This window comes from Methanothermobacter marburgensis str. Marburg (assembly GCF_000145295.1).
Taxonomy (GTDB): domain Archaea; phylum Methanobacteriota; class Methanobacteria; order Methanobacteriales; family Methanothermobacteraceae; genus Methanothermobacter; species Methanothermobacter marburgensis.
Genome location: NC_014408.1, coordinates 383211 through 432500 on the forward strand (window position 1 = coordinate 383211; position 49290 = coordinate 432500).

The 49290-nt window shown below is 47.7% G+C and carries 60 protein-coding genes (2 of these 60 running past the window's edge); 36 read left to right on the top strand and 24 right to left on the bottom strand.

Features of this window, described 5'->3' with window-relative positions:
- The 5 genes from nadA to rnz form a co-directional block, all read right to left on the bottom strand.
- A protein-coding gene (nadA, locus tag MTBMA_RS01965; protein WP_013295225.1) for a quinolinate synthase crosses the window boundary here: on the bottom strand, positions 1-39 show its 5' portion. It extends 879 nt beyond the left edge of the window; 39 of the gene's 918 nt are visible here — the first part of the coding sequence; it begins with the start codon at positions 37-39; its stop codon lies beyond the left edge, outside the window.
- 138 nt (positions 40-177) lie between these two features.
- Complete coding sequence (locus tag MTBMA_RS01970; RefSeq protein ID WP_013295226.1) at positions 178-1239, bottom strand: hypothetical protein; 1062 nt, start codon at positions 1237-1239, stop codon at positions 178-180.
- A 134-nt stretch (positions 1240-1373) separates the two neighbouring features.
- Positions 1374-1982 (bottom strand): class E sortase, encoded by a 609-nt coding sequence (locus MTBMA_RS01975; RefSeq protein WP_013295227.1) that lies wholly within the window; start codon positions 1980-1982, stop codon positions 1374-1376.
- Positions 1979-2743 (bottom strand): mechanosensitive ion channel family protein, encoded by a 765-nt coding sequence (locus MTBMA_RS01980; RefSeq protein ID WP_013295228.1) that lies wholly within the window; start codon positions 2741-2743, stop codon positions 1979-1981. Before MTBMA_RS01980 ends, MTBMA_RS01975 begins: the two co-directional genes overlap by 4 nt.
- Positions 2721-3641 carry a ribonuclease Z gene (gene rnz / locus MTBMA_RS01985; protein WP_013295229.1) on the bottom strand — a complete coding sequence of 307 codons (921 nt, stop codon included), beginning with the start codon at positions 3639-3641 and terminating at the stop codon, positions 2721-2723. Before rnz ends, MTBMA_RS01980 begins: the two co-directional genes overlap by 23 nt.
- Before the next feature lie 101 nt (positions 3642-3742).
- Here rnz and nadC point away from each other — a divergent pair, with 101 nt between their 5' ends.
- Entirely contained in the window at positions 3743-4582 is an 840-nt protein-coding gene (nadC, locus tag MTBMA_RS01990) for a carboxylating nicotinate-nucleotide diphosphorylase (protein WP_013295230.1), read from the top strand.
- Between the two features lie 140 nt (positions 4583-4722).
- Positions 4723-5112 (top strand): hypothetical protein, encoded by a 390-nt coding sequence (locus MTBMA_RS01995; RefSeq protein ID WP_013295231.1) that lies wholly within the window; start codon positions 4723-4725, stop codon positions 5110-5112.
- Here MTBMA_RS01995 and MTBMA_RS02000 read toward each other — a convergent pair.
- From MTBMA_RS02000 to MTBMA_RS02010, 3 genes are all read right to left on the bottom strand, one after another.
- Positions 5109-5699 (bottom strand): ZPR1 zinc finger domain-containing protein, encoded by a 591-nt coding sequence (locus MTBMA_RS02000; protein ID WP_013295232.1) that lies wholly within the window; start codon positions 5697-5699, stop codon positions 5109-5111. The two genes, MTBMA_RS01995 and MTBMA_RS02000, sit on opposite strands and share 4 nt — an antisense overlap.
- 105 nt (positions 5700-5804) lie before the next feature.
- Positions 5805-6764, bottom strand: coding sequence for a 3H domain-containing protein (locus MTBMA_RS02005; RefSeq protein ID WP_013295233.1), 960 nt, complete (start codon positions 6762-6764; stop codon positions 5805-5807).
- Between the two features lie 28 nt (positions 6765-6792).
- Entirely contained in the window at positions 6793-7140 is a 348-nt protein-coding gene (locus MTBMA_RS02010; RefSeq protein ID WP_010877438.1) for a roadblock/LC7 domain-containing protein, read from the bottom strand.
- Between the two features lie 128 nt (positions 7141-7268).
- On the opposite strand from MTBMA_RS02010, the gene MTBMA_RS02015 reads away from it, so the two are divergent.
- The 5 genes from MTBMA_RS02015 (at position 7269) to MTBMA_RS02035 (ending at position 11494) form a co-directional block, all read left to right on the top strand.
- Positions 7269-8321 carry a DUF1611 domain-containing protein gene (locus MTBMA_RS02015; RefSeq protein ID WP_013295234.1) on the top strand — a complete coding sequence of 351 codons (1053 nt, stop codon included), beginning with the start codon at positions 7269-7271 and terminating at the stop codon, positions 8319-8321.
- Positions 8322-8681 carry a cell division protein SepF gene (locus MTBMA_RS02020; protein WP_013295235.1) on the top strand — a complete coding sequence of 120 codons (360 nt, stop codon included), beginning with the start codon at positions 8322-8324 and terminating at the stop codon, positions 8679-8681.
- Between the two features lie 7 nt (positions 8682-8688).
- On the top strand, positions 8689-9786 hold the full coding sequence (locus MTBMA_RS02025) for a DUF2226 domain-containing protein (RefSeq protein WP_013295236.1): 1098 nt from the start codon (positions 8689-8691) through the stop codon (positions 9784-9786).
- A 72-nt stretch (positions 9787-9858) separates the two neighbouring features.
- Complete coding sequence (minD, locus tag MTBMA_RS02030) at positions 9859-10638, top strand: septum site-determining protein MinD (RefSeq protein ID WP_013295237.1); 780 nt, start codon at positions 9859-9861, stop codon at positions 10636-10638.
- A 22-nt stretch (positions 10639-10660) separates the two neighbouring features.
- On the top strand, positions 10661-11494 hold the full coding sequence (locus tag MTBMA_RS02035; protein WP_013295238.1) for a carbohydrate kinase family protein: 834 nt from the start codon (positions 10661-10663) through the stop codon (positions 11492-11494).
- Here MTBMA_RS02035 and MTBMA_RS09175 read toward each other — a convergent pair.
- A complete protein-coding gene (locus MTBMA_RS09175; RefSeq protein ID WP_238523394.1) occupies positions 11491-11712 on the bottom strand; it encodes a hypothetical protein in 222 nt (73 codons plus the stop codon). The two genes, MTBMA_RS02035 and MTBMA_RS09175, sit on opposite strands and share 4 nt — an antisense overlap.
- The gene (locus tag MTBMA_RS02040) at positions 11702-12202 is read right to left on the bottom strand and encodes a TatD family hydrolase (RefSeq protein ID WP_013295240.1); all 501 of its coding nucleotides are present in this window, start codon (positions 12200-12202) and stop codon (positions 11702-11704) included. The genes MTBMA_RS09175 and MTBMA_RS02040 overlap by 11 nt, the downstream gene beginning before the upstream one ends.
- 144 nt (positions 12203-12346) lie before the next feature.
- Between MTBMA_RS02040 and MTBMA_RS02045 the strand changes: the two genes are divergently transcribed.
- Positions 12347-13195 carry a helix-turn-helix transcriptional regulator gene (locus tag MTBMA_RS02045; RefSeq protein WP_013295241.1) on the top strand — a complete coding sequence of 283 codons (849 nt, stop codon included), beginning with the start codon at positions 12347-12349 and terminating at the stop codon, positions 13193-13195.
- A gap of 10 nt (positions 13196-13205) precedes the next feature.
- Positions 13206-14093, top strand: a complete 888-nt coding sequence (locus MTBMA_RS02050) for a helix-turn-helix transcriptional regulator (RefSeq protein ID WP_013295242.1) — start codon at positions 13206-13208, stop codon at positions 14091-14093.
- Between the two features lie 2 nt (positions 14094-14095).
- Here MTBMA_RS02050 and glyS read toward each other — a convergent pair whose 3' ends face one another.
- From glyS to tfrB, 6 genes are all read right to left on the bottom strand, one after another.
- On the bottom strand, positions 14096-15787 hold the full coding sequence (gene glyS / locus MTBMA_RS02055; protein ID WP_048901173.1) for a glycine--tRNA ligase: 1692 nt from the start codon (positions 15785-15787) through the stop codon (positions 14096-14098).
- Positions 15788-15805: 18 nt separating this feature from the next.
- Positions 15806-16399, bottom strand: a complete 594-nt coding sequence (gene dcd, locus MTBMA_RS02060) for a dCTP deaminase (protein ID WP_013295244.1) — start codon at positions 16397-16399, stop codon at positions 15806-15808.
- A gap of 68 nt (positions 16400-16467) precedes the next feature.
- A complete protein-coding gene (locus tag MTBMA_RS02065) occupies positions 16468-17238 on the bottom strand; it encodes a DUF1512 family protein (protein ID WP_171770389.1) in 771 nt (256 codons plus the stop codon).
- Entirely contained in the window at positions 17235-17543 is a 309-nt protein-coding gene (locus MTBMA_RS09265) for a DUF1512 family protein (protein ID WP_171770390.1), read from the bottom strand. The genes MTBMA_RS02065 and MTBMA_RS09265 overlap by 4 nt, the downstream gene beginning before the upstream one ends.
- Positions 17544-17585: 42 nt before the next feature.
- Positions 17586-18308: a TrmJ/YjtD family RNA methyltransferase gene (locus tag MTBMA_RS02075; RefSeq protein WP_013295247.1), complete on the bottom strand. Its 723-nt coding sequence runs from the start codon at positions 18306-18308 to the stop codon at positions 17586-17588.
- A gap of 11 nt (positions 18309-18319) precedes the next feature.
- A complete protein-coding gene (tfrB, locus tag MTBMA_RS02080; protein ID WP_013295248.1) occupies positions 18320-19789 on the bottom strand; it encodes a fumarate reductase (CoM/CoB) subunit TfrB in 1470 nt (489 codons plus the stop codon).
- A 218-nt stretch (positions 19790-20007) separates the two neighbouring features.
- Here tfrB and iorA point away from each other — a divergent pair, with 218 nt between their 5' ends.
- Positions 20008-21864 (top strand): indolepyruvate ferredoxin oxidoreductase subunit alpha, encoded by a 1857-nt coding sequence (gene iorA / locus MTBMA_RS02085; RefSeq protein WP_013295249.1) that lies wholly within the window; start codon positions 20008-20010, stop codon positions 21862-21864.
- Complete coding sequence (locus tag MTBMA_RS02090; protein WP_013295250.1) at positions 21861-22451, top strand: indolepyruvate oxidoreductase subunit beta; 591 nt, start codon at positions 21861-21863, stop codon at positions 22449-22451. The genes iorA and MTBMA_RS02090 overlap by 4 nt, the downstream gene beginning before the upstream one ends.
- Positions 22452-22520: 69 nt before the next feature.
- On the opposite strand, the gene MTBMA_RS02095 is transcribed toward MTBMA_RS02090, so the two are convergent.
- On the bottom strand, positions 22521-22952 hold the full coding sequence (locus tag MTBMA_RS02095; protein WP_013295251.1) for an ACT domain-containing protein: 432 nt from the start codon (positions 22950-22952) through the stop codon (positions 22521-22523).
- A 14-nt stretch (positions 22953-22966) separates the two neighbouring features.
- On the bottom strand, positions 22967-24268 hold the full coding sequence (locus MTBMA_RS02100) for a phenylacetate--CoA ligase (RefSeq protein ID WP_013295252.1): 1302 nt from the start codon (positions 24266-24268) through the stop codon (positions 22967-22969).
- Positions 24269-24381: 113 nt separating this feature from the next.
- Between MTBMA_RS02100 and MTBMA_RS02105 the strand changes: the two genes are divergently transcribed.
- Together MTBMA_RS02105 and MTBMA_RS02110 are read left to right on the top strand one after the other, a co-directional pair.
- The gene (locus MTBMA_RS02105) at positions 24382-25962 is read left to right on the top strand and encodes a sodium:solute symporter family protein (RefSeq protein WP_013295253.1); all 1581 of its coding nucleotides are present in this window, start codon (positions 24382-24384) and stop codon (positions 25960-25962) included.
- Between the two features lie 65 nt (positions 25963-26027).
- Positions 26028-26219, top strand: a complete 192-nt coding sequence (locus MTBMA_RS02110; protein ID WP_013295254.1) for a symporter small accessory protein — start codon at positions 26028-26030, stop codon at positions 26217-26219.
- 193 nt (positions 26220-26412) lie between these two features.
- Here the strand turns inward: MTBMA_RS02110 and MTBMA_RS02115 are convergent, their stop codons facing one another.
- A complete protein-coding gene (locus MTBMA_RS02115; RefSeq protein ID WP_013295255.1) occupies positions 26413-28308 on the bottom strand; it encodes a YhgE/Pip domain-containing protein in 1896 nt (631 codons plus the stop codon).
- A gap of 148 nt (positions 28309-28456) precedes the next feature.
- Between MTBMA_RS02115 and MTBMA_RS02120 the strand changes: the two genes are divergently transcribed.
- Complete coding sequence (locus MTBMA_RS02120; RefSeq protein ID WP_013295256.1) at positions 28457-28690, top strand: PRC-barrel domain-containing protein; 234 nt, start codon at positions 28457-28459, stop codon at positions 28688-28690.
- 133 nt (positions 28691-28823) lie between these two features.
- The gene (gene pyrE / locus MTBMA_RS02125) at positions 28824-29369 is read left to right on the top strand and encodes an orotate phosphoribosyltransferase (RefSeq protein ID WP_013295257.1); all 546 of its coding nucleotides are present in this window, start codon (positions 28824-28826) and stop codon (positions 29367-29369) included.
- 149 nt (positions 29370-29518) lie between these two features.
- Here pyrE and MTBMA_RS02130 read toward each other — a convergent pair whose 3' ends face one another.
- Positions 29519-30049: a MogA/MoaB family molybdenum cofactor biosynthesis protein gene (locus tag MTBMA_RS02130; protein WP_013295258.1), complete on the bottom strand. Its 531-nt coding sequence runs from the start codon at positions 30047-30049 to the stop codon at positions 29519-29521.
- Between the two features lie 41 nt (positions 30050-30090).
- Here MTBMA_RS02130 and MTBMA_RS09060 point away from each other — a divergent pair, with 41 nt between their 5' ends.
- From MTBMA_RS09060 to mtnA, 12 genes are all read left to right on the top strand, one after another.
- A complete protein-coding gene (locus MTBMA_RS09060; protein WP_158498100.1) occupies positions 30091-30255 on the top strand; it encodes a hypothetical protein in 165 nt (54 codons plus the stop codon).
- Between the two features lie 366 nt (positions 30256-30621).
- On the top strand, positions 30622-31119 hold the full coding sequence (locus tag MTBMA_RS02135) for a type II toxin-antitoxin system VapC family toxin (protein WP_013295260.1): 498 nt from the start codon (positions 30622-30624) through the stop codon (positions 31117-31119).
- Positions 31120-31150: 31 nt separating this feature from the next.
- The gene (locus tag MTBMA_RS02140) at positions 31151-32272 is read left to right on the top strand and encodes a DUF2117 domain-containing protein (RefSeq protein WP_013295261.1); all 1122 of its coding nucleotides are present in this window, start codon (positions 31151-31153) and stop codon (positions 32270-32272) included.
- Between the two features lie 22 nt (positions 32273-32294).
- The gene (locus MTBMA_RS02145; RefSeq protein WP_013295262.1) at positions 32295-33281 is read left to right on the top strand and encodes a methanogenesis marker 2 protein; all 987 of its coding nucleotides are present in this window, start codon (positions 32295-32297) and stop codon (positions 33279-33281) included.
- A gap of 10 nt (positions 33282-33291) precedes the next feature.
- Positions 33292-34833 (top strand): methyl-coenzyme M reductase-associated protein Mmp3, encoded by a 1542-nt coding sequence (mmp3, locus tag MTBMA_RS02150; protein ID WP_013295263.1) that lies wholly within the window; start codon positions 33292-33294, stop codon positions 34831-34833.
- Positions 34808-35254: a methanogenesis marker 6 protein gene (locus MTBMA_RS02155; protein WP_013295264.1), complete on the top strand. Its 447-nt coding sequence runs from the start codon at positions 34808-34810 to the stop codon at positions 35252-35254. The genes mmp3 and MTBMA_RS02155 overlap by 26 nt, the downstream gene beginning before the upstream one ends.
- Positions 35255-35265: 11 nt before the next feature.
- Positions 35266-35637 carry a DUF2111 domain-containing protein gene (locus tag MTBMA_RS02160; RefSeq protein WP_013295265.1) on the top strand — a complete coding sequence of 124 codons (372 nt, stop codon included), beginning with the start codon at positions 35266-35268 and terminating at the stop codon, positions 35635-35637.
- Positions 35634-36080, top strand: coding sequence for a methanogenesis marker 5 protein (locus MTBMA_RS02165; RefSeq protein ID WP_013295266.1), 447 nt, complete (start codon positions 35634-35636; stop codon positions 36078-36080). Before MTBMA_RS02160 ends, MTBMA_RS02165 begins: the two co-directional genes overlap by 4 nt.
- On the top strand, positions 36073-37311 hold the full coding sequence (locus MTBMA_RS02170; RefSeq protein WP_013295267.1) for a methanogenesis marker 15 protein: 1239 nt from the start codon (positions 36073-36075) through the stop codon (positions 37309-37311). The genes MTBMA_RS02165 and MTBMA_RS02170 overlap by 8 nt, the downstream gene beginning before the upstream one ends.
- 1 nt (position 37312) lies before the next feature.
- Positions 37313-37804, top strand: a complete 492-nt coding sequence (locus MTBMA_RS02175) for a methanogenesis marker 17 protein (protein ID WP_013295268.1) — start codon at positions 37313-37315, stop codon at positions 37802-37804.
- A gap of 71 nt (positions 37805-37875) precedes the next feature.
- Entirely contained in the window at positions 37876-38742 is an 867-nt protein-coding gene (nifB, locus tag MTBMA_RS02180) for a FeMo cofactor biosynthesis protein NifB (protein ID WP_013295269.1), read from the top strand.
- A 16-nt stretch (positions 38743-38758) separates the two neighbouring features.
- Positions 38759-39688, top strand: a complete 930-nt coding sequence (gene mtnA / locus MTBMA_RS02185; protein ID WP_013295270.1) for an S-methyl-5-thioribose-1-phosphate isomerase — start codon at positions 38759-38761, stop codon at positions 39686-39688.
- 49 nt (positions 39689-39737) lie between these two features.
- Here the strand turns inward: mtnA and MTBMA_RS02190 are convergent, their stop codons facing one another.
- Complete coding sequence (locus MTBMA_RS02190; RefSeq protein WP_013295271.1) at positions 39738-40754, bottom strand: class I SAM-dependent methyltransferase; 1017 nt, start codon at positions 40752-40754, stop codon at positions 39738-39740.
- A gap of 87 nt (positions 40755-40841) precedes the next feature.
- Here MTBMA_RS02190 and dph5 point away from each other — a divergent pair, with 87 nt between their 5' ends.
- Positions 40842-41636 carry a diphthine synthase gene (dph5, locus tag MTBMA_RS02195; RefSeq protein ID WP_013295272.1) on the top strand — a complete coding sequence of 265 codons (795 nt, stop codon included), beginning with the start codon at positions 40842-40844 and terminating at the stop codon, positions 41634-41636.
- Here the strand turns inward: dph5 and MTBMA_RS02200 are convergent, their stop codons facing one another.
- Positions 41637-41834 (bottom strand): hypothetical protein, encoded by a 198-nt coding sequence (locus tag MTBMA_RS02200; RefSeq protein WP_013295273.1) that lies wholly within the window; start codon positions 41832-41834, stop codon positions 41637-41639.
- 223 nt (positions 41835-42057) lie between these two features.
- Here MTBMA_RS02200 and MTBMA_RS02205 point away from each other — a divergent pair, with 223 nt between their 5' ends.
- Entirely contained in the window at positions 42058-42642 is a 585-nt protein-coding gene (locus MTBMA_RS02205) for a class I SAM-dependent methyltransferase (RefSeq protein ID WP_013295274.1), read from the top strand.
- On the opposite strand, the gene MTBMA_RS02210 is transcribed toward MTBMA_RS02205, so the two are convergent.
- A complete protein-coding gene (locus MTBMA_RS02210) occupies positions 42636-43373 on the bottom strand; it encodes a tRNA guanosine transglycosylase family protein (RefSeq protein WP_013295275.1) in 738 nt (245 codons plus the stop codon). The genes MTBMA_RS02205 and MTBMA_RS02210 overlap by 7 nt on opposite strands.
- Positions 43374-43601: 228 nt before the next feature.
- Here MTBMA_RS02210 and hdrC point away from each other — a divergent pair, with 228 nt between their 5' ends.
- The 7 genes from hdrC to MTBMA_RS02245 are packed head-to-tail and all read left to right on the top strand — an operon-like array spanning position 43602 to position 48371.
- Positions 43602-44555, top strand: a complete 954-nt coding sequence (gene hdrC / locus MTBMA_RS09180; RefSeq protein ID WP_238523395.1) for a CoB--CoM heterodisulfide reductase subunit C — start codon at positions 43602-43604, stop codon at positions 44553-44555.
- Between the two features lie 12 nt (positions 44556-44567).
- Positions 44568-45476, top strand: a complete 909-nt coding sequence (gene hdrB, locus MTBMA_RS02220) for a CoB--CoM heterodisulfide reductase subunit B (protein WP_013295277.1) — start codon at positions 44568-44570, stop codon at positions 45474-45476.
- Between the two features lie 56 nt (positions 45477-45532).
- The gene (locus tag MTBMA_RS02225) at positions 45533-45799 is read left to right on the top strand and encodes a DUF749 domain-containing protein (RefSeq protein ID WP_013295278.1); all 267 of its coding nucleotides are present in this window, start codon (positions 45533-45535) and stop codon (positions 45797-45799) included.
- Positions 45796-46320 (top strand): DUF2096 domain-containing protein, encoded by a 525-nt coding sequence (locus MTBMA_RS02230; protein WP_013295279.1) that lies wholly within the window; start codon positions 45796-45798, stop codon positions 46318-46320. The genes MTBMA_RS02225 and MTBMA_RS02230 overlap by 4 nt, the downstream gene beginning before the upstream one ends.
- 18 nt (positions 46321-46338) lie before the next feature.
- Entirely contained in the window at positions 46339-47010 is a 672-nt protein-coding gene (locus MTBMA_RS02235; protein WP_013295280.1) for a metallophosphoesterase, read from the top strand.
- A gap of 52 nt (positions 47011-47062) precedes the next feature.
- The gene (locus MTBMA_RS02240) at positions 47063-47983 is read left to right on the top strand and encodes a 2-phosphoglycerate kinase (protein WP_013295281.1); all 921 of its coding nucleotides are present in this window, start codon (positions 47063-47065) and stop codon (positions 47981-47983) included.
- A 19-nt stretch (positions 47984-48002) separates the two neighbouring features.
- Positions 48003-48371: a CBS domain-containing protein gene (locus MTBMA_RS02245; protein ID WP_048901268.1), complete on the top strand. Its 369-nt coding sequence runs from the start codon at positions 48003-48005 to the stop codon at positions 48369-48371.
- A gap of 3 nt (positions 48372-48374) precedes the next feature.
- Here the strand turns inward: MTBMA_RS02245 and MTBMA_RS02250 are convergent, their stop codons facing one another.
- Positions 48375-49290 carry the 3' portion of an inorganic phosphate transporter gene (locus MTBMA_RS02250; RefSeq protein WP_013295283.1) on the bottom strand. 59 nt of this gene lie beyond the right edge of the window, so the window shows 916 of its 975 coding nt (coding positions 60-975); its start codon lies beyond the right edge, outside the window; its stop codon occupies positions 48375-48377.

Sequence of the window (49290 nt, forward strand, 5' to 3'; positions counted from 1 at the left end):
CTTCAAGTTCAGAATATCCCTTTGCAGCTGATTTAACATAAGCGTCCCTACTGAAAAATTATATGATAGAATCAAGAATTAAGGCAATCTATCTATAGGGATTAATGTTTTATAAATATTTCCATAAAACAGGCACCCTGAGTGAAATCATCCTTTATTCTGGAACTTTGGGGTCCGTTAATCCCAGATCTGCCTTAACTCAGGGTGGATGGTTTCTGTTATCCCAAGTTCATCCATGGCATCCCTGTAGGCCCTGTAGATGGCTGTAAACTCTGGCCTTATCATGCCCCTGAATGCACCATATCCCATAACACGCCCGTAATTCTCTGTTATTGATGTGATTATTATTTCCATGTCCCTCTTTATTTCCTCAAGGCTGTATCCTGCAGCTGAGATGTTTTCCCTCAATTTTTTGAAGTCAACTGATGCATTGCTCAGGACACCAACCCCCTCAAGGGTGGTTGGACATTCGTCGTGTGGAAGGGATTTGCGGAGCATACCCCCTGCAGGGGCCACACCCATGATTTTACTGGCCCCGATTGACATCGCAAGGAGGATATGCTCATAGATGAGAAGTGCTGTTTCCTTTTGGGTTTCGGGGTCAGCTGGGACATCAATGGATTTGAGTTCCGGGAGGGATAGTGGTGGTCTCACCTCGGGGATGGCTTGTGACTGCAGGGACGCTTTAACTTTGTCTTCCATCACGGGTTTTTCTATTTTCTCTTCAAGAGGCTCTGGTTTTTTAATTTCAGGTTTTTTGAGTACGTCCCGCTGTTCACGCAAAACATCGGCGCTGGTCTCATGCACAGGTTCCTGTTCCTGCACAGTGGCTTCAGGTTTCTGTTCTGCAATCGTAACATTGATTTCATCACCCTTAGGGATCCCACTGACGTCTGAACCTGCAGATTCGGAAGTGATACTTGCTTCAGAACCTTCGGATTGAGGGGTGATACCTGCTTCAGGCTCCATGGTTGATTTAATCCATGCAGCTGATGATTCCTCCTTGACATATTCCAGTTCTTGGAGTATTCCAGGGTCTGAAAGTCTCTCCATGACCCTTCTTGCAAGGAGGATCACCTTGCCAAGGTTTGACCTTTTATCAGCAAGCACAAGGAGATGGAGGGCATCGTTGAGCAGGACCATCTTGCCGCCAGGAAACTCAATAACAGCAGACTGGTAGTCTCCCTGCCCTGCCCTTTTGAGGAGTTTACCTGAAGCATCTGCCATTACACTGGCCATGGATCCAAGGTTTCCGCTGGAGGCTCCCCTGCTGTAGAGGATGCTGCCTGAACTGTCAGTTACGATTACCTCCTCAACACCTTCACCTTCCAGGATTTCACCAACTATCTCTTCAAGTATTCTAAAACCCCCACTCAGATGTTCTCTTTACGCACAAGTTTGCAGTGTGTTATCCAGGCAGCCTTCTTTTTGCCTGGAGGATAACACGTTATGAGCATGAGCCTGGCCTCCCCATTCTGGGCGAAGCGCACGGGATTGACCTTATAGTCCCATCTTATATCATCACCGTTGGATGTCACCACATATACGTAGCGCCTTGAGGAGAGATGGTCCTCTATTATAACCATATCCCCCCTCCTGAGGGCACCTATCCTCCTGAATGGTCCTGAATAGGTGGTTCTATGCCCCAGGATCCCACAGTCGCCTGCAGACCCTGGCATAACACTTTCAGGGTAGTGGTAGACCGATTCATAGGCATTCACGGTGTCCTCCCTTATCCAGCAGCTGACGCCTATTGAGGGTATTATGAGCTTTCCAATTACCGGTCCGCGTGAGCCTGCAACTGTGTTTGGACCTGAGGGGACAGGGTCAAAAAAGTCTCTGGGTGCATTCCTGTAGTTTTCAAGGTGAACCCTTGACCTTTTCCGGGTCTGGTAATCCTCAAAGGCCTTTATAATAATGCCTGAGGTAATCGATACGAAGAAAAGGCATATGATGGCTGCGTAGATGCTGTTTTTTCTCATTCAAAACCCTGCATTTGATCCTGTTTAGAATAACCTTCAAGGACCTTTTTCACATGAGACGCAATCACGTAACGGTATTTTGTTACCTTTCGCGGATCTGGGATCCAGGCTGTCACCTTTGCCTTTATCCCTGTATCTGTAAATTCAAGGACAATGAGCCCTGGCTCAGGGTCCTTCAGTATACCTGGAACCCCCATGAGAACATCCTTAACTTCAGATTCAAATTTTTCAATATCAACGTCGTAGTCAAGGTTGACCCTGAGTTCAACCCTCCTACTTTCCTCTGCACTGTAGTTGACGTAGGCTGTTTTGGAGAAGGTTGAGTTGGGCACTGTTACTATTTTGGCGTCAGGGGTTTTTATTGTTGTTGTCCTGAAACCCACCCTTTTAACCTTACCCTTCTGCCCGGCAACCTCAATGGTGTCACCAACCCTGAAACTCTTATCAGCCAGTATGAACATCCCGGAGATGAAGTTGGATATGATGTCCCTGGATGCAAAACCCACCGAGACACCGGCTATACCCAGGCTCACGGTTATGGCGGTCACGTCTATTCCAAGTTCCCTCAGGACTATGCTAAGGGCTATGATGTATATGCTGTATTTTATTATGTCATTGAGGACCTGTATGAGTGTAAGGTCAAGGTCCCATTTTCTGGTGGACCTCTTGAGGAAATAGGATGCCCACTTAACAAGTAGAACAGCGGCCATCACCGTGACTATTATGATGAGGATGGTTTCAGGCGCTGGAACCGGAATCATCAGCCTTCACCTCCACGGTCATGAGGTCATCTGCCACATCTGTTTCAGGGAAAACCTCCCTTGCGGCGTTCAGAATAACCTCGGTCCGTTTGTATCTGGTGCTGAGATGTGTGAGTATCAGCCTCCTGACGCAGGCAGATGCAGCAACCTCCGCGGCTTCCCTTGCAGTGGAATGCCCACTTTCAGCTGCCTTATCCTCGCTTCCAGCCTCAAAGGTTGACTCATGTATCAGAAGGTCCGCTTCACGGGCAAGATCTATAACAGACTCACAGGGACGGGTATCCCCTGAGTAGCATATCTTTACCCCACGTCGTGGGCTTCCAAGGACCTCCTCTGGTTTTATGATTCTGTCACCAACCCTCACGGGTATGCCCCTGTGCAGCTTTCCAAAGGCAGGGCCCGGTTTGAGTCCGAGTTCAATGGCCTTCTCCCTGAGGAACCTCGGCCTCTTCTTCTCCTCAAAACAGTAGGCGAGGTTGAATACTGAATGGGAGGCGGGTGCCGAGGTAATACGGTAGTCTTCCTCCTCAAGGACTGTGCCGCCCTTAACCTCATGCACATGGATATCAAAATCGAGCGTGAAGTAGCCCAGCTTCATGATGGATTCGTGGAGTTCATGGATTCCTGGGGGCCCATATATCTCAAGGGGCTCCTGGCGCCCCCTGAAGCCCATTGACTGTATCATTCCAGGTATTCCAAGAATATGGTCCCCGTGTAGATGTGTTATGAACATCCTTGTAACCTTCATGGGGCTGATGCCTGCAATGGCCATCTGTCTCTGAGTTCCCTCACCACAGTCAAACAGGAATACCTCACCGGGGATTCGAAGTGCTATTGATGTGTGGTTCCTGTTCTTTGAGGGGACAGCTGATGATGTACCCAGAAATGTAACTTCCATCATATCACTCTTTCAGGTTCTTGGAGGATATCTGCTGGAGATTTTGCTTTATGGACATAAAATTTATAATTCTTCCCTTTATATTAATTTAGGGGATCTTCATGATTGACATTCTCAGGGAAATGATCAGGGCAGACGTGGGGTTTGAGGATATAACAACCGAGGCAATTGTTGAAAGGGGCACAGTGGCAGTGGCGGATGTCATAGCCGGAGAGGAGGGCATAATTGCAGGTGTGGATGTGGCATGGCTCATAGCCGCGGAATTTGGAATCGAAATAGAAAGGCTGAAAATGGATGGTGATCCGGTTAAAGCCGGTGAAAGGGTTATAATCCTTGAGGGGGAAGCTTCAGATATCCTGAAGATCGAGAGGACAATGCTGAACCTCATGATGAGAATGAGTGGCATAGCCACCCTCACACGAAGCATGCTGGAGCGGGTGAGGGCAGTGAACCCTGATGTGAGGATAGCCGCCACCAGGAAGACAACTCCTGGACTGCAGTGGTTTGAAAAGCAGGCAGTTAAAGTTGGTGGTGGGGACACCCATCGCTTCAGGCTTGATGACTGTGCAATGATCAAGGACAACCACATAGCAATCGCTGGAAGTGTGGGGGACGCGGTGAGGCGGGTTAAGGAACATGTGAGTTTCACAAAGAAGGTTGAGGTTGAGGTTGAAAGGCCAGGTGACGCTGTACTTGCAGCAGATGCAGGGGCCGACATCATCCTGCTTGATAATATGAACCCCGTGGACGTCAGGAAAGCACTGGAAGAACTTGAAAGTGCCGGACTCCGGGACAGGGTGATTGTTGAGGCATCAGGGGGTATAAAACCTGAAAATGTAGATAAATATGCTTCCACTGGAGTTGATGTGATATCAATGGGGTTTATAACCACATCCGCCCATCCAGTTGACCTCAGCCTTGAGATAAGGGAACTGAAATGACCTTTAATTCTGGTAATCAGAACACTTAATTTAATTAAAGAGGGCCTATATTTTCTATTGTTATATTCGGTGTTTCTTTGATTATATGGAATACATTTATATACCTTGAGCCTGATATAGTCACATGGAGGTAGAAACCTATGGAGAATGAAGAGATTCAGAATAACAATGCTGATATGGAAGCTGAAGAGGAAACCGAGGAATTACCCTTTGCCAAGGCAGAGGTTGTCAGGCTCATGAAACAGCACCTTGACAGTGACAAGATGATACGTGAAAGGGTCAAGGTTGAGATGAATAAGTTCCTCGGAGAAATCCTTGAGAAGGTATGCCAGCAGCTTAACCAGTACCCCTATGCCACAGTGGAATACGAGATGCTCAAGGAGTGCATATATCCCTACAAGAACATTGAAAGGATAAATCAGGAAAAGGAACGCCTCCTGGCACACCTTGAGGCAATAAAGGCCGACTGTGATGCAATGGGTATGGATATAAAACGCACACTCAAACTAAGGGATGTTGATGAGGACTAATCCTCCTCATCAATCTTATCTGACTCAAAAACCAAAAATCCCGTCTTGAGGGACTTTATTTCTTCATCTGAGAGCTTTTCCCTCACAGCACTGGGGTGGCCAACAAAACTCTGCCCGAATGGATCCTCAATTATAACTGTGACATTCCTTTTTCCCCCGCGAACTTCACGGAGCATTTCAAGGATCTCTGAGGCCTTTTCCTTTGATTCATCCTCCTCAAAGAGGTTGATGGCTGTTTTAACGGCGGTTTCAAATCTCTCAACAACACCCTCAATGTTGGAGATGTAACCTGTTGACCTGGGGCCAGGTTCAACTTTGAGTCCGAGTTCAGGTATCCTTATGGTTGCTGACTGGGACTTAACGACCCTTGCGTTGAGTGTTTTGTCACCCACCTCGATTGTGTACCTTGATGGTTCCTTCTGCTCAAGGCAGATTATATCTGTGCTTCTGTAGCCACACCTGCTGCAGATGAGTACGGATTCCATTATCTCACCGAAGTAGGGGATCTTCTCAACCCTACTGATGGCGGTCATACACTTCTCTCCACTGCAGACTGGGCAGTCGATCTTCATATTCTGCTGGTTCAATCTGTCACCCCTGTACTCCTGATTACAGAACGCAAATTAAGTGAATGGATCATCAAATTTACACTGTGATATTCAGTTCTCTTCCTGGTAGATAAGTCCTGATGTTCAGTTCTCTTCCCGGTAGATAAGTCCCTTTTCCTCAAGTTCATCCAGTATTGCCTGAAGACTTTCGGGATCCGGTGCACATATCCTGTGGCTGTGGATGTTATCTGAAAGCGTGTAAAGCCTTTCAAGATCTCTTTTTCGTTTTGGACTTTCATTTAACCGCTTGAGAAACCTTTCAGCCTCAACTGGATCGTATACGTTGACCTCACGTTTGAGTGGCTGTGAAAATCCAGGTATTGGATATGATACGTCAACGATTCTTCCGCCATGTCTCTTAATGATGATGTCTATAACCTCACCGAGGCGTTCAACAGGGTGCTGAAGCGTTACCTCGGCGCAGTTTTCCCTTATGAATGACAGCATCCTTTTGATGGTGCATTTTATGTCGTCGTTGTTGATCACCGGTACGTCATGCTCCCTTGCCTTTCTTACAAGGTAGTCATGGATGACACGGTTCTCACGGAAGTATTCAAGGTGTTTTCCACCCCTCTTTACCTCCATGGCCCTCTTAACGAAGCGTTCCTTATGGACATTCTCCTCGGCAGAGAGGACAAAAAAATGAATTGATGCGTTTTCCTCAAATTTTTCAATGTCCAGGAGGCCGGGAAGGAGGTGGACGCCCTCTATGGTCACATCATCAGAGTCAGCAACAGCCCTTTCAATAACCTTCTCAACTGCAGGAATAACGAATGAGGCGTGTTCCTCAAAACCCGCACATATCAGTGACTCAATGTTGTTGTTGCGGAAGCGCTCTTTGTCCCTCAGTGTTGTGTAGGCATCAAATGAGGACTTATGGAGCGCGGGAGCATAATCTGGTCCTATTATGCCCCTTACGATCTCCCTTATGAAATCTGTTTCTATAAGGTGCTTTATGTTTAACTCCCTGGCAAGTTCCGATGCAACGGTGGACTTTCCAATTCCTGAAGCACTTCCTATAAGTATCACATAGGGTTTTCTCAATTTTCACGCCCCATATTTAAAATAGAGGTTATGTAAGGAGATCCTTAACGCGTTCGGCACTTCTCCTCATCTCGATACGGATAAGACCAAGATTTATATCAACGTCGGTTATCAGTACAAGTATTCCCTCCCCGGCGTCTATCATGAGGGTCTTACCCCGGGTACCCTCAATCATAACCTGTTCAAGGGGCTCATGCTTTATTTCCTCGGCGGACCTTTCTGCAGTACCGAAAACTGCTGAAGCCATTGCAGCGACCAGTTCCCCGTCTATGTCGGATGGAACCTCACTTTCGATTACAAGACCATCCTTACCAACAACGAGGGAACCATTTACCCCATTGATCCTACCTAAATCTTTAAGTATTCTTGCTATCATACTATGCCTCCATAAACAGAGTATTCTACCCAAAATATATATGCTTTAAGCATTTATTAATTAAATGAGTATGACTAACTAATTAACAGTTTCTATTTGATTCCAGCAAGTATTAAAGGAGTGATTATTTGCACATATTATCTTCTGTTGAGGAACTGAGGGAGCTGAATCCGTTTATAATCATTGGATGTGGCGGTGGAGGAGAAAAATTTGCAAATTTTGAGGGAGTCGAACCTGTCGGATTTGTTGACGATGACCCCAGAAAACATGGAAAGGACTTCTGCGGATTTAAGGTATCATCAAGCCTCCTTAAGCTTATAGATGAGACCGATGCAAGAAGTGTTGCAATAATGCTCCCCATAGGTGCAGAGGGCACCGCCCTCAAGTATGCTGTGCAGGCGATAAATGAGGGTAAAAATGTTGTGACCTCATTCAGATCACTCCCACTGGCAGATAACACTTCCCTCATAAAATTTGCAGAGCAGATGAATGTAACAATCAAGGAGATAAGCCCCCGCCTTGACAACGTAAGGAAAATATTCGGGGTTGCACCCCCACGCTGCACAGAGGTACTCCCCAAGATAAAATACAGGCACAGGGCACCTGTGGTATTTGTTGGGGGCACCTCACAGGAGTGCGGCAAACGCACAACCACAAGGCTTCTGGGAAAGGAGGCAAAGGAAAGGGGTCTTGAGGCGGGAGTTATCTCAACCGATGAGATGGGACTTGAACAGCCGGTTGACATAAATTTCCGGGCAGGGAGCCTCTCTGTTATGGACGTTGCAGCGGCTGTTATGGGTTCGGTGAAGTACCTTGAGGAGGAGAAGGATCCGGATATAATATTCATAGAGGGCCAGTCAAGCCTCACTGAAAGGAAAAACCCCCACCCGAGGGGTTTATCGGCCTCAATACTTATAGGGGCGATGCCCGACGTTACGGTGCTCTGTCACAGGCCAAACCATCCCTACAGAAAACCAAGGGGGGTAAAGGAGGAGATAAGGGCCATAGAGGCAATCGAGCCAACGAGGGTTATAGGGATTTCCTTAAATTTAAGAAACATGAATGACAGATCAATAATGGAAAGGTATGAAGCACGGTTTGGGCTTCCTGTTGTTGATGTTAAGAATGGGGGGGCTTCAAGATTAATGGATGTGATCATGGAGCACATAGGGGAGATTTAGTTGAGGGACATTCTCGAAATGCTGAAGAAAAGCGTGGGACTTGATGAGGAAGTTAAGGAACCTGAGGAGACGGAAACCATAATAGTGCCGGAGCACTCCTTCTATGAGATCATTCTCCTGAAGGCAAAGTCCATTGGGGATGTGGACGATGCCCTCTCTCAGGTGACCGATGAGAAGAATCCGGTTATACTTGATCTCACCGAGATCCAGAGAGATAATCCATCGGATTTCAAGACGGTGGGGGAACGCATAAAGGATCTCAGGGAGAATCATGGTGCAGAGGCGATACTCCTCTGCAATAAGGAGAAGAATGTGGTGATAATAACTCCACGGGAAATTAAACTCATCAGAAAGGGGTAGTGGACATATGGAGCTTCCGATAACCAAACCATCCAAGATTTCCTACGGCGATGAGATAGATTTCAGTGAACTTCTTGAAAAACTTGCCTCAGATGAATACAATGGATTCATAAGGATTACCCATGCGTCCGATGAGGGCTACATTCTATTCAGGGATGGGGTACACGTTGCAGCGTCATACGACAGATTCATGAAGGAGGAAGCTCTTGAAAGGATAATGGAAGTGGCAGATAAGACAGATACCCTCATAGAACTCTTTGATCTTAAAAGATCACAGCTGGATTACCTCATGGATATAAACAGGATCTACATAATAGAGCAAAGAGATGAGAGGGTAATCGAGCCTCAAACGGTGGAAGAGGAAGACTACTTCAATCCAAAGGAGGCAAGCTACAGACAGCCCATAACAGATGAAGAGACGCCCGAAACGTCTGAAATAGCCGTTGATACTTCCCCTGACATTGAAGATACTGAATTCACAGGTGCTCTGGAAGGTGAAGATGCAGAATCAACTGAAACCCAATCAAAGCCTCAGGTAGATGTTACAGGAGAAGTTACTCAGGAACCCCAAACTTTAAAGACTGAAGAGTCCCCTGAAGTTCCCGTCGCTAATGAATCGACTGATGCTGACACTGAAAAGGAAGAGGAACTTGAGAATGAAGCTTCAGAATCCATGGATGTGACTGACTCCAAACCACTCAGCAGAGACGAGCTCATGAAAAAATATGGCCTCAGGGATATAGGTGAAGAGGAGGTCGAAAAGGTCCTTGAGACATATAAGGGTGGCGCGATCACAGATATCGATCCTGAAAGGGTTGAACTGACCCTTATGAATAAAATAAAAATGTCTATACTTGGAATACCCCGTATAAAGGGTGCTGAGGTGATCGTTTTCCTTGACAACACATATGACCTTAGTGGAAGGATCAAGATAATGGTTGAACATGAGGGTAAGGGTATCTTCTCAAGGATCATGGGGGATTCAAAGGAGGAGGAGAACCTCAAGTTTCATATAATGGATATTGTTGAGATGGAACTCAGGAAAACATTCAGGGATTTTCCTGAGATAGTGGATAACTTTGAGGTGAGTATTGAGGTTCGGTGATCTGCTTTTTGCTGTACTGGACATCAATATTTATATTAGGATGACTGTTATTATCTATGTGGAGGTATTGGAATGACAAGAGTGATTACAGTCGCATCAGGTAAGGGAGGTGTGGGGAAGACAACCATCACTGCTAACCTGGGTGTTGCCCTCTCAACCTACGGTGAAAGGGTTGTTGTGCTTGACGCTGATATAGCAATGGCAAACCTTGAACTCATCCTGGGGATGGAGGGAAAATCCGTCACACTTCATGATGTTCTCGCAGGTAACGCTTCAATTGAGGACGCGGTTTATGAGGGTCCCAATGGCGTGAGGGTGGTACCTGCCGGTATATCACTTGAGGGGCTCAGAAACGTTAAACTTGACCGCCTTGAGGATGCCCTTGCATACCTCATAGAGGATACTGATATACTCCTTATAGATGCTCCTGCAGGTCTTGAGAAGGACGCTGTTGCCGCACTTGCAGCTGCAGATGAACTTCTGCTTGTCACAACACCCGAGGTGCCATCAATAAGTGACGCCCTCAAAACAAAGATCGTCGCAAGTAAACTTGGCATCAACATAATAGGTGTTGTCATAAACCGTGAGCAGTACGATAAAACCTTCCTGAGTGTTGAGGAGGTTGAGACAATACTTGAGGTTCCTGTTATTGCGGTGATACCTGATGATCCCGAGGTGAGCAGGGCAGCAGCCTTTGGTGAGCCCATAGTCATTAAGAATCCAAAGTCACCTGCAAGCAATTCCCTGATGAAACTTGCAGCGGACCTCATCGGTGAGGACTATCAGCCAATAGAACCAGACAAGCAGGGTGTTATCGCCAAACTCATAAGCGGTTTGATGGGGCGAAGGTGATCACCCCCGGTGATTTATTTTGATGAGTGTTGTCAGTGTTGGAACCTGCAACATGGATTTTATTTTTCGGGTGCCAAGATTCGTTGAACCAGACTCTGAGATGAACATAGAAGATTTAAATGTCATTCCAGGGGGGTCCGCGTTCAACTTTGCCGTCTGGATCTCCCACCTTGGATTTAAGGCCGGGGTTGTGTCATCGGTGGGCAGGGATGTTTACGGGGACATGATAACATCCCTTCTGGAATTCAGGGGAGTTGATACATCCTTCATATCAAGGCAGGGTGAAAAAACTGGTATGGCCTTCATATCAGTGGATGATACTGGAAGGAGGTCCATTTACTCCTACATGGGTGCAAACGCCAGTCTAAAGATTGGTGAGGCAGAATCAGAATATATAATGGCTGCAGATGCAGTTCATCTCAGCGGCTGCTACCTTGAGGTTGCCAGTGCGGTTTCAGGTATCAGGAACGTCTCCTTCAGCCCAGGCACACTCCTGGCATCATATGGCATTGAAAGGCTTTCAGGTGTTCTTGAGAGAACCAGCATAATATTCCTTAATGATGATGAGCTTGAGATGCTAACCGGCTCCGGGAGGTCAGGGATTGAAAGACTTCTTGAGGCCGGGGTCGGGAACGTTGTTGTGACCCATGGACCCAGAGGGGCATCCTTCTTTTCAGAGGACCACTCAGAGACCCTGGAAATTGAGGCTGAGGATGCGCTGGATACCACTGGGGCAGGGGACGCCTTTGCAGCGGGTTTTATGTCAATGTGGCTTAGAGGTTCAGAGCCAGCTGAGTGCCTGAGAAACGGTCACAGGGTGGCACGCAGGGTGATTTCAAGGATTGGCGCATTTTAGATTGGGCTGATTTTAAGGAGATCCCTTATGTTTCCATCAGAAACCCGCCTTATGTCACTGCGGCTGAAACCCTCCATCTTCATTCTCTGAACCGTTCTTGGAACTGAAAGGGGATCAGATGGCGCTGAGCTCATGTCACTGTTAAGTACAAACCTGTCTGTCCAATATTCACGCAGAATTTCAACGGCTTCTTCTGGCGTGAGCTTTTCAGGTGGCACAGTCAGTCCCAAGCATGCATTCAGTTTCCACAAGCTCCGGGAGAACCTCCATGTTAACATGTTCAACCACCACCATGGACTCATCGATTGTACCGTCGATTACATCCATTATCTGGGGGGTAACATCGGCCTTTTCTCTCCTTGGGGTGTGGACAATCACAGGGTAATCAAGCTCATCAGCCACTTTTAGCTGGGATTTAAAGACATCCTTTTCAATGTCTGAACCAGAGTCAAGACCCACCTCACCAACAGCAACCACAGACGGATTTTTGAGGAGATCTGGGAGTTTTTCAATCACCCTTTCAGGGTCGCTGGGTATTGCACGGGGGTGTATTCCAAGGGCCGTATAGACTTTTAACCCGTTGCGGGCGGCCCTCTCAGGGTCCACTGTTAGTAGTCTCCTGAAATGCGCCATGACAACATCCGATGATGTCATCTCCAGGGGGTCATGGGCACAGGTAAGGGCCCCCTCTATGCCACTCACAGCCATTAGCTCAAAATCTTCAAAGGGTCTCGTATCCGCATGTATATGGCTATCTATCAGTTCAAATCCTCCTTTAAACCACTACAACTGTAAATTACTCAATAAAATATTTAAAATCTGATGAATATAAAGACATAAGGAGGCTGTTTGATGTACAAAGAGAGGCTCACTGACGTATACGAATATCTCTATGAGGATCTTCAGTTCATCCTCAAATCCAGCATAAGGTTCAGGATAATGGTTTCGCTTCTCAGGTCACCGAAAACCTTTGATGAGATTAAAGGGGAAGTTAAGGTGAGCCTTCCAGCACTTTACAGTAACATAAAATTACTTCTTGAGGAGGGGGCCATCACCAGGAGGGGGAACTCTTACAGCCTTACATCAGAGGCAACCCTCAAGACCCTCTCAGCACTGAAATTGATGAACTCTGTGAGGGTTATGAATGGATTTGATGAAATGTGGCTGAATCATGATATCAGCGGGATTCCTGAATACCTCATTGAGGATATTGACTGGCTCATAAATTCTGAACTCATCAGGTCAGCACCTGAGGATATATACAGGCCCCAAAACACCTACAGAAGACTTATATTGGATTCTGAGGAGGTTTATGGCGTATCCCCCATCTCTCACAGGGACCTGGTTGATATCTATGAGGGGTTCCTGGAAAGGGGGGTTCCTGTTGAACTTGTCCTCACAGATGGCGTGATACGGGAGATGGTTTTAAATGCAAGTTTCGGGCTCCTCAGGACTGCAATTAAGAACAGAAACCTTAAGGTTCTCCGATTTCAGGGCTCATTGAAGATTGCGTTCACGGTGACCGATAAGTTCCTCTCACTGGGTCTTTTTGATAGCAGAGGATTTTATGACCAGAACAGGGATATCATGAGTACTGACAGTAGAGCCATTGAGTGGGGCTTCCGGCTCTATGAACATTACAGGGAGAGATCTGAAAAGCTTGGCATCAGAAACCTGACTGGAATAATGTTATCAATGTAGGGGGCAGAGGATGGAACTTAACAGTGATTTTAACCTACTTTCAGGGTTTTCGGATGACATTCATGATTTGCTTGCTGAGATCAGATTTATAGCAGGATCCCGGGTGCGATCAGGTGTAATACTCAATCTTATGGACGGAGAAAAAAGGGTTTCTGAGATCAGGGACATCATAAGGACCTCAAATTCAGCCACCACACATGCACTCATGGAGCTGGAGGAAAGGAGGCTGGTGGAGAGGTCCTCAGATACATGCAGACTAACTTCAAAGGGAAAGCTTATGGGAATCACCCTATCAAAATTTATGAACTCAATGGATGCTGTGAGGCTTCACAGGGAATTCTGGAACAAACATTCAATTGGATCAATTCCAGCGCGGTTCCTCATGGACATAAACGTCTTTAGGGACGCCTACATTGTTGAGGCAACACCAGATGACCTCCAGAGACCATACACAACCTACCTTGAGATGCTGGATAACGCCACCCGCCTCAGGGCAATGCTTTCATCCTGCCTTCCCAGGCACACAGAATCAATAGCAGGGTTCGTTGAAACTGGCGGAAGGGTGGAGCTCATACTGACACCTAACACATATCATGTTTTTCTTGGGGAGTCTGGCTTAATGAACCTCCATGAACTCATGGATTCAGATTTACTGAGAATTGGTGTTCTCCCTGAGAATCAGGAGATCTCGTACCTGATATCTGACACTTTTTTCTCAATGAGCCTCTTTAAAAGGGATGGCTTTGATTCATCAAAAACGGAAATCCTGTTGGGTCATGGGGATGAGATTCTCCAGTGGGGGAACAGTCTGTTTGATTACCACTGGAGCCTCTCATCGGTACTGGACAGTGAATCTCTGGGCAGCGTCAGGGAGACCCCGCTTCCTCTGGAGGAGTAGTTTCAGGATTTTATAAATTCCTCTAACTTTGAATCCAGTTCCTCAATCTTCAACCTTATCTGACTGCAGTCATCCCTGCTCCTGAGGGTCACTGTTCCATCCTCAAGGGTTTCATGGTCCACTGTAACCGCAAATGGAACCCCTATTTCATCTGAACGGGCATACCTTCTCCCTATGGTCCCTGAGGAGTCAAATTCAGCTATGAACCCTGATTTTCTGAGCTTTCTTTTTATTTCAAGGGCAACCTCAACCATTTCTTTCTTGTTTACAAGGGGGAACACGCTGACCTCCACCGGCGCAACATGGGGTGGGAGTCGGAAGTAGGTCCTGTCATCTTCATCCACAAGGGAATGGAGGAGAAGGGTGTAGATTATTCTGTCTATACCGAATGATGGCTCTATGACATGTGGATAGACCTTTTCTCCTGTCACAACTTCCTCCACATCCTCAAAGGTGACATCATCTGGCAGTATTTCGAATTCACCGTCAAGGATGAATTTGCCCTCATTCCTGAGTGCTTTTTCCACTTCATCAGCTTCAATTTCACTGAGTGCCTGGGCTATCCTTGCAGCGTCCTTGCGGAACCTTGGACCGAGTCTGCCCATGTCAGGTTTAACAGCGCGCCTTTTAATTTTCTTTGGTTTTTCGTATTCTATGAAAACCCTTAGGTCCTCGCCGCTGTACTGGCTGTGGGATTTTAGATCATAGTCTGTCCTGTCGGCTATCCCTATAATCTCTATCCAGCCATAGGAATCTGTGAATGCCTCAACGTCCCAGCAGTCAATTGCATAGTGGGCCATTTCAGAGGGAAGGTGCTGCCTGAACCTCAGGGCATCCTCGGGTATTCCTATATCTGTGAGGAACCTCTTTGCAAGGCAGAGGTGGTATGTCAGTATTTCACTTGATACAATGCCCTTTTCAACTGCTTCAGCAGCGGTCATCTCAGAGGGCTCTGAACCATCAAGCTGGTCATCTGCAGAATATAATCTGAGTTTATCCCCTTTAACAGTATCAAAATCAGGGTGTGACTTGTCTTCAGGGTTGACGAATATCTCTGCCTCTGCCTGTGTGAACTCACGGAGCCTTATAACACCCTGTCTGGGTGATATCTCATTGCGGTATGATTTGCCCAGCTGAACAACGCCGAATGGCAGGCGGTTTCTGAAGAACCTCAGAAGCCTCTTGAAGGGTATGAATATCCCCTGGGCAGTGTCAAGTGTGAGGTACCCTGTTTTTTTTCCTTTAGCCCCTATCAGGGTCTGGAACATGAGGTTGTAGCTCCATACATGGGTGAGGTGTCCACCACACCTCGGGCACCTTATAGCCTCATCTGATATGATCTCTGTAAGCTCCTGGTTTTCGAGGCCCTCAACATCCCTTCCTGTTGCATCCTCGATTATGTGGTCGGCCCTGTAGACATCCATGCACTCCTTGCACTGGGTCATTGGGTCATTGAAGTGGTCAACGTGTCCTGATGCCTTGAGGGCCTCCTCTGGCATTATGGTGGGGGACTCTATTTCATAGAAGCCCTCCCTGACCACATAGAATTCACGCCACCTGTTCATTATCTTGTTCTTGAGTGTTGCTCCAAGTGGTCCGTAATCCACGAAACCTGCCACACCTGAGTAGATTTCAAATGAAGACCACAGGAAACCTCTCTTCCTTGCAACGGTCATTGTCTTTTCATGATTCAACATGATCACTCCTTTTCATCAGATCCTTGAGGTTCTTATTTCATAATCATCCTTTATCCTGCTTGTCTGGGGCCTTGTCTGGCCGATGTATTTGCTGTCACGTGATGGGTGACCATATGGTTTCTCTGCAGGACTTGTCATTGTCTCGAAGACTATCTGGCAGACCCTCTGGCCAGGGTAGAGGGCCACCGGCATCTTACCTATATTGGATATCTCAAGGGTTATCCTTCCATGGAAGCCAGGGTCCACGTATCCTGCAGTTACATGCATGGTTATGCCGAGTCGCCCGATGGATGAACGGCCCTCAACCCTTGCAACAAGGTTATCTGGGAGCCCTATGTATTCATAGGTTGTTGCAAGGGCAAATTCACCTGGATGTATTATGAATGGACCCTCCTCAACATGAAAGGTTTCCATGTATGATTCTATATCCGCAGGGTCCTTGGGGTCTATGCAGGGTTTTCTTATAACCCTGAATCCCCTGAATTCATCGCCTATTCTAAGGTCAACTGAGGATGGCTGTATCTGCCTTTCAGGGTCATCAAGGGGGTCTATGGTTATCAGTCCCTCCTCAAGGTACCTCTTTATGTCACGGTCGCTGAGTATTGCCATTAAAACATCTCCTCTTTATTTTTGGGGGTATTTTTCTTTTACCTTGCTCTTCCCAAAGCATCTCCTCTTTATTTTTTGGTGCTGTCCTTTTCTTTCACCCTGATCTCTCCGGGGTTTTCAACGGCGTCAGGTATGCCGCTGCTGTTACCCACACCGATTATGAGGATTGAATCTGCATCTGATCTGGATATTATATCCTCTATCCTTGAGCGGGCGACGCTGCAGGCGTCAAGTATTTCCCTCGTCATATGGGACATCGCCTCCTCGGGGGACATCTTTATTATGATGGCGTGGGTTCTGTGTTCAAGTATCATGTTCTCCATGAACCACTTTTCAACCCCCAGGCCACCTATGGCCACCCCGACCCCCTCAGCCACTGTACCTGTTTTTTCACCCTCCATTTTAGCGGCAGCATCCACCATTATAACCTCGTCGAACTCATCCTCACTGAGGATCTCCTCAAGGGCCTTCACCACCATTCCAAGCCTTGAACCGGGACCATGTGGCTTCAGAATACCAATATCCTTATCCATGAATCTTTTCCTTACATAGACCATTTCATGGAGGTGTTTTTTTCTGTCCTCTTCATCTATGAGCATCCCTGCTGTGAGGGGGCCGGCACCGTCACCCAGGGGGAGGGAGGATGAGATTGCCTGGCAGCCATCCAGGTATGCCCTGGCGGTCCTCATGATCAGCTCAAGGTTCATCTGGAGTGCAACCAGAATCTGAAGGTTTCCTGTCTTCCTTGATAGTTCAAGGTTATGCCTGAGAAATTTGAGGATACCTCTGATACCTGCGGTCACCTTCATGCACATTATTATGGTTAGCCTTTTTTTCACTGTCCGCATCTGGGGGAAAGTACTTCAATCATCTCCCTGATACGGAGGTCTCCCATCTCAAGGAGCCTCCTGAATTTATCTGCAAGTCCTGATGGATCAATATCCGAGGGGGGTACTATGAAGAACTCCAGGTAGTCCTCCAGGAGACCCTCATCTGTGATGCCGCTGAGGTCCATTATTATCTTTCTGGCCTTCTTCTCCATATCATCCAGTTCCCTGATGGCCCCCTCAACCGCAGAGAACATCCTCATCCTGATTATAACAGGCAGGAAAATGATGAGTACGATGAAGATAATGATACCCACCATATCAAGTAAACCGAAAAACAGACCAAGACCTCCTGAACCTTATTCTTTCATCCTGTTTTTTATTCTCCGGAGGACACCCTTAAGTGTATGGTCCTCCCTTGCTGTTCTGAAGGCCCTCCCGGTCACATTCCTGAACACCCTCGAGGCAACCCTCTCCTTGTGTGGGGGAATGTCAATCAATGAGAGTATCTCGTCCATCTCATCCACGAGAAGTTTTTTTTCAACTCCTGAGGCATCCTCAAGTCCTTCGCAGTCAAAATCTCTTTTTTTGAATATCTCATAAAATATTATTGCGGCGGCGTGGGTTATATTCATTATGGGGTATTCCCTATCTGTGGGGATACTCACCACCATGTCGCATAGGCCGAGCTCCCTGTTTGAGAGCCCATCCCCCTCACGCCCAAAGAGGATGAAGGTCCTTGAGGAGGGGTTGATGGCTGAGGCGAGCTGGGATGGTCTCAGGGGTATTCTGTCAACGTTGTAGCTCCCTCCAGGCACACCGGTTGTTCCAACAAGAAAGTCAGGTTCAAGGTTTTCTATCATCTCATCAAGGGTCTGGTAGATGATGGCATCCTCAACAAGGTCCCTGGCATGCATTGCCTGGTAATAGGCCTCATCCTCAAGGCTGCAGGGGTTTATGAGGATGAGATTTTGAAGGCCGAAGTTCTTCATGGCCCTCGCAAGGAAACCCACATTCCCAGGGGTTTCAGGTTCCACAAAGACGACCCCAATGTTTCTGGAGAGGAGCTCGTAAACTTCCATATCCAGCCCCCTCAGTCATCGGAATAGGCCATGTCGAGGAGTTCAAGGATGTTCATAACCTTCACGTCCCCAAGACCCTCCTTCTCAAGGGAATCCTTTATATGGAGCTGGCAGAAGGGGCATATTGTTATCACGGCGTCAACATTGAGTTTGCGTATCATCTCAGCCTTCTTCTTTCCCAGGCTTTCGGCTATCTCAGGTTTACCGGATTTCACACCTCCACCTGATCCACAGCACTGCCCCTGTTTTTCCATTTCAACAAATTCAAGGCCCGGGATGCTGTTAAGTATCTTCCTTGGCTCCAGTTTAACGCCCTGACCCCTCAGAAGGTGGCAGGGATCATGGTAGGTCACCCTCATATTGACAGGCTTCATTTTAATGTCGTCGATCCGATCTGCCAGGAATTCGCTGATGTCAAGGACGTTCAGTTCAACGCCATAACGGGGATAGTCCTTCTTGAGGGTGGCTCCGCAGCCAGCACAGACTGTTATTATGGTGTCATACCCCTCGAGGGCCCTCCTGTTTCTCTCAACAAGATCCTCAACAATGTCGAGCTGTCCTGTCCTTATCATGGGTGATCCGCAGCACACCTGACCATCAGGGACGTCAACCTCGAAGCCGTGTTCTCTCAGCACCCTCAGAAGTGCCATTCCAACATCAGGCATCCTGTAGTCGACCAGGCATCCTGTGAAGAAACCTATCCTTGAGCCCGGGTTCTGCCCCACTGATTCAATGAAACCCTTTCCTATATGGTCAACGGATCTGCCTGTCTCTGAAATGAGTTTTTTGATCTTTCTGTGGGCATCGAGGGGTCCTGCGCCCTCTCTGCATGCCATGGCCCTCAGCTTTTCAATCGCATCCCCGGGTACATTGAGTTCCTTGGGGCATACCTCGGCACATTTACCGCAGGTGGTACAGCAGTAAAGTCCTTCCTCCACACCCCCAGCGGCTCTTTCGGCCTCATCACGTGGATCGAAGGCAAATTTTGATATGTACCTCATGAAGTAGGGTCCTGCATACTCTGTGCTCTCCTTTATAACAGGGCATGAACTTATGCAGGAGAAACACTCTATGCATCCCCTCAGTTTTTTGGTGTCCTGGTAGTCCTCTGGTTTGATCCTCTGGATGCCCCTTGCTTCTGACTGGAGGTAGAGGCCCATGGCCCTCACCTTATCCTCTATTTCGCTCCTGTCAACCATCAGGTCCTTTATAACCGGGAGGTCCACCGGCTCAATAACGGCACCATCCTCCACCTCTGCCCTGCATGCCAGGACAACCTCTCCGTTCATCTTAACAGCACATGAACCGCACTGCCCTGCCCTGCATGAGCTTCTGAAGGCAATATTGGCATTATACATTTTATTTATAAGCTGAAGGGCATCAAGAACCTTCATTTTTTCCTTTGAAGGTATATCATAACTTTCAAGATGTGGTTTCTCATCTACACCTGGTTCAAACCTTAAAACCTTAACATTTATCATTTTTATCTCCGCACCGAATCATGTGAAGAAATTATTTAGAATTAACTGAATCCTAATTGTTCATGGTCCATATTAAGGTTTGTGATTCCAACTGATAAATTTTTTATAAAATGTTAATAGATGTATTCTGAGTACGGTTGCTATGTGTACTGACAGGATGTATCGCCTTGCAGGCCATCCACAGCAGAGTACTTAAATTATTACTCCGAGGTGATTTCATGGAACTGGATGATATCCTTGACGCCGGAAGGGGCGATAGATTATTCTTACTTGGTAACGAGGCAGCGGTGAGGGCCGCAATAGAGTCGGGGGTTGGTGTAGCAAGCACCTACCCGGGGACACCATCATCAGAGATAGGAAACGTCCTATCAAAGATTGCAAAGAGGGCAGGGATCTACTTTGAATTCTCGATAAATGAGAAGGTGGCACTTGAAGTCGCCGCGGCAGCCGCTGCATCAGGGGTCCGCTCATTCACATTCATGAAGCATGTGGGGCTGAATGTTGCATCAGACTCATTCATGAGTGTCGCATACACCGGTGTGAGGGCCGGAATGGTTGTCCTATCTGCCGATGACCCCTCGATGTTCTCATCACAGAATGAACAGGATAACAGGCACTACGCACGCCTTGCATGGGTTCCACTCCTCGAACCCTCAAATCCACAGGAGATCCTTGAATACATGAATCATGCCTTTGAACTCTCAGAGGAATACAGGATACCGGTACTTTTAAGGACCACAACCAGGGTCTCACACATGAGGGGAGTTGTGGAGGCTGGCGAGAGAAGGGCGGAACCAGTGAAGGGGTTTTTCAGAAAGAATCCAGAGCAGTTTGTACCTGTACCTGCAACCGCAAGGGTGATGCGCAGGGAACTTGTTGAGAAGATGAAGAAACTTAAGAGAGTTGCAGACACCTCAGAACTGAACAGGGTACTCAATGAGGACTCTGAATCGGATCTGGGAATAATTGCATCTGGAGGGGCTTTCAACTATGTATACGATGCACTCCAGACACTTGGACTTGATGTCCCGGTCCTGAAACTGGGATTCACCTACCCCTTCCCTGCGGGACTTGTAGCCGAGTTTCTCTCTGGACTTGAAGGGGTGCTTGTTGTTGAGGAGGTGGACTCTGTAATGGAGAAGGAGGTCCTTGCAGTCGCAACATCAGAGGGCCTTGATGTGGGGGTCCATGGAAAACTGGACGGCACACTCCCTGAGATATATGAGTACAGTGAGGACATAGTTAGAAGGGCCATTTCAGGACTCACAGGAATCAAAAGCCATGAAAAGGGAATAGAAGCGCCTGAGTTACCTGAAAGACCCCCTGCACTCTGTCCCGGATGTCCCCACAGGGCCATGTACTATTCGGTGAGGAGGGCCGCCTCTGAACTCGGTATTGAGGGGGAGGATCTCATATTCCCCACCGATATCGGGTGCTACACCCTTGGGATAGAGCCCCCCTACTCTGCGGCAGATTACCTCCTCAGCATGGGGTCCAGTGTGGGTACCGCCTGCGGGTTTTCGGCTGCAACATCCCAGAGGATAGTTTCTTTCATAGGGGATTCCACCTTTTTCCATGCAGGTATACCGCCACTCATAAATGCTGTCCACAACAGGCAGAGGTTCGTTCTGGTTATACTGGATAACAGGACAACTGCAATGACAGGTGGACAGCCACACCCGGGGCTCCCGGTTGATGGGATGGGGGAGGAGGCCCCAGCCATATCCATAGAGGATATCACCAGGGCCTGTGGTGTTGAATTTGTGGAGACCGTTAACCCAATGAACATAAGGAGATCCTCTGAAACCATCAGAAGGGCCCTTCAGCACGAATCTGTGGCCGTGGTTATATCCAGATACCCCTGCATGCTATCTGAGGGCGCTGTCCGCGGAAGGCCGGTGAGGGTTGATGAGGAGAAATGTGACCTCTGTCTTGAATGCCTCAATGAACTTGCCTGTCCAGCGATAGTTGAGGAGGATGGAAGGGTATTCATAGATCCCCTCTACTGCAGGGGATGTACCATATGCCTCCAGATATGTCCAGCAGGAGCCATAAAACCGGAGGGAAAAAGATGAGCTACAACATTTATGTGTGTGGTGTTGGCGGTCAGGGGATAATAAAGACATCCGTTATAATCGGTGAGGCCGCCATGAATGAGGGAATGAATGTTGTCATGAGTGAGATCCATGGGATGGCCCAGAGGGGTGGTGCTGTCTCAACAGAGATAAGGTTCGGTGATGTGAGGGGTTCCATCATACCTCAGGGTGAAGCTGACCTCGTAATAGCCTTCGAACCCCTTGAGGCCCTGAGGGCACTTCCCAAAATGTCCGAAGACGCCTGTGTAATTGTGAATACATCAAAGATACCACCATTCAACCTGATAAAAAGCCCACACCCCTATCCTCCCCTAGAAGAGATAATTAAAACTCTCGAGGAGAATGCAGGAAGGGTGAGGAGCTTCAATGGGGAGAAAATCGCTGTGGAGGCAGGTCACATACTATCACTCAACATGGTTATGCTGGGCGCCGCAGCGGCCACCACTGGGTTTCCACTGGGTGAAGAGACACTTATAGAGTCCATGAAGAATAACCTGCCCCCAAAGTTGATGGAAGTAAACCTGAGGGCATTCCATGAGGGATTTGAGACTGTTAATTGTGACTGAGGTTTAAGTATTTGGAGGATGTAGATATCCTCAGACGTAGGAACTTAATTGTGACTGGTGGTTAAGGGTTTAGAGGATGTAGATATCCTCAGATGAAAGTACGGGGATCCCAGCATCCTCAAGTGCCCTTATACCCTCATCAACATCCTCTGTCCTTATAACAACGACTGCCTTTTCCCCCTTTTTCTCAACGAAGGCGTAGATGTATTCCACGTTTATATCCCTCTCTGTGAGCACACCCAGTATACCGTCAAGTCCTCCAGGTTCATCAGGTACCTCAACGGCTATAACATCGTTGACCCTCACCACGAAGTTCTTCTTCTCAAGGGCTTTCCTTGCAGCTTCAGGGTCCGAAACTATCATCCTCAGTATCCCAAATTCGGATGTGTCCGCAATGGAAAGGGCCCTTATGTTTACACCCTCCTCTGAAAGGGCGTGAATGGCATTTTTCAGCCTGCCCTTTCTGTTTTCAAGAAAGACTGATATCTGCTTCAGTTTCATTTAAGGCACCTCCATTAGTCAAATTTCCTCTTATCTATTACCCTTATGGCTTTACCCTCACTTCTTGGAAGGCTTCCTGGCTCCACAAGTGTGACGTTAACACGCAGACCTATTTCGCTGTGTATATGCTTCTCTATCATCCTTCTGGCCTCTTCCACATGTTTAACCTCATCGGAGAAGAGTTTGGGGGACGCTTCAACCTGGACCTCAAGCTCATCCAGAAACTCGGGCCTTGTGACCACTATCTGGTAGTGTGGTTCAAGACCCTTTATCTTGAGGAGGGCCCTTTCGATCTGTGATGGGAAGACAATGACACCCCTGATCTTGAGCATGTCGTCGCTTCTACCGGTTATTCTGTCCATCCTCACAAGGGTACGGCCGCAACCGCATTCATCGTTCCTGAGGGCTGTTATATCCTTTGTCCTGAACCTGAGGATTGGCATACCCTCCCTTGTGAGTGTTGTGAGTACCAGCTCCCCCTTCCTGCCATAGGGGAGTTTCTCTTCTGTTTTAGGGTCTATTATCTCAGGGTAGAAGTGATCCTCAAATATGTGGAGGCCGTTCTTCTCGGTACACTCCTGGGCGACTCCTGGCCCTATTATCTCTGTGAGGCCATAGATGTTGAGGGCGGTGAGTCCCAGCCTTTCCTCTATGGCATTTCTCATTTCTTCGGTCCACATCTCGGCACCGAATATGCCTGATTTGAGGTTCAGACTTTCAATGTCGACGCCCTCCTTTTCAAGGACCTCTGCAAGGTAGAGTGCATAGGAGGGTGTGCATGTTATTATTGTGGTCCCGAAGTCCTGCATTATCTCGATCTGCCTCTTGGTGTTACCCGCTGAGATTGGGATGACGGTCGCCCCGATCTTCTGGGCCCCGTAGTGGACACCAAGGCCCCCTGTGAAAAGCCCGTACCCATAGCAGTTCTGTATACGGTCCTTCTTTGTTGCCATCCCCATGGTCAGGGATCTCGCCATTACCTCCGACCATATTTCAAGGTCCCTCCTGGTGTAACCGGAAACAACTGGCTTACCGGTGGTTCCTGATGATGTGTGGACCTCCACTATATCCTCATCTGGCACTGCAAACATCCCGAAGGGGTATGCGTCCCTGAGGTCATTCTTTGTGGTGAAGGGCAGCTTCTCTATATCATCCAGTGTTTCTATGTCCTCTGGAAACACCTCTAAATCGTTTAAACGTTTGTTGTAGTATGGCACGTTTTCATAGGCCCTTTTAACTGTCTCCTGCAGTCTCCTGAGCTGTAATTCCTGTTTTTCTTCCTGACTCATGCATTCTGCTTCAGGGTTCCATATCATTTTGATCTCCTTTGAATGTGATTCTCTCAGTTTTCTTTCTGTAAAGACTTATATGTTAATTATCATTATCGTTAATTATAAATTGTAACTGATAAACGTAAGGAGGATGTTGAATGGATTTTCTGGTACTGGGTATCGTTGTTCTCATCTACTTCCTTCTTGTGGGCTACGTTGGTTATGTGGCCTGGAGGAGGACGGAGACCTCAGAGGACTACATGGTGGCCGGTAGGAAGACCCATCCTTACATCATGGCCATGAGTTACGGCGCCACGTTTATAAGTACGGCGGCGATTGTGGGTTTTGGTGGTATGGCCGGTGTGTTTGGGATGGGGATACTCTGGCTGGTGTTTCTCAACATACTTGTGGGTATTTTCATTGCCTTTGTGTTCTTTGGTAAGCGCACGAGGAAGATGGGTCATAACATGTCTGCCCTCACCTTCCCGGAGTTCCTGGGGAGGAGGTTCAATAGCAGGTTCCTCCAGTCATTTGGGGGGGCCATAATATTCCTGGGAATGCCACTCTACGCATCAGTGGTCCTTATAGGGGCCGCAAGATTTATTGAAACTACCCTCGGGCTTAACTTCAACATAGCCCTCATCCTGATGGCTGTTATTGTTGCTGTTTATGTCGTGCTGGGAGGTATACGTGGTGTGATGTATACTGATGCCCTTCAGGGTACCATAATGTTTCTGGGTATGATTTTCCTGGTTGTGTCAACCTATTACATTCTTGGTGGTGTGGTGGATGCTCATCAGGCCCTCACCAGCATGTCTCATCTGGTGCCTGCAAAGGCCAGTGCTCTGGGTGCAACTGGCTGGACCAGCATGCCTGTTTATGGCAGCCCCTACTGGTGGACCCTCCTGTCAACCATAATACTCGGTGTGGGTGTGGGTGTCCTTGCCCAGCCACAGCTAATAGTGAGGTTCATGACGGTGAGGTCCAACAGGGAGCTCAACAGGGGTGTTCTGATAGGCGCACTCTTCATATTCGTGATGACCTGGAGCGCCTATGTGGTCGGGGCCCTTTCAAACGTTTACTTCTTCAAAAAGGCAGGTGTAATTGCCCTTCAGGCTGCTGGCGGCAATGCGGATAAGATAATACCTGTCTTTATCAATTCTGCCATGCCTGAGTGGTTCTCCTATATCTTCATGCTGACCCTGCTCTCTGCCGCAATGTCCACACTCAGCGCACAGTTCCATGTGCAGGGTACAGCCATAGGAAGGGATGTGTATGAGACCATAAGAAACAGAAAGGGCGAAAGGTCAGTCCTCATAGCAAGGGGCGGTATTATCATTGCGGTTCTGATCGCGGTTGTTCTGGGCTACCTGCTGCCAGGGAGTATAATTGCGCAGGGGACGGCTCTCTTCTTTGGTATTTGCGCTGCTTCCTTCCTGTCGGTTTATGCTGCGGCTATTTTCTGGAGGAGGGCCACCCGTGAGGGCGCGATTGCAGGTATGGTTTCAGGCGCCATCGTGAGCCTCTTATGGCTTCTTTTCGAGTATAAGAAGACTGCGGAGGCTCTTGGGATTGCCAAGGCCATCTTTGGAGGTCCTGTTATTTCTTCGATGCCCTGGCCTGTTGTTGACCCGATACTGATTGGGGTGCCTGTCTCAGCGATCTTCATGGTTGTTGTGAGTCTTCTTACGGAGCCACCGTCCCGTGAGCATGTTGAGAGATGTTTTGAGGGAGTCTGATGTGGAGGTTCTGTGATGGTTTATTTGCAGGAAGTTTCTGGAGACTCTGATGTGGAGGTTCTGTGATGGTGCTTGGTATACCTGATCCCTGGGTCTGGAGTGCTTACCTCCTCTGCATCCTTGTGACGGTTTTCTGTGTACTTTATGGTATTGTGAACTGGAACCGTGGAGGTGAGGATGAGGAGGAGCAGATAATGGAGGAACTCCAGTGGGAGGAAGAAGAGAAGAAGATGGAAGAGGATGAACTGGGCCTCTAGGCCCCCCCTTTTATTTATCAGGCGATTATTGTTGAAACCATTCTCATGATATGGGCCATTAAATTTCTAAAAACTGCTTTCTGCTGAAAATTTTGAAATCGTTCGGGATGTGATAATTTCCTAGAATCACAATTCTGCCAATAAAAATCAGGATCAAGCCTATCTGGCAAAAATAAAAATAAAAATAGTTTAATCAGAAAAGACCGCTTTCTTCTAGTTTGCTCTCCATCCAGTGGGCCCTTTTATCCATTTTCTCCTTTACAAGTACCGTGATAAGGAAGGTCACCACGGGGAAGAGGGCAAGAAGTGCCATGTTCTTCCAGTAGATACTCCAGATCACACCAGCGACCACCTCCCTCAGAGCACCCACAGCGTAGGTGAGTGGAAGGTACGGGTGGATCGCCTGGAAAAATGGTGGCAGGAGTTCAACAGGGAATATGCCCCCTGTACCCGTGATCTGAAGCACCAGAATTATTATTGAGAGGGCCTTTCCTGCGTTCCCCAGGGCAGATGTGAGGGAATAGATTATGAGCATGGAACAGATGCTCACATAGAGGGCTGTCAGCAGAAACAGCAACGTTCCTGTTATCTGCACCTGGAGGAGCAGGGCTCCGGCTGCAACAACAAGGGCCTGACAGATGGCTATTATGATGAAGAGCCCCATCCTTCCAAAGTACACCTGTATGCTGCTGTATTCACCGTACTTCACCCTCATGCTTATCATTGCAACTGCGATAATACCTCCTATCCAGAGGGATATGGGTATGTAGAAGGGTGCAAGCGCGGATCCGTAATTCTTCACAGGGTAGATGTGCTCCTTCTCCATCTTCACAGGGCTTCTGAAGTATTCCCTCACAGCGGAAGGATCAATGTCAGCCAGTCTCACAAGGCTGTTGAGGTCATCCTCACTGATCATGCCAAGCTTTCTGTGGGCGTCCTGAATCGCTGACCGCATAACTGGCCACTTGGAGTTTGCAATGCCCAGTTTTGATGACGCATCCCTCATGGCAGCATCTATCTGTGCCCTGTTATCCATGAGCTTGTTCAGTGCACTGTCCATTTTGTTGAGGGATTCTCTGAGCTTCACAAGGCGTTCTGTGGTCCCCTTTGTTTTGAGGTCTGTCTCTATACCCTCAAGTATGCCCAGAACTGAGTTGGCCTTCTGGATATTGGCGTCTATCTGGTCCATCGCTGTTTTTAACTTAGGATCCCCGGTGGCGGAATATAAACTGCCAAGAACGGCCTTCAGGTATTTCATTGAGGCTATTGCCTCTGAAAGATGGGACTCCATGGACTGGACTGTTGATAGAGCCTTAGCAGGGTCTTTTCCAATGTAACTCTCCAGTAGACTGTATTTCTCCTTCACAAAGTTTGCGTTTTCCTGAATTTCTGGCAAATCACTCTTTAGCCCTGACCAGAGGTTCTGCCCCTTTTCGAGATCTGAATTTGCTGTGCTGAGGGTTTCATCGATTTTACCAAGGTTTGCATTTAGTTCGCTGATGAATTTCTTTGTCCTGAGGATATCATCCCTGTTTGCCCTTGCAAGTTCACCGGCACTGCTTATCTTACCGAATATTATTCCGTCAATGGTCTTAACGACTTCACTGTTTATCTTTGCCTGAAGTGCATCTGCCCCTGCGTTCGTTATTCGTGGAGCCACAGGGTTCAGCTTGTCATTCACTATGTACTCGATGCTGGCCTGCCTGGGGGTGCCGTTCTTGATGGACAGGAGGTCTGAGCTGAAGTTTCCTGGTATTATGAGTACGGCGTAGTAGTCCCCCTCCCTGAGTCCATTCATGGCCTCTGACCGATCAACGAACTGCCAGTCGAAGTTCCTGTTATTCCTGAGTTCATCCACGAATTCTGCACCCACATTGAGCTTTTCACCCTCAAAATTCACTCCCCTGTCCTCATTGACCACCGCAACCTTGATGTTGGATGTCTTTGAGTATGGGTCGAGGGTTGCCTGTATGTTGAAAACTGCATACAGTGCCGGGATACAGATAATCACTGCAATGACGAATAGCACCACAGGACTGTTTTTAACGGTCTTGATGTCATTCCAGAATATTTCCAGGGCTTTTTTCATTGGTTTTATGCCTCCAGAGAATAAAGTATATTCATGTAAGAAAAAGAAGATAGTGAATTTCATCGTATAAAAAGGTTTTGGTTCACCGCATTTAAAATTTTAAATACCCATGAGAACAATAATAATACAGTGACTGAATGGTGGTACCATGAGGATAGTTGAAGAAATAATCGGCAAAGAGGTTCTTGACAGTTCCGCAACGGTGATAGGCAAGGTAAAGGACGTTGAGGTTGACATAGAATCCCAGACAATAGAGGCACTCGTTCTTGGAAAGGGTGGAATATCAGAGGGTCTTGGGCTATCAAAAGGCGAGACAATAGTTCCCTACGAGATGGTTAAAAAGATAGGGGACAAGATACTCCTAAGGGGCGGCGAGGAATAACAGGGTGAAGGTCCTTGCAGCTTAAGGGGATCTGCGGCCTCTGTGGCAGGGCGGACTTTCTCCACACCTGCAGGCTATGCGGATCAATGGTATGTTCAGGTTGTTACAGCGCCGAACTGGGGGTCTGTAAATTATGCAGGTCAAAGATCAGGAGAAACTCAGAGAGACACTCATAAAACTTCTTTCAGAGAGAAATGTCATTCAGAGGGGTAAGTTTGTCCTCTCATCAGGCAGAGAAAGTGATTATTACGTTGATATCAAGCGAGCTATAACCGACCCTGAGGTCCTTGATGTGATAGCGAGGCTCATAAAGGGTGAGGTGGAGGGTGCAGACAAGATTGCGGGCCCTGCCCTGGGCGCGGTCCCCATTGCTACCGCAGTGTCCCTTTACTCCAGAAAGCCCCTCCTCATGATAAGAAAGGAAAAGAAGGGTTATGGAACATCAAAACTCATTGAGGGTGAACTTAAAACCGGTGAAAGGGTCGCTGTTGTGGAGGACGTCACAACAACTGGAGGATCACTTCTGAGGGCCGTGAGGGCGATCCAGGAAAATGGAGGGGTGGTTGAGAGGACATTTGTTGTGGTTGACCGTGAGGAGGGGGCGGTTGAGGAATTCAAAAAAAGGGGTATTGAACTCATACCGCTGATATCGGTCTCTGATTTCAGGGATGATCACTGATTAATTAATTTTTTTTGAGCTTCTGATTTCAGGGGATCATATCCTATTTGAGAAAATCTGCTTTCACAGTTAATTGTCCAATGATTGTCTCATGATAGGGCACTCAAAATGATGCAGAATCCTCGAAGCATCTTTAAAAAAAGCCATATTTATTCCCTGAGGTGCTTAACAAGGTGGCCGAGTTCAGGGACAGCAATTTCAATCCCAAGTTCCACCGCGTTCGGTGACCCTGGAAGTGCAAATATCAGTGTTTTTCTGTATACACCCGCCGTTGCCCTGCTGAGTATCGCCCCTGCTCCCAGCTTTTTAAATGAGAGGTACCTGAATATCTCACCGAAACCATCCAGTTCCTTTTCAAAGATACCCCTTAGGGTCTCCACTGTTATGTCTCTACTTCCAATTCCTGTGCCACCGGTGGTAAATATAACGTCAGCACCCTTATCTATCATATCATCAACTGCAGATAGAAGTTCATGTCTGTCATCAGGTATTATCCTGTATTCCTTAACAGAGTAACTTTCAGACAGTGCCTCCATGAGTTTTCTGCCTGATAGGTCACCTTCAGGTATTTCACCGGTTTTTCTGAATTCCTCATATTTTGAATCACTGAGGGTGATGACACCGCAGATTATGTCCTCTGGAGCCAATCTCCTGTGCTCCTCCATGCTGGCACTTTTCATATCAATCAACCAGTATCTTAATAATGAACTGTGGATGTAACATGCTATTTATTGTGGGTGCAATTTATAAGTCTTTTGGTTTTTCTGTAAGCGAAAGTGAGTATATCCACGTTTCTGACAAGGAGAGAAAAGTAATAAAAATTTATGGCGGTTTGGTCTGGGTAGGGTTTGATATTGGATTGGAGGCGGTTTCAATTCCAATTTAAAAGACCAGAATAAGTTTAAAAGTCCTGGACCCTACCCGTTTACTATATATTAACACCACTATTTATAAAGTTTTCGTTAGATTGGTTCAACCGTTCTCAAGGACTTTTAAGCGCATTTAAGGGTTTTTAAACCATCTAAACATGAAAATAACTGTTTTAATTTACTTTACAGAACTTCATGGTAATACTTTTTTACACCTGCCCGATTATCCACATGGTCTGTTGATGGGGTGTATCTGAGGTTCTTCCACAGGGAAAGCCCAAACCCGGTACTTCCCCATGTGAGGGTAAATTTATTACCATGCTTCACCAAACCTCAAAATGGAAACTTATTATATTATAATCCCTGATTAATACGTGGTCTTAATGAAGAGGGTTCTTGATGCATCTGCATTCATAAACGGATACATACCTGAGGGCACTGAAAACTACACCGTGAAGTCTGTAACAGATGAGATAAGGGACTTCAAATCGGTCATGGTCCTTGAGAGGGCACTCAGTGATGGCAGACTCAGAATAATGGAACCTGACCCTGAGAGCATGAGGGAGGTGGATGAGGTCACCAGCAGATCAGGGGATGCCATGAGACTCTCCAGTACAGACAGGGAGGTTATAGGGCTTGCCGTTTCACTCAGAAAGAGGGGCGAGGTAACTGTAATCACCGATGACTATACGATACAGAACACCCTCAGAATTCTTGGAATAGAGTTCAGCAGTGTCCTCACATCGGGTATAAAGGAGACCTATCAGTGGAGGAAGATATGCACTGGATGCAGGAGGGTGTACCCTCAGGACTACCAGTTCGGGGAATGTGAGATATGTGGCTCAGAGATAAAGAAGAAAAGATACAGGTCCCGCCGTTAGAGGGGATCTTGCAGGAAGCTCGGGTGATCTTATGAGAATAGGCGTGGTTGTCCACGGACCACAGATAGTTGACTCAGGATACGCAGCAAAACTTATAGATTTTCTAAAAAAATATGGGGAGGTCAGGGCAAGACTGGGGGGCACCATGGGGCGGACCGCGGTCTATGACGCCCACCTTGAGGATGTTATAGACATCTCAGAGAAGAGACTCCCAAGTGAATCGGTTGACCTCTTTGCAGATGAGGGCGCCGGCATTGTTGTCCTCATGAATTACGGAAAGTCCCGTATCACAGGGCATGGATTTGGATACAAGGTTTTCCAGAGATCAGAAAAAAAACCGCCAGTTGTTCAGATAGAAAGACCAGGTGAACCCGATGGAAGTGTTGTGGCATGGAAGAGGGAGGCCGAGTCATTCGCAGAGAAACTGGCACGTGAACTTGAACTCGAGATGGTGGATCCAGAGGAGGTATGCAGGGAGATCTTCCATGGAGAGCCATGCGGTGAACAGAAGCCTGACAGAAGGGAGTACCGGAGGCTCGTGGGTGTCTCAGAGAATGAGAACATATTCGTAAATGGTATAGTAGTGGGGGTCTCAACGTCAGACGACGTCACCCTCGTCGCAGAGGACGGCGTGATCACTGAGATAATAGGTGGGAAGATAAAGGAACACGGGGTTGAAAAGCTTGGAAGGGTTAACCTCAAGGACGCGGTAGTGAAGACGGGACTTCTCCGCCGCTCCGAGGTAAAACCCAGAAAGGTGAAGGTAAGGGAAAATAATAAAAAGAAGTACCGGGTTTCGTTCTTAAACCACGCAGCAGAGGACATATACATGCTCCATGACTCTGATCTTGTTGTCACGGTTGGAGATGATACAACGCTCGTGGCTGCAGATATACTCTACAGATTCGATGTTCCCATAATAGGGATAACAGACGGTGATATAGATAGGGTGGTTAAGAAGGGCTTCAAATGCGCAGATTCGATCATAATAGAGTTTGAGGAGGGATGGGACGATATAGTTGGTGAAAGAATCCACAGGGAGCTCTTCAGGGGTAAAAAAACCATTGAAACCAATGATTTGGAAACTTTTAAAAGGGATCTACTACAGATTATAGATAATATAGGTGCAAGCTACACCGTGAGATACACCTAAACCGATAAAAAGAGGTGTGGAATTGGATTTAGATGATATCATCCATTCCCTTAAAAATTTTGAGGGTGTAACAAGAAAACGGCCAATAAGAAATATAGTTTCTATTCTTAATGATGCATTCAGTGTCTCGGGAAAAACACATCTCGGTTACGGTGATGATGCATCGGCCATCAGGATTGGCGACGGAAAACTTCTTTTACTGGCAGCAGATGGAATATGGGGGCGTCTGATGGAGGCTGACCCCCACTGGGCCGGTTACTGTTCTGTACTTGTTAATGTTAACGATATTGCAGCCATGGGCGGTAAACCCGTGGGCATGGTCAACGTTCTCTCAATTAAATCACGGGAGACCTGTTACAGTGTGATGGAGGGTATAAGAGAGGGGGCAGAGAAGTTCGGGGTCCCAATGGTGGGGGGCCACGTGCACCCTGACACACCCTACGATGCACTGGATGTTTCAATTGCAGGTATAGCATCGGAGGATGCTCTCATAACAAGCTGTGACGCAGAACCCGGTGACAGGGTTATAGTGGGCATAGACCTCGATGGAAGGCCACACCCATCATTTCCCCTTAACTGGGACACAACCACCCATAAAACACCTGAAGAGGTGCAGTTCCAGATTGAGGTAATGTCCATCATCGCAGAAAGAAAGCTGGTAACTGCAGGTAAGGATATAAGCAACCCGGGGACCCTTGGAACACTGGGGATGCTGCTTGAGGCATCGGATGTGGGCGCACGGGTGGAACTGGAATCAATACCACGTAACAGATCAGTTAAGTGGGAGGACTGGCTTCGAATGTACCCTGGCTCAGGTTTTGTGCTGACAGCACGCCCAGAAAATGTTGCTGAATGTATTGAACTGCTCGAGTCTGCCGGAATAACCGCATCAGACGCCGGGGAGATAGTATCCGAAAGAAAACTCCACTTAGTCCATGATAATGATGAAAGGGTCCTCTTTGACTTTGAAAGGGACATCATAACAGGTGTGATAGAAGAAAAAATATGAGGGAGATCTGATGTTTGTTAAGGTTAATGGACTGGATGTTGAACTCCCGGAGGGGGCCACAGTGAGGGATGCCATCGATGCTACAGGAGCCCCCTATGTGAAAGGCGCCCTTGTGGGCCTCATAAGCGGCACAAGGGAACTTGAAAGGACAATAGACACATACCGGATCAAAACAACAGCAGGAAGCATCCTGATTGAACTGCTCCCTGAGGAAGCACCTGAAATCGTTGAGACATGGAGGGAGGTCTACAGCAACCTTGAAAACCTCCGTATAAGGTGGACAACCCCATCCGAGATTTCAATGGGACCCCTGAAAACAGAACTGGAGCCGTCAAGGAAGGAATTCTTCTACGACGAGAATGAGGTTATAATGAGCCTCTCAGGGTTCAGCCCGGATTCAACCCACATAATAATCTCCAGGGACCCCCATTCATCAGTATACGGCGCCCCGGCTGAGAACAGGGGTGTTTTTGCAAGGGTAACCGGCGGGGGAAGAACCATTGAGCGGCTGACAGACCGCGACGTGATAAGGTCAGTGGAACCAGTTGTTGAGAGAAAAAGCATAGTTGAGAGCGCCGCAGTGACAGACCTTGAAACACCACTTGAGGATGGAAACCAGATATTCACCTACGTTAAGGTAAAACCATCCCACGAGTCCCCCCAGTCTGTTGAACACTTCTTCACAATGGTGGAGGAGGGGAAACTGAGGGTCGACTATGAGGCCAACTCATTCATAGGTTTCTACTCCCTTCAGGGGATAAAAAAGGATCCTGAAAAAATAGCAAAGAGAAACAGGGGCACAGTGACCCTTAGGAACACAGGAAGGGGTGCTGGAAGGGTTTACATATACAGGGAGGACAGGGTTTCAACACCATCCCACAACCTCATAGGAAACGTTACAGATGGAATGGAACTGGTGGATATAGCAGGGGAAGGGGACCACATCACGGTGGAGTGCGAACCCGGCAGGATAATGACAGTATCCATGACCCAGAAGGAAGCAGAGGAATACCTTAAAGGATACGGTGTCGAGCAGATACGGGACGGCATAATGGTTGACGATGCAATCGTTGTGGCCCAGGACCCACCCTACACCATGGACATACTCAAGGAGGGAAGGGTCAGAACAGTGGGCATAGAGGCCGATAAAATCCTGGAGGTTGAACTTGACCCTGATGCGCCAAGATCCTCATGGTACTTCCGCAGACTCACAGGCCTCATCGACACACCCATCGGATCCCTCAAGGTACACTTCGCCTTCCCAGGAATGAAGGTGGTGATGTTTGAGGGTGACAGATCCCTGGCAAAGGGCCTTGTACCGGAGAAAACACCTGAAAACTGCGTTAAAAAGGGCAGCATTGGCATAACAAACATGTCAAGGAGACACATAGGTATGGTTGGTGTCAGACTCGAGGACAACGATGAATACGGCCCAACAGGGGAACCATTCAACGGTACCAACATAATAGGCAGAATCATAGAGGGCCTTGAGAATGTTGAAAAATTCAAAGAGGGGGACACAGTCTATGTCCGGGAAAGAAAAAAACCATGAGGAATCAACAAGAATGATAATACTTGGGCCGTCATCAAGGCTGAGCTCATCAGAACTTGTCCAGAGGCTCCACCTCCTTGGACTGCCACTGACCATAAAATCAACATGTTACGGTGCGCTGGTGCATGGGGACACAGAGACTGTGATGGAGGCTGTCAGAAAAATACGCAGCCTGGACCCGACCAACATATTCACAAAGGAGAGGGGGTTCCCACCTGGGGACCCCAGGAGATGCAGAGGACACAGAGGAGCAGCAAGGGAGGGTTACCATCAGCTTGAAAAGGAATTCAAACTACTTGGATATGTGGGCGAGGCCCTTGAAAGGCCCCAGAAGGCCGAACCCGAAAAAAAGGAGAAGGTTTCTGTTGATGAATTTCGCGATGTAGTTGAGAGGAGTCTGAAATCCAGACAGAAAACATAGGGCTGATTGAAATGAAAATAACTTCATCATCCACTGGAGAGGAACTCAAGGAACTTGGAATGTGTATACATGAACTTGTAAGTCGTCTTCCCCTCACAATAAGGAGCCGGGAAGCAAAGGGTCTTCGAATAGAGGACGGCAAGGTGATCGATGACAGCTACACAGGACCCGTACTTGAAAAGGTCCTTGAATCAGGTGAGATAGCAAGGGAGACACCTGAGAGGGGACCCTACAAGGGGATACCCGTGGTCGTGGTACCCCTGAAGGAGAAGGGTGAGGTTCTCTGTGCGGTGGGAATCGTTGATGCCACAAAGGGCCTCTTCACAGACATGGTTGAAATAGCCAGAAGACCCCAGGAGGGAGACAGGGGGGAATTCTATTGAAGATAGCGATATTTCCACCAAATTCACTTATACTTGCAGATCTTGTTGAAAGAAGGGGACATGAGCCCCTTGTAATCCAGAAAGAAATCAGACAGAAGGTCACAGACCCTGAAATTGATTCACCACCCTTCAACATAACCGAGGAGGACCCGATAAGGGGCCTGAAGTATGCGGCAATAGAGGTTCCCTCAGGTGTGAGGGGGAGAATGGCAATCCTTGGGCCCCTCATAGAGGATGCGGATGCCGCCATAATAATGGAGGAAGCCCCCTTTGGTTTTGGATGCATAGGATGCGCAAGGACCAATGAACTCTGCGTATTCCAGCTCAGAAAGAAGGGCATACCCACACTTGAACTGAAATATCCCACAACAAGGGAAGAGACAATAGATGTGGTTAACAGGATAAACAAATTCCTGGACGAACTGGAGGCTCAAAATGGTTAAAATAGCCCAGATTTCATGCGGAACCGACTACAGCGGTGTTCAGAAGGAAATTGAAAAGGCAGCGAGGACTTTCGGGGCCGAAATAGTGATCCCCGAGGCCGACCTTGACTACATAGACGAGGCCTATGAAAAATTTGGGTTCAACTGTGCCAGTTCAAGCCTGAAACTCATGATAGCAAGGGCAATGTCAATCGTTGAGGGCAAAACAGATGCCGACGCGGTTTTCATAGCAACCTGCTTCAGGTGTGCAGAGGGAGCCCTTGTAAGGAATGAGATAAGGAGGTTCATACAGCAGAACACAAGGCTTCCGGTTGTAACCTACTCATTCACAGAGAGAACAAAGGCCGATGAGCTCTTCATACGTATGGAGGCGCTCTCAACAATAGTGGCAAGGAAGAGCATACTTGCAAGGGAGAAACAGGAGGGCCTCACCCTTGGAATAGATTCAGGTTCAACAACCACCAAGGTAGTGCTGATGGAGGATAACGAGGTCATAGGAACAGGATGGCTTCCCACAACAGATGTCCTTGGCTCCGCAGAGAAGGGTATAGAGGAGGCCCTCGCAGGTACAGGTTACACGATTAAGGACCTTGATGGGATAGGAGTCACAGGTTACGGCAGGTTAACCATAGGGAAACATTACGGGGCCGACCTCATACAGGAGGAGCTCAGCGTGAACTCCAAGGGTGCAGTGTTTCTGGCAGACCACCAGAAGGGGGAGGCAACGGTCCTGGATATAGGGGGTATGGACAACAAGGTCATAACCGTCAACGATGGAATACCCGACAACTTCACCATGGGGGGTATCTGCGCCGGTGCATCATGGCGTTTCCTGGACATAACAGCCAGGAGGCTTGGAGTGGAGATAGATGAACTTGGAAGCCTGGCAATGAAGGCCGATTACGAGAAGGCGATGCTCAACAGTTACTGCATAGTCTTTGGTATACACGACCTTGTAACCGCACTTGCAGCGGGAGTTTCAAGGGAGGATGCAGCAGCCGCGGCATGCCACTCGGTGGCCGAACAGGTATATGAGCAGCAGCTCCAGGAGATAGATGTGAGGGAACCCCTCATACAGGTGGGTGGAACATCCCTTATAGAGGGCCTTGTTAAGGCGGTAAGTGATATTCTGGGAGGTATCGATGTCATCGTACCCCCGTATTCACAGCACATAGGCGCAGTTGGAGCGGCCCTCCTTGTTTCTGGAATGAAAGACATCAGTGAGGGTTAAAATGGGGATAAATGTTGAGTGCTACGACCCCCGGGGTGCAGAGGTCTATGAGATAATAGCCCGCCAGGTTCTTCAGGATCTCCAGCTTGCAAGGGCAGTTGATGACCTGAGAATATGGGTTGATCCTCGAGAGCCGGTCTTCATCATAGCGGTTAAGACACAGAGGACCTCTGAGCCGATTTACCTTGAGGACATGGTGGAGATGGAGGTTGATAAGGCCACCGGAGCAGTCCACCTGAGGATAAGGGATGAGACGTACCTTCCACAGCTACTTGAAAGGCTCTGGGAGACACAGGGGCGTGGCGGGGTACGGCAGCCATCCCGATTTGAGGTGGTGGTGGAGGACCCCATCTCGGATATCAGCGGAATGACGGTCCGCGACCCCTCAATGAACCTCGAGAAGAGGGTGTACGATGCAATATTCCGTATAATACCCGAGGGATTCCGGGTTATAAGGGACCTTTCAGAGGATAACATAATAGCCCTTGGATGATACCGATGAGGTGCTCATGGATGAATGGATTTTAAAGGTCAGGGAGATAATAGACGATATGAGGTGAAAACATGCCCGATCAGAGACAGACACGCTTTGCCCACATAACAAAGGGTCAGCCCTGCTTCAATGAGAAACTGCATGACAGGGTTGGAAGGATCCATCTGCCCATCGCACCCCGCTGCAATATCCACTGCAAGTTCTGCACAAGGGATATCAGTGAATGCGAAAACCGGCCAGGGGTCACTGCAAGGATCATGACAGCTGAGGATGCAGTAAAGCACGTTGAGAAGGTTAAGAGCGAGATGCCCATAAGTGTAATAGGGGTCGCAGGACCCGGCGATGCCCTTGCAAATGAGGAGACCTTCGAGTTCTTCAAAAAGGCCAGCAAGAAGTTCCCGGATCTCCTTAAATGCCTCAGCACCAACGGTCTGCTCCTTCCAGATAAGGCTGATGAACTGGCAGAGATTGGTGTTAACACAGTCACAGTAACCGTGAACGCCATTGACCCTGACATAGGTGAGAAGATATACTCCTTTGTTATCTACAAGGATAAGGTCTACCATGGAAGGGAGGCCTTCGAGGTTCTCTCAAGGAACCAGCTTGAGGGTATAGAGAAACTTGCAGAGAAGGGTATCATTGTTAAGGTCAACAGTGTACTCATACCTGGCCTCAACGATGAACACATAGTCGACATTGCAAGGGAGGTTAAAAAGAGGGGAGCCTCCCTCATGAACGTTATACCACTCATACCGATGGGTGAGATGGAGGACTACCCACGGCCAACCTGTGAGGAGATCGAGAGGGTCAGGAATGAGGTTGAAAAGATAATACCCGTATTCAGGGCATGCACACAGTGCAGGGCAGACGCCTACGGCATCCCAGGGAAAAAGGGTGCCGACAAGCACCTTGACATGACACCAGCGAGCCACTACTGAAAATCCCGTGATAACCATGAAGACACTGGAATGGAAGGACAACCGACTCATTCTTATAGATCAGAGAAAACTTCCCGATTCACTGGAGTACTTTCAGTGTGAAAACTACCGGGACGTCATATACGCAATAAAAAACATGGTTGTAAGGGGCGCACCGGCCATTGGGGTAACAGCAGCGTTTGGAGTTGCCCTGGCAGACCTTGCAGGCGAGGACACTGAAAGGGCTGCAGAGGAGATAAGGTCGTCAAGGCCAACCGCAGTGAACCTTTTCTGGGCAGTGGACCGTGTAATGAAATCCGGGTCCCCACTTGACGAGGCCCTGAAGATCTACAGGGAGGATATGGAGACCAACAGGGCCATAGGGGCTCATGGGGCCAGCATAATCCATGATGGAGATACAATCTTAACCCACTGCAATGCAGGCGCCCTTGCCTGTGTTGACTACGGCACGGCCCTGGGTGTTGTGAGGGCCGCCAGGGATCAGGGAAAGAATATAACGGTTATATGTGATGAGACAAGGCCCGTGGGACAGGGCGCCCGTTTGAGTGTCTGGGAGATGCAGCAGGAGGGCATACCTGTTAAACTGATAGCGGACGTTGCAGCAGGGTACCTCATGCAGAGGGGAATGATAGATAAGGTTATAATAGGCGCTGACCGTGTGGCAGAGGGCGGTGTGGCAAACAAGATAGGGTCACTCATGGTTGCACTCTCAGCAAAACGGTTCAATGTACCCTTTTACGTTGCAGCACCACTCAGCACCTTTGACAGGGAAAATTCAATTTATGATGTTGAGATCGAGGAAAGAAGCCCTGAAGAGGTCCTATATTATGGCGGCTGCAGGATAGCCCCGGAAAATACCGAGGTCATCAACCCTGCATTTGACATAGTACCCTCTGATCTTATAGACGGCATCATAACAGAGGAGGGTATAGTTGATCCATTGTGATTTCAGCTCTTTTAGGTAATGGTTGGCGTGTTCTTAGCGTGTTCTGATCTCACCCCTTTTTTATTCTTGCGTCGATACCAATATGCCACACACCTGGGCTCCTTGACTTCACCCTTCTCCTATCCAGGATCTCCACTTTGAAGGGTGCCGCGGCGTCCCTCAGGCGTTTCACAGGGGTTTCGAAGTCCCTTGAAAATTCATAGTAGTGTATGATGCCCCCATCCCTGACTGCCCGGATGGCGTCATCAAGAAATTCGCAGGCAGTTCCCGGGAGATTCATGATCACATGGTCTGCAAAGCACTCCTTATCATTTAGGAAATCCTGCACATCACCCTCAACAGGGACTATGATATCCTCTGCCCGGTTCAGACGGGCATTTTCTCTGATGTAACCGACAGCAGCGGGGTTTATGTCAACAGCGTATATCCTGGATGCCTTTCCATGCCTTGCAACTGCAACTGCAAAGGGCCCGGCACCTGCGAACATGTCAAGGACAACATCCCCCTCCTTCACCTGCCTGGCAACGATCTCCCTCTCATTGGCAAGGCGGGGGCTGAAGTACACACTCCTTATATCAACCTTTATACGGCTCCCGTACTCCCTATGGACGGTTTCAGATACCGGAGAACCTGCAATGAGTTCAAGGTCCCTGGTCCTTGTAACACCCTTCACCCCACTCCTCTTCATGTACACGGCACTCCGCCCTGTGAATTTAAGGGCGGCCTCACCTATTGCATGCCTGTACTCATGGAGCTCCTCGGGTATTTCAAGGATAACGGTATCCCCTATTATATCAAAGGACCGTCTGATGGATGCAAGCACGTCCTCAGGGATCCTGGATTTTAGCATATCAGTAAAACTTCGTGGGGAGCGTTTACTTCTCTCAAAAACATCATCGATGACCTCAACATCATCAAATTCCCCTGCAATCCCGGTGTCGATCACCGGTATGTAAACATGGCTTTCATCCCTCTTTATCCTGTAATCCCTGTTAAGGAGAGACTTCTCAGTTAAAATCCTGATTATGTCATTGGCCTTTTTCTTTGGAACCTTTAAACCCTTCATGGTGAACTTCCTGTTACAGTTTAAGCCACTTATATACTGGTTTTCCTGAAACATTATATAACGTTATGATTTATGAGAGGGTGAGAGATGCTTTACATAATTGGACTTGGACTTTACGATGAAAATGACATATCAGTTAAGGGCCTGAAGGCCTTAAAGGCCTGCAGCAGGGTTTACGCTGAATTCTACACTGCAATCCTTCAGGGTGCCAGTTTATCTGCAATTGAGGAGTTAACCGGTAAGGATATAGATATACTGCGCAGGGAGGAAATTGAGGAGGAAAGGATACCACTTCTTGAGGCAGAAAAATCCGATGTGGCACTCCTTGTCCCGGGGGACCCCCTCGTTGCAACCACACATACAGAACTGATCCTGGACGCAAGGAGGAGGGGCATAGAGACAAGGGTCATTCATGCATCATCAATAATATCCGCTGCACCGGGCCTTGCAGGGCTGCAGGCCTACAAATTCGGGAGGATAATTACGGTACCATTCACATCAGAAAATTACTTCCCAACATCCCCCTACGTTAATATAAGGGATAACCTTGAGAGGGATTCCCATTCACTGGTGCTCCTGGATATAGAGGCCCATAAAAGGAGGTACATGACTGCAAATGAGGGCCTTGAATACCTGCTGCGGGCATCAGAGAAACTTGGTGATGACACAATCAATGAAAAGACCCTGGCAGTTGTAATTGCAAGGGCAGGTTCTGAAAGACCCCTTGTGAGGGCTGATGCAATATCCTCACTTATTAAGGAGGACTTTGGGGATCCACTTCACTGTCTTGTTGTCCCCGGCGCACTCCACTTCATCGAGGCCGAGTACCTTGTTGAGGTTGCAGGCGCGCCCCGCTCCATTGTGGAGGGGATGATAATCTGATTACCTTAGGAGGTATTCGCACTTTTCAACGTTTTGCAGGGGTATTATTATCTCCCTTTTACCGAACTCCCTCTCAGAGAAGCTCACCAGTATAAAGCACTTCTCCTTATCAACCTTTATATTTTCCACCCCAAACTCACCCCTCTTGAAGTGGTGTACCGTGCCATTTGTCATGGTGAGCTCCATCTTTTCTATCATATTAAGACACCATTTAATAATTCTCTCCCGGCACCTATTTATAAATGCCTTCGGGATCCGAACATCACTTTTTAAAGCACTGTAATGATGCTCTTCATTGGCGATCCAGTTTGATCATGTTGGTTAAAGCACTGTAATGAACTGCAAAATCAAGGGTTAAGATCCACCAGGGAGATCGTGAAAATTTTTATCATATAAAAAAGAGATACAGTATGGTGTTAACATGGCCCGTAAGATCCATGTCGATGGCGGTAAATCGACAAGGGACCTCATAGATGCTAAAAAGCTCATTGAGATGCTTCCATTGAAGGCCGGGGACACGTTTCTTGATGCTGGCTGTGGTGATGGCTTTATTTCACTTGAAGCAGCATCTGCTGTTGGTGATGAGGGAAGGGTCATCGCGGTTGATGTATACCCAGAATCGGTTGTGATCCTGAGGTCCAGAATAGGCAGAAGGAGTAACATACTACCCCTGGTTGCCGATATAACCCATAGACTGCCGGTTCCTGATAGAACAGTTGACATTTACTTCATGGCCAACGTTTTCCATGGGATAGTGGTCAACGGCGAGGTTGAACCACTGATGGCCGAGGTCAAAAGACTCCTCAGCAGGAGTGGAAGGCTGGTGGTGGTTGATTTTAAAAAGGTAGATGGAACCCCGGGACCGCACATGGATCTAAGGCTGTCAGAGGATGAGGTCATAGAGATCCTTGAAGATCATGGTTTCACTGTGGAGTCCGTGGGGGATGCAGGACCCTATCATTATCTTATAATGGCGGCGCAGGGCTCTGAAAACCCCTATCAGTAGAGGGGGGTGTACTTCTGGAGGAATTCCTGCATTTCATGGTCCAGGATTCTGAGTGCAGACATGTTCTGGGGTGAGGAGGCAGCACGCTCCTCTACGAGGTTTCTCAGTGTACCGTTCTTTATGTGTTCACGGACCTCCCGCAGCACCAGATCCAGTGTCAATCTGTTCCTTTCAATCAGTTCATCTGTACTGTAACTGCAGATCCGGTAGGTGTCCAGGGGATAGGTATGGGTCTCGGTGAACAGAACGTTGATCATACCATAGAACTCTGCAGCGGCGTCTGAGAACACATCCACACCCATATATGCAAGCAGGGGGATGAAAGCTGGAGGGGAGAATGTTGAACACAGCATGGTCTCAGGTTTTATGGCCTCACGTATTCCAGTCAGAATCCGAACCATCTCCATGGGTCTCTGGAGCAGTTCATCCATATTTGCCACTATGAGTTTCCTGAAACCAGTTTCCTCAAGTTCAAGGGCGCATCTTACTCTGAGGTCAGTATAGCGGGATCCATGTATGAATGCGTATTCTGCATCAGATTCAGAGGCCAGCTCCAGGGTTTCAGTGACACCCCACTCTGCGATTTCCCGGGGTACATTGTGCGGGATGGTTTCATATGGGGCGATATCCATCTTTTCATATTTAACAAGCAGGGGAGTTTCAGAATCTCCGAGAAGACCCAGCCTTGCGGGTCCGTCATGTAATTTTATCTGGTATTCAGTCTTGCTCATTGCTTACACCGTCTGTTATTTACTTGGAGTCAGGGATTACTTAACCATTACAGTCTTGCTCAGGGTGCAGTCTGTCACTTACCGGTATCTTAGGATACAATCCTCAGGTGTCACCTTAAAGGTTACACATCGGCAAATTTTAGGAATCTTTATATACCCATAAAAATCACAGTCTAATAAGAAAAATCTGAGGTTTGCTAACCAGGGATCTTTCAGGGTGTGAAAACAATGTCAGTTCTAAAACGCCTAAAAGAAATGTTGATGGGTGAGAAGAAGGAAGAGGACAGTAAAACAGAGGAGCCAGAGAAAACAGAGACCCCAACAGAGTCCACCAAACAGGAAGAAAAACCTCAACCTCAAGAAAAACCTTCAGATGAACCCTCAGTATCTGCAGAAACAGAAAAACCAGAGGAACCTCAAAAGGTTGAAGAACCTGACGGGGCCTCTGAGGAAGCATCAGCTGAAGAACCTGAGACTGCAGATGTTGAGGAGGATGAATCTGAAGAAACTGCTGAAACCTCCCATGAAGATGAGGAGGTAGTTGAGGATGAAGACTCTTCGGAGGATTCTGATTCTGAAGAAGAATCAGAGGAGGAAGAGGAGAAAAGCGAAAGGAGTGATATAATGACCCTACTGCAGAGAGAAGAAAACATAATCAGAAAGGGTAATATTGACAAGGAATTCTCCGAGAAAATAAAGGCCGCTGGCGGTGACAGTCTGGAATACTGTTTCCAGTGCGGTACATGCACAGGATCCTGCCCATCTGGAAGAAGAACCCCTTACAGGGTAAGACAGATAATAAGGAAGGCAAATGTTGGATTAAAGGATGAAATAATCTCAGATCCAACCCTCTGGATGTGCACAACATGTTACTCCTGCCAGGAAAGGTGCCCACGTAAGGTCAAAATCGTGGATGTCGTGAAACTTGCAAGGAACGAAGCAGCCAAAGCAGGATTCATGGCACCAGCACACAAGGCAGTTGGATCATTCGTTATAAAAACAGGTCACGGAGTACCAATCAACGACGCAACAATGGAGCTCCGAAAGGCTGTTGGCCTTGGAGAACTACCACCAACAACACACCAGTTCCCTGAGGCACTTGAAGAGGTTCAGAAAATCATCAAGGCAACAGGCTTTGACCAGTTAATAGGCTACAACTGGGAAACAGGTGAACTTGAATAAGGAGGCATGCAAATGGAAATCGCATACTTTTTAGGATGTATCATGAACAACAGGTACCCTGGAATTGAAAAGGCAACAAGGGTTCTATTCGATAAACTCGGAATCGAACTGAAGGACATGGAAGGAGCATCCTGCTGTCCAGCACCAGGGGTATTCGGTTCATTCGATAAAACAACATGGGCCGCAATAGCAGCAAGGAACATAACAATCGCCGAGGACATGGGCGCAGACATCATGACCGAGTGTAACGGATGCTTCGGTTCACTCTTCGAGACAAACCACCTCCTCAAGGAAGACGAGGAGATGAAGGCAAAAATCAATGAAATCCTCAAGGAGACTGGCAGGGAATACAAAGGTGAAGTCAACGTCAGGCATTTTGCTGAAGTACTGTACAACGATGTTGGACTTGACAAACTCTCAGAACTAGTTGAAAAGCCCCTCAACCTCAACGTTGCAGTGCACTACGGATGCCACTTCCTCAAACCAAGCGATGAGATAAACATAGACAACCCTGAAAGACCAACCATACTGGACGAAATCGTTGAGGTAACCGGTGCGAAATCCGTTGAATACAAGGACAAGATGATGTGCTGCGGTGCCGGTGGTGGAGTGAGATCAAGGGACCTGGACGTTGCACTTGACTTCACAAGGGAAAAACTCACAAACATGAAGGAAGCCGGTGTTGACGCAATAGTAAACGTCTGCCCATTCTGCCACCTCCAGTTTGACGTTGGTCAGATGGAGATAAAGGACAAGTTCGGCGAGGAATTCGACATTCCGGTACTTCACCTCGCACAGCTACTTGGACTTGCAATGGGTCTTCCAAAAGAGGACCTTGTGGTTGACGCCCACCAGGTATGCGTCGACGAGTGCCTTGAAAAGCTCGAGGAACTCGACCGCCTGGCACCTGGAAGCGGTTAATACCACAAATTAATTATTTTTTTCAGGGATTTAAAATCCCAAAGTGAGGTGTTTTTTTGTTTATAGCTACTTTGAAGGGAATATTTACTTTGAAGGATCTTCCAGAAGAATTCAAACCCTTTGTGGACTACAAGGCAGGCCTTGAGAAGAAGGAATTATCTGATGACGACGAGGTGGCCATACTATCCATCCAGGGCACACAGAGCAACCATGTGCTCATCCTCAGCTCCTACAGTAACGTTGAGGAGATCCGAAAGGAACTTGAAGAAGCGGGTGCAAAGATAAACCACACAACCCTAAAAATTCTGGAAGGACATCTATGACACTCCCTGTTGAACAGACATGGTTCGTGCTTGTTGAACTCCTGACAGACCTTCGAAAGAAGGATGTTGATGTCCCAGTGGAAATTACAGAGGATATAAGGCTTGTGAGGACATCAATCAACTTCTATAAATCAGATACAGAGAACCCTGAGATGATCAGGGAGCTTAAGAGAATAAACGATATGCTCAACTCAATCCAGGAGAAACTCCTTGAACTTGCAGAGGCAGTGGCCCCTGATTACCCTGAGGAATGGATTGAAAAATTAAAGAGGGCCTCAAGGGGTGAGGAGGTCCACAAACCCCCTGAAACAAAGTCAAGGTTTATTGTTGGAGCCCCACCGGGATTTGCAGCTGCAAGGGTGCACCTTAAGGAACCAATAGCCGAGGACAGGGTCCAGGATATCGCTGAGACCCACAGCCTTATAATTGAATTTGAAGAAGACGATCTTATAGCTGTTTATGGCGATTCAGAGGACATAAAAAAGGGTTTAAAGGAGATAGGCTCCTTCTTCAGGGAATAATGTGGAGCGTGATTTTTCATGAAAATCCTCGCTGTAAGTGATCTTCATGGTTCAAACATACCTGAACTTCACAGGTTTATAATGGATAACCGCGTTGACCTCATTGTTGTGGCAGGTGATATAACACACTTTGGGCCGGCGGAACTCGTTGAGGAGCTCCTGAATGACCTGGCATCCCACAATATCCCTGTTGTTGCCGTACCCGGAAACTGCGATCCCCATGGGGCTGTGGCTAAAATAGAAAACTCAAAGGCCGTGAATATACATGGAAGATCCATTAACATCAAGGATATTGCCATATGCGGCCTTGGGGGTTCAAACCCAACACCATTCAACACACCCCTTGAACTGGATGAGGATGAAATAAAATCGGAACTGGACGACCTCATGGAAAAGTCTGGTGAAGGAGATGTTCTTATTCTTGTAACCCATGCACCACCACATGGAACATCGCTTGATAGAATTCCATCCGGGGATAATGTTGGAAGCAGGGGTGTGAGGGATGTTATAGAAAGACACCAGCCCTGCCTGAACATCTGTGGCCATATCCACGAGTCCCCGGGAGTGGACCGTATAGGTGAAACCATCGTGGTCAACCCGGGACAGCTTTCAGATGGCAGAGCAGCCCTCATTGAAATTGAAGATGATGGATCCATAACTGCTGAAATTTTAAATCTCAGATCCAGTTAAATATATAAAAACTGGATTTCAGAGTATGACAAGTTCTTTTTGAGGTGAGACCATGATCATGGTTCAGGGAGAAGTAAGCGGAAAAAAATACACGGAGCCCTTCTCCAAGGGCGTTCTGGCACGTTCACTTACCAGGGCAGAGATGGACCCTAACAAGGCATACACATTTGCTTCCAGAATTGAGGCTCACCTTAAAAAGAATAAGGTCGATGTCATAACAATAGAGGAACTCGTTGATGTGGTCTCAGAGCACCTGAAAAGGGAGGATCCTGAGGTAGCAGAGAAGTACATGCTCTGGAGACGAATAAGGCAGTGCAAGGAGCCCCTGATAATACTCATAGGGGGGGCCTCAGGTGTTGGAACATCATCAATTGCCTTTGAGGTTGCAAACCGCCTTGGCATAAGGAACATGATAAGCACCGACATGATAAGGGAGGTAATGCGTAAAATAGTCTCCAGGGAACTTCTCCCGTCCATATATGAATCAAGCTACACAGCGTACCAGTCCCTCAGAATACCCCCACCACCAGAACTTGACGAGGTTCTCATTGGATTCAGGGATCACGTGGACACTGTGAGCATCGGTGTGGAGGCCGTAATTGAGAGGGCCCTCACAGAGGGTATAAGCATAGTGATTGAGGGCGTGCATATAGTCCCCGGATTTATAAAGGATGACCTCATAAACAAGGAAAATGTTGCAATGTTTGTCCTCACGGTTTCAGATGAGAACGTCCATAAGGGGAGGTTCTATTCACGTTGCAGACAGATGTGGGCCAGAAGACCACTTAAAAGGTATATAAGTTACTTCTGGGCAATAAGAAGAATTCACAGATACATTGAGAGCCAGGCAAAGAAACACAATGTGCCTGTTATTGAGAATATAGATGTTGTAACCACGATAGACTCAATTATAAAATCACTGACAAAAACCAGTGTTAAGGGAGGAGAGAAAGGTGCTGAAAAAACTGAATGAAGTTAAGGTTAAGGATGTAATGACAGCTGATGTTATAACAGTTGAACCATCTGAAGATGTGGTTTTTGCATTTGAGAAACTCATGAAGCACAGGATAAGTGCTCTCCCTGTCCTTGATGAGGGTAAACTTGTTGGAATTGTAACTGCTTCAGACCTTGGTCACAACCTGATACTTGACAACTATGAACTTGGCACAACAGTCGGGGAGGTCATGGTGAGGGATGTTGCCACGGTGGCCCCTGATGAGACACTTGCTGACGCCATTGAGAAGATGAATGACTACTCATCGGATGAGGGAATAATAAATCAGCTTGTTGTCATGTCCGATGGTGAGATGGTGGGGATAATTGCGGATGGGGACATTATAAGGGCCCTCAAAAGCCTTTAATGTTCATATAAAGCCTGTGATAGTATAAATTGCAGCTGATAGGATGATGCATGTGGGTATCGTAACTATCCAGGTGTATGCTATGTGCCTTATCACGTCATACTCGACTGTTGATGTCCCATGCGCAATCCCAACACCTATCACCGATCCCACAAGGGTCTGTGTTGGCGATACAGGCATACCATAACCCAGAAAGAGGTAAACGATAACTGCCGCCGATAGCTGGGCTGCAAAGCCCCTGCTTGGTGTGAGGTCTGTTATTCTTCTTCCAATTGTTTCTGTCACCCTGTTGCCAGCCAGCAGAATTCCTGAAGCAAGTCCAAGAGCCCCCAGTATTCTGATCCAGTAACCACCAGCATAACCCGTCGCAAATATAACACCTGTTGCAACTGCTATATCAACAGCCCCAAGGTTAAGGGCTGAAAACGAGGAACTCAGTATCTGAAGATATGAAAATACCTTTTCAAGTCGGTCTCGCATACCCATACCCTGAAGCGGTTTTATTAAAACCCTTCTGATGGATCTGTAGATTACAAATCCTGTGAGAAAACCTGCAACCGGTGACATAATCCAGCTCAGCACTATGAAGCCAACAACATCTGTTCTCATGTTCTGAATGCCGATACTTGCTATTCCGGCACCAATAACTGAACTTACAATGGCATCGGAACCTGAAATTGGTATCTTTTTTATGATGGTGAAGGTTATCCAGATTGATGATGTTAATGTTATAACAAGGGCTGTTCTGGGGCTCAGGAGCCCCTGGGGGATTATTCCTTCACTTATTGTTTTTATGACGCTCCCACCAAGGAACAGCGCCCCAACTAATACAAAAAATCCCCCCAGCAAGAGGGCCTTTTTCATCCTGAGAGAACCACTCCCAACAGCAGTACCCACAGAGTTACCTATATCGTTTGCA

Bases quoted from the DNA above. Each gene is read 5' to 3' on its own strand.
- MTBMA_RS01970 (WP_013295226.1), bottom strand. From the start codon at position 1,239: ATGGCCAGTGTAATGGCAGATGCTTCAGGTAAACTCCTCAAAAGGGCA.
- MTBMA_RS01975 (WP_013295227.1), bottom strand. From the start codon at position 1,982: ATGAGAAAAAACAGCATCTACGCAGCCATCATATGCCTTTTCTTCGTA.
- MTBMA_RS01980 (WP_013295228.1), bottom strand. From the start codon at position 2,743: ATGATTCCGGTTCCAGCGCCTGAAACCATCCTCATCATAATAGTCACG.
- rnz (WP_013295229.1), bottom strand. From the start codon at position 3,641: ATGGAAGTTACATTTCTGGGTACATCATCAGCTGTCCCCTCAAAGAAC.
- nadC (WP_013295230.1), top strand. From the start codon at position 3,743: ATGATTGACATTCTCAGGGAAATGATCAGGGCAGACGTGGGGTTTGAG.
- MTBMA_RS01995 (WP_013295231.1), top strand. From the start codon at position 4,723: ATGGAGAATGAAGAGATTCAGAATAACAATGCTGATATGGAAGCTGAA.
- MTBMA_RS02010 (WP_010877438.1), bottom strand. From the start codon at position 7,140: ATGATAGCAAGAATACTTAAAGATTTAGGTAGGATCAATGGGGTAAAT.
- MTBMA_RS02025 (WP_013295236.1), top strand. From the start codon at position 8,689: ATGGAGCTTCCGATAACCAAACCATCCAAGATTTCCTACGGCGATGAG.
- minD (WP_013295237.1), top strand. From the start codon at position 9,859: ATGACAAGAGTGATTACAGTCGCATCAGGTAAGGGAGGTGTGGGGAAG.
- MTBMA_RS02035 (WP_013295238.1), top strand. From the start codon at position 10,661: ATGAGTGTTGTCAGTGTTGGAACCTGCAACATGGATTTTATTTTTCGG.
- MTBMA_RS02040 (WP_013295240.1), bottom strand. From the start codon at position 12,202: ATGGCTGTGAGTGGCATAGAGGGGGCCCTTACCTGTGCCCATGACCCC.
- MTBMA_RS02045 (WP_013295241.1), top strand. From the start codon at position 12,347: ATGTACAAAGAGAGGCTCACTGACGTATACGAATATCTCTATGAGGAT.
- MTBMA_RS02050 (WP_013295242.1), top strand. From the start codon at position 13,206: ATGGAACTTAACAGTGATTTTAACCTACTTTCAGGGTTTTCGGATGAC.
- dcd (WP_013295244.1), bottom strand. From the start codon at position 16,399: ATGGCAATACTCAGCGACCGTGACATAAAGAGGTACCTTGAGGAGGGA.
- MTBMA_RS02075 (WP_013295247.1), bottom strand. From the start codon at position 18,308: ATGGAAGTTTACGAGCTCCTCTCCAGAAACATTGGGGTCGTCTTTGTG.
- tfrB (WP_013295248.1), bottom strand. From the start codon at position 19,789: ATGATAAATGTTAAGGTTTTAAGGTTTGAACCAGGTGTAGATGAGAAA.
- iorA (WP_013295249.1), top strand. From the start codon at position 20,008: ATGGAACTGGATGATATCCTTGACGCCGGAAGGGGCGATAGATTATTC.
- MTBMA_RS02090 (WP_013295250.1), top strand. From the start codon at position 21,861: ATGAGCTACAACATTTATGTGTGTGGTGTTGGCGGTCAGGGGATAATA.
- MTBMA_RS02095 (WP_013295251.1), bottom strand. From the start codon at position 22,952: ATGAAACTGAAGCAGATATCAGTCTTTCTTGAAAACAGAAAGGGCAGG.
- MTBMA_RS02100 (WP_013295252.1), bottom strand. From the start codon at position 24,268: ATGATATGGAACCCTGAAGCAGAATGCATGAGTCAGGAAGAAAAACAG.
- MTBMA_RS02105 (WP_013295253.1), top strand. From the start codon at position 24,382: ATGGATTTTCTGGTACTGGGTATCGTTGTTCTCATCTACTTCCTTCTT.
- MTBMA_RS02110 (WP_013295254.1), top strand. From the start codon at position 26,028: ATGGTGCTTGGTATACCTGATCCCTGGGTCTGGAGTGCTTACCTCCTC.
- MTBMA_RS02115 (WP_013295255.1), bottom strand. From the start codon at position 28,308: ATGAAAAAAGCCCTGGAAATATTCTGGAATGACATCAAGACCGTTAAA.
- MTBMA_RS02120 (WP_013295256.1), top strand. From the start codon at position 28,457: ATGAGGATAGTTGAAGAAATAATCGGCAAAGAGGTTCTTGACAGTTCC.
- pyrE (WP_013295257.1), top strand. From the start codon at position 28,824: ATGCAGGTCAAAGATCAGGAGAAACTCAGAGAGACACTCATAAAACTT.
- MTBMA_RS02130 (WP_013295258.1), bottom strand. From the start codon at position 30,049: ATGAAAAGTGCCAGCATGGAGGAGCACAGGAGATTGGCTCCAGAGGAC.
- MTBMA_RS09060 (WP_158498100.1), top strand. From the start codon at position 30,091: ATGCTATTTATTGTGGGTGCAATTTATAAGTCTTTTGGTTTTTCTGTA.
- MTBMA_RS02135 (WP_013295260.1), top strand. From the start codon at position 30,622: ATGAAGAGGGTTCTTGATGCATCTGCATTCATAAACGGATACATACCT.
- MTBMA_RS02140 (WP_013295261.1), top strand. From the start codon at position 31,151: ATGAGAATAGGCGTGGTTGTCCACGGACCACAGATAGTTGACTCAGGA.
- mmp3 (WP_013295263.1), top strand. From the start codon at position 33,292: ATGTTTGTTAAGGTTAATGGACTGGATGTTGAACTCCCGGAGGGGGCC.
- MTBMA_RS02155 (WP_013295264.1), top strand. From the start codon at position 34,808: ATGTCCGGGAAAGAAAAAAACCATGAGGAATCAACAAGAATGATAATA.
- MTBMA_RS02160 (WP_013295265.1), top strand. From the start codon at position 35,266: ATGAAAATAACTTCATCATCCACTGGAGAGGAACTCAAGGAACTTGGA.
- MTBMA_RS02170 (WP_013295267.1), top strand. From the start codon at position 36,073: ATGGTTAAAATAGCCCAGATTTCATGCGGAACCGACTACAGCGGTGTT.
- MTBMA_RS02175 (WP_013295268.1), top strand. From the start codon at position 37,313: ATGGGGATAAATGTTGAGTGCTACGACCCCCGGGGTGCAGAGGTCTAT.
- nifB (WP_013295269.1), top strand. From the start codon at position 37,876: ATGCCCGATCAGAGACAGACACGCTTTGCCCACATAACAAAGGGTCAG.
- mtnA (WP_013295270.1), top strand. From the start codon at position 38,759: ATGAAGACACTGGAATGGAAGGACAACCGACTCATTCTTATAGATCAG.
- MTBMA_RS02190 (WP_013295271.1), bottom strand. From the start codon at position 40,754: ATGAAGGGTTTAAAGGTTCCAAAGAAAAAGGCCAATGACATAATCAGG.
- dph5 (WP_013295272.1), top strand. From the start codon at position 40,842: ATGCTTTACATAATTGGACTTGGACTTTACGATGAAAATGACATATCA.
- MTBMA_RS02200 (WP_013295273.1), bottom strand. From the start codon at position 41,834: ATGATAGAAAAGATGGAGCTCACCATGACAAATGGCACGGTACACCAC.
- MTBMA_RS02205 (WP_013295274.1), top strand. From the start codon at position 42,058: ATGGCCCGTAAGATCCATGTCGATGGCGGTAAATCGACAAGGGACCTC.
- MTBMA_RS02210 (WP_013295275.1), bottom strand. From the start codon at position 43,373: ATGAGCAAGACTGAATACCAGATAAAATTACATGACGGACCCGCAAGG.
- hdrC (WP_238523395.1), top strand. From the start codon at position 43,602: ATGTCAGTTCTAAAACGCCTAAAAGAAATGTTGATGGGTGAGAAGAAG.
- hdrB (WP_013295277.1), top strand. From the start codon at position 44,568: ATGGAAATCGCATACTTTTTAGGATGTATCATGAACAACAGGTACCCT.
- MTBMA_RS02230 (WP_013295279.1), top strand. From the start codon at position 45,796: ATGACACTCCCTGTTGAACAGACATGGTTCGTGCTTGTTGAACTCCTG.
- MTBMA_RS02235 (WP_013295280.1), top strand. From the start codon at position 46,339: ATGAAAATCCTCGCTGTAAGTGATCTTCATGGTTCAAACATACCTGAA.
- MTBMA_RS02240 (WP_013295281.1), top strand. From the start codon at position 47,063: ATGATCATGGTTCAGGGAGAAGTAAGCGGAAAAAAATACACGGAGCCC.
- MTBMA_RS02245 (WP_048901268.1), top strand. From the start codon at position 48,003: ATGACAGCTGATGTTATAACAGTTGAACCATCTGAAGATGTGGTTTTT.